At 67.2% G+C, this 41991-nt stretch carries 43 protein-coding genes and 3 tRNA genes; 26 read left to right on the forward strand and 20 right to left on the reverse strand.

Annotated elements, in window-relative coordinates; translation table 11 throughout:
- From V6D00_13025 to tyrS, 3 genes are all read right to left on the reverse strand, one after another.
- A partial coding sequence (locus V6D00_13025) for a response regulator (protein HEY9900096.1) occupies window positions 1-590 on the reverse strand: 590 nt, incomplete at its 3' end.
- Between the two features lie 6 nt (window positions 591-596).
- Window positions 597-2057 (reverse strand): histidine kinase N-terminal domain-containing protein, encoded by a 1461-nt coding sequence (locus V6D00_13030; GenBank protein HEY9900097.1) that lies wholly within the window; start codon window positions 2055-2057, stop codon window positions 597-599.
- A 1-nt stretch (window position 2058) separates the two neighbouring features.
- On the reverse strand, window positions 2059-3303 hold the full coding sequence (gene tyrS / locus V6D00_13035; protein ID HEY9900098.1) for a tyrosine--tRNA ligase: 1245 nt from the start codon (window positions 3301-3303) through the stop codon (window positions 2059-2061).
- A 382-nt stretch (window positions 3304-3685) separates the two neighbouring features.
- Here tyrS and V6D00_13040 point away from each other — a divergent pair, with 382 nt between their 5' ends.
- Complete coding sequence (locus V6D00_13040; protein ID HEY9900099.1) at window positions 3686-4828, forward strand: citrate synthase; 1143 nt, start codon at window positions 3686-3688, stop codon at window positions 4826-4828.
- 50 nt (window positions 4829-4878) lie between these two features.
- Here V6D00_13040 and V6D00_13045 read toward each other — a convergent pair whose 3' ends face one another.
- The 3 genes from V6D00_13045 to V6D00_13055 all read right to left on the reverse strand — a co-directional run bounded on the left by V6D00_13045 (window position 4879) and on the right by V6D00_13055 (window position 8743).
- Window positions 4879-6009: a hypothetical protein gene (locus V6D00_13045; GenBank protein ID HEY9900100.1), complete on the reverse strand. Its 1131-nt coding sequence runs from the start codon at window positions 6007-6009 to the stop codon at window positions 4879-4881.
- Between the two features lie 163 nt (window positions 6010-6172).
- Window positions 6173-7153 (reverse strand): malate dehydrogenase, encoded by a 981-nt coding sequence (locus tag V6D00_13050; protein HEY9900101.1) that lies wholly within the window; start codon window positions 7151-7153, stop codon window positions 6173-6175.
- A gap of 222 nt (window positions 7154-7375) precedes the next feature.
- Complete coding sequence (locus V6D00_13055; protein HEY9900102.1) at window positions 7376-8743, reverse strand: hypothetical protein; 1368 nt, start codon at window positions 8741-8743, stop codon at window positions 7376-7378.
- Window positions 8744-8865: 122 nt separating this feature from the next.
- Here V6D00_13055 and uvrC point away from each other — a divergent pair, with 122 nt between their 5' ends.
- The 3 genes from uvrC (at window position 8866) to V6D00_13070 (ending at window position 13247) form a co-directional block, all read left to right on the forward strand.
- Window positions 8866-10710, forward strand: coding sequence for an excinuclease ABC subunit UvrC (uvrC, locus tag V6D00_13060; protein ID HEY9900103.1), 1845 nt, complete (start codon window positions 8866-8868; stop codon window positions 10708-10710).
- Between the two features lie 15 nt (window positions 10711-10725).
- On the forward strand, window positions 10726-11883 hold the full coding sequence (locus tag V6D00_13065) for a peptidoglycan DD-metalloendopeptidase family protein (GenBank protein HEY9900104.1): 1158 nt from the start codon (window positions 10726-10728) through the stop codon (window positions 11881-11883).
- A 152-nt stretch (window positions 11884-12035) separates the two neighbouring features.
- On the forward strand, window positions 12036-13247 hold the full coding sequence (locus tag V6D00_13070; protein HEY9900105.1) for a S41 family peptidase: 1212 nt from the start codon (window positions 12036-12038) through the stop codon (window positions 13245-13247).
- Between the two features lie 57 nt (window positions 13248-13304).
- Here the strand turns inward: V6D00_13070 and V6D00_13075 are convergent, their stop codons facing one another.
- A complete protein-coding gene (locus tag V6D00_13075; protein ID HEY9900106.1) occupies window positions 13305-14357 on the reverse strand; it encodes a hypothetical protein in 1053 nt (350 codons plus the stop codon).
- 202 nt (window positions 14358-14559) lie between these two features.
- Here V6D00_13075 and V6D00_13080 point away from each other — a divergent pair, with 202 nt between their 5' ends.
- From V6D00_13080 to V6D00_13160, 17 genes are all read left to right on the forward strand, one after another.
- A complete protein-coding gene (locus V6D00_13080) occupies window positions 14560-15663 on the forward strand; it encodes a ParM/StbA family protein (protein HEY9900107.1) in 1104 nt (367 codons plus the stop codon).
- 6 nt (window positions 15664-15669) lie between these two features.
- On the forward strand, window positions 15670-16740 hold the full coding sequence (locus tag V6D00_13085; protein HEY9900108.1) for a hypothetical protein: 1071 nt from the start codon (window positions 15670-15672) through the stop codon (window positions 16738-16740).
- A 16-nt stretch (window positions 16741-16756) separates the two neighbouring features.
- Window positions 16757-17257 (forward strand): lytic transglycosylase domain-containing protein, encoded by a 501-nt coding sequence (locus tag V6D00_13090; GenBank protein HEY9900109.1) that lies wholly within the window; start codon window positions 16757-16759, stop codon window positions 17255-17257.
- The gene (gene flgF / locus V6D00_13095) at window positions 17254-18030 is read left to right on the forward strand and encodes a flagellar basal-body rod protein FlgF (GenBank protein HEY9900110.1); all 777 of its coding nucleotides are present in this window, start codon (window positions 17254-17256) and stop codon (window positions 18028-18030) included. Before V6D00_13090 ends, flgF begins: the two co-directional genes overlap by 4 nt.
- A gap of 51 nt (window positions 18031-18081) precedes the next feature.
- Window positions 18082-18867, forward strand: coding sequence for a flagellar basal-body rod protein FlgG (flgG, locus tag V6D00_13100; protein HEY9900111.1), 786 nt, complete (start codon window positions 18082-18084; stop codon window positions 18865-18867).
- 18 nt (window positions 18868-18885) lie between these two features.
- On the forward strand, window positions 18886-19191 hold the full coding sequence (locus V6D00_13105; GenBank protein ID HEY9900112.1) for a rod-binding protein: 306 nt from the start codon (window positions 18886-18888) through the stop codon (window positions 19189-19191).
- Window positions 19192-19261: 70 nt separating this feature from the next.
- The gene (locus V6D00_13110) at window positions 19262-19681 is read left to right on the forward strand and encodes a hypothetical protein (GenBank protein ID HEY9900113.1); all 420 of its coding nucleotides are present in this window, start codon (window positions 19262-19264) and stop codon (window positions 19679-19681) included.
- 124 nt (window positions 19682-19805) lie between these two features.
- Entirely contained in the window at window positions 19806-20081 is a 276-nt protein-coding gene (locus V6D00_13115; protein ID HEY9900114.1) for a flagellar biosynthesis anti-sigma factor FlgM, read from the forward strand.
- 12 nt (window positions 20082-20093) lie between these two features.
- Window positions 20094-20597: a flagellar export chaperone FlgN gene (flgN, locus tag V6D00_13120; GenBank protein ID HEY9900115.1), complete on the forward strand. Its 504-nt coding sequence runs from the start codon at window positions 20094-20096 to the stop codon at window positions 20595-20597.
- Window positions 20597-22123 (forward strand): flagellar hook-associated protein FlgK, encoded by a 1527-nt coding sequence (flgK, locus tag V6D00_13125; protein HEY9900116.1) that lies wholly within the window; start codon window positions 20597-20599, stop codon window positions 22121-22123. The genes flgN and flgK overlap by 1 nt, the downstream gene beginning before the upstream one ends.
- 47 nt (window positions 22124-22170) lie before the next feature.
- On the forward strand, window positions 22171-23067 hold the full coding sequence (gene flgL / locus V6D00_13130) for a flagellar hook-associated protein FlgL (protein ID HEY9900117.1): 897 nt from the start codon (window positions 22171-22173) through the stop codon (window positions 23065-23067).
- Between the two features lie 51 nt (window positions 23068-23118).
- Window positions 23119-23565, forward strand: coding sequence for a flagellar assembly protein FliW (locus V6D00_13135; GenBank protein HEY9900118.1), 447 nt, complete (start codon window positions 23119-23121; stop codon window positions 23563-23565).
- Window positions 23566-23582: 17 nt separating this feature from the next.
- Window positions 23583-23852 (forward strand): carbon storage regulator CsrA, encoded by a 270-nt coding sequence (gene csrA, locus V6D00_13140; GenBank protein ID HEY9900119.1) that lies wholly within the window; start codon window positions 23583-23585, stop codon window positions 23850-23852.
- Window positions 23853-24029: 177 nt separating this feature from the next.
- Window positions 24030-25208 carry a flagellar biosynthesis protein FlhF gene (flhF, locus tag V6D00_13145; GenBank protein HEY9900120.1) on the forward strand — a complete coding sequence of 393 codons (1179 nt, stop codon included), beginning with the start codon at window positions 24030-24032 and terminating at the stop codon, window positions 25206-25208.
- A complete protein-coding gene (locus V6D00_13150) occupies window positions 25208-26254 on the forward strand; it encodes a MinD/ParA family protein (protein ID HEY9900121.1) in 1047 nt (348 codons plus the stop codon). The genes flhF and V6D00_13150 overlap by 1 nt, the downstream gene beginning before the upstream one ends.
- A 352-nt stretch (window positions 26255-26606) precedes the next feature.
- Window positions 26607-27602 (forward strand): hypothetical protein, encoded by a 996-nt coding sequence (locus V6D00_13155; protein ID HEY9900122.1) that lies wholly within the window; start codon window positions 26607-26609, stop codon window positions 27600-27602.
- A gap of 12 nt (window positions 27603-27614) precedes the next feature.
- Window positions 27615-27839: a hypothetical protein gene (locus tag V6D00_13160; protein ID HEY9900123.1), complete on the forward strand. Its 225-nt coding sequence runs from the start codon at window positions 27615-27617 to the stop codon at window positions 27837-27839.
- A 233-nt stretch (window positions 27840-28072) separates the two neighbouring features.
- On the opposite strand, the gene V6D00_13165 is transcribed toward V6D00_13160, so the two are convergent.
- Entirely contained in the window at window positions 28073-28618 is a 546-nt protein-coding gene (locus V6D00_13165) for a hypothetical protein (protein HEY9900124.1), read from the reverse strand.
- A gap of 83 nt (window positions 28619-28701) precedes the next feature.
- A complete protein-coding gene (locus tag V6D00_13170) occupies window positions 28702-29514 on the reverse strand; it encodes a helix-turn-helix domain-containing protein (protein ID HEY9900125.1) in 813 nt (270 codons plus the stop codon).
- A 252-nt stretch (window positions 29515-29766) separates the two neighbouring features.
- On the opposite strand from V6D00_13170, the gene recN reads away from it, so the two are divergent.
- The 3 genes from recN to V6D00_13185 all read left to right on the forward strand — a co-directional run bounded on the left by recN (window position 29767) and on the right by V6D00_13185 (window position 32949).
- Window positions 29767-31476 (forward strand): DNA repair protein RecN, encoded by a 1710-nt coding sequence (gene recN / locus V6D00_13175; GenBank protein HEY9900126.1) that lies wholly within the window; start codon window positions 29767-29769, stop codon window positions 31474-31476.
- The gene (locus V6D00_13180) at window positions 31473-31943 is read left to right on the forward strand and encodes a hypothetical protein (protein HEY9900127.1); all 471 of its coding nucleotides are present in this window, start codon (window positions 31473-31475) and stop codon (window positions 31941-31943) included. Before recN ends, V6D00_13180 begins: the two co-directional genes overlap by 4 nt.
- A gap of 124 nt (window positions 31944-32067) precedes the next feature.
- A complete protein-coding gene (locus V6D00_13185; GenBank protein ID HEY9900128.1) occupies window positions 32068-32949 on the forward strand; it encodes a hypothetical protein in 882 nt (293 codons plus the stop codon).
- 35 nt (window positions 32950-32984) lie between these two features.
- On the opposite strand, the gene V6D00_13190 is transcribed toward V6D00_13185, so the two are convergent.
- The 7 genes from V6D00_13190 to V6D00_13220 form a co-directional block, all read right to left on the reverse strand.
- Window positions 32985-33347, reverse strand: coding sequence for a DUF2892 domain-containing protein (locus V6D00_13190; protein ID HEY9900129.1), 363 nt, complete (start codon window positions 33345-33347; stop codon window positions 32985-32987).
- A 132-nt stretch (window positions 33348-33479) separates the two neighbouring features.
- Window positions 33480-34475: a hypothetical protein gene (locus V6D00_13195; GenBank protein ID HEY9900130.1), complete on the reverse strand. Its 996-nt coding sequence runs from the start codon at window positions 34473-34475 to the stop codon at window positions 33480-33482.
- A 102-nt stretch (window positions 34476-34577) separates the two neighbouring features.
- Window positions 34578-35474, reverse strand: a complete 897-nt coding sequence (gene ftsX, locus V6D00_13200; protein HEY9900131.1) for a permease-like cell division protein FtsX — start codon at window positions 35472-35474, stop codon at window positions 34578-34580.
- Complete coding sequence (gene ftsE, locus V6D00_13205; protein HEY9900132.1) at window positions 35461-36150, reverse strand: cell division ATP-binding protein FtsE; 690 nt, start codon at window positions 36148-36150, stop codon at window positions 35461-35463. Before ftsE ends, ftsX begins: the two co-directional genes overlap by 14 nt.
- Window positions 36147-36878 (reverse strand): WecB/TagA/CpsF family glycosyltransferase, encoded by a 732-nt coding sequence (locus V6D00_13210; GenBank protein ID HEY9900133.1) that lies wholly within the window; start codon window positions 36876-36878, stop codon window positions 36147-36149. Before V6D00_13210 ends, ftsE begins: the two co-directional genes overlap by 4 nt.
- 1 nt (window position 36879) lies before the next feature.
- On the reverse strand, window positions 36880-38031 hold the full coding sequence (gene csaB, locus V6D00_13215) for a polysaccharide pyruvyl transferase CsaB (protein ID HEY9900134.1): 1152 nt from the start codon (window positions 38029-38031) through the stop codon (window positions 36880-36882).
- 171 nt (window positions 38032-38202) lie between these two features.
- Entirely contained in the window at window positions 38203-38922 is a 720-nt protein-coding gene (locus V6D00_13220; GenBank protein HEY9900135.1) for a hypothetical protein, read from the reverse strand.
- A gap of 94 nt (window positions 38923-39016) precedes the next feature.
- On the opposite strand from V6D00_13220, the gene V6D00_13225 reads away from it, so the two are divergent.
- Both V6D00_13225 and V6D00_13230 read left to right on the forward strand, forming a co-directional pair.
- Window positions 39017-40231 carry a hypothetical protein gene (locus V6D00_13225; protein ID HEY9900136.1) on the forward strand — a complete coding sequence of 405 codons (1215 nt, stop codon included), beginning with the start codon at window positions 39017-39019 and terminating at the stop codon, window positions 40229-40231.
- A gap of 104 nt (window positions 40232-40335) precedes the next feature.
- Window positions 40336-41049 carry a hypothetical protein gene (locus tag V6D00_13230; GenBank protein ID HEY9900137.1) on the forward strand — a complete coding sequence of 238 codons (714 nt, stop codon included), beginning with the start codon at window positions 40336-40338 and terminating at the stop codon, window positions 41047-41049.
- On the opposite strand, the gene V6D00_13235 is transcribed toward V6D00_13230, so the two are convergent.
- From V6D00_13235 to V6D00_13250, 4 genes are all read right to left on the reverse strand, one after another.
- Entirely contained in the window at window positions 41046-41297 is a 252-nt protein-coding gene (locus tag V6D00_13235) for a hypothetical protein (GenBank protein HEY9900138.1), read from the reverse strand. The genes V6D00_13230 and V6D00_13235 overlap by 4 nt on opposite strands.
- 93 nt (window positions 41298-41390) lie before the next feature.
- A tRNA-Ala gene (locus V6D00_13240) sits at window positions 41391-41463 on the reverse strand.
- Between the two features lie 157 nt (window positions 41464-41620).
- Window positions 41621-41693 (reverse strand) — tRNA-Ala (locus V6D00_13245).
- Between the two features lie 16 nt (window positions 41694-41709).
- A tRNA-Ile gene (locus V6D00_13250) sits at window positions 41710-41783 on the reverse strand.
- Window positions 41784-41991 lie beyond the last annotated feature (208 nt).

Raw genomic sequence — 41991 nt, forward strand, 5'->3', positions numbered from 1 at the left:
GTGTCGGCGGTGACCTCCTGGGCGAGAATGATGGCATCCGCCACCTCCTTGAGGGGTTTGCGCTTGTCCATGCTCAGCTTCTGGATCTTGCGGAAGGCGGCAGCCTCGGTCATGCCGAAGGATTCCATGAGGATGCCCTTGGCCTTCTCCACCATCTTGCGCGTCTCGAGCGTTTCCTTGAGACTGCCCACTTCCTTCTCGAGGGTCGTGAGCTCCTCGGCGCGGGCGAGGACCACCTCGATGGTGGGGAGCAGGTCGTGCTCCTTGACCGGTTTGACCAGGAAGCCGAAGACTCCGAGCCCCACCGCCCTCTCCACCAGCTCGGGCTGGCTGTAGGCGGTGAGCATGATGGTGGGAATACGACGGTTGTGGTTGATCCGGCTGATGGCTTCGAGCCCGTCCATCTTCGGCATCTTGATGTCCATCAGGATGAGGTCGGGCGTGAGTTTCTCGGCCAGGTCGACGGCCATCTGTCCGTCCGAGGCCTCGCCCACGATCTCGTGGCCTTGCTCCTTGAGCATCTCGCGCATGTCGAGGCGGATGATGGATTCGTCGTCCACCAGCAGGATGCGCAGCTTCTTCTTGTCCATGTTGGCTTAGCCCCTTTCTGAGACGGGGATGGAGACCGTGACGGTGGTACCCTGCGCGGAGCTCTCGATCGTGATGTCGCCGCGAAGGTCCTGCTGGGCAAGGGTGTAGATGATTTCCCAGCCGAGATTGGCGTCCTTCTGTGGATCGAAATCAGCGGGCAGGCCGATCCCGTCGTCGTGAAGGACGATGTGGAGCATGTCGGCCTCGGCCAGGGTGACCGTCAGTTCGACGCGGCCCTGGGAGCGGCCGGTGAAGGCATGCTTGAAGGTGTTTTGCAGCAGCTCGTTGATGATGAGCGCCACCGAGGTGGCCTTGGCGGAAGTGAGGGTGACGGAAGAAGAGGGCGCCATCACCCGGGCATCGATCTGCTTTTCGGGCGGGATCATGCTCTGGAGGGACGCAGAGAGGAGGTTGTAGGCGAGCTCCTTGATGTCCACCATCTCGACGTCCTCGTGCGAGAGGTACTCGTGGACCAGGGCGATGCTCGAGATACGGTCGATGCAGTCGCTGAGAATGCTCTTGACCTCGGTGTTTCGGCTCCGGCGCTGCTGCAGCCGAAGGAGCGCCGCAACCGTCTGGAGGTTGTTCTTCACCCGGTGGTGGACCTCCCGGATGATGGTCTCCTTGATGGCGAGCTCGCGGTCCTTCTCCTTGATCTCGCTGATGTCGCGAAGGAGCAGGATGGAGGCCACCTTCTCGTCGGCCGGCTCCAGGGGAAGGGTCCGAACGCTGACGGCCATCCGCGGGGTCAAGAGCTCCGTCTCCTCGTAGATGGCGCTCGTCGTGACGACGCGCTTCTCACGGTTGGCGAGGAAGGTCTCTTCCCAGGAGAGCCCCTCGAGGAGCTCTGGCAGGCCCATCCGGCGCGCCAGGTTGCCGGCTGAGTGGCTCGAATGGACGATCTGCCCGGTCTGATTGAGCAGGAGCAGGGCATCGCCCGGCTGAATCGCAGGGAGCGTCAGCTCGCTGGCGCGCGACTTCGCGAGCAGGGTCTGCACCGTGCGCGAGATGGCCGTGCGGTAGAGTTCTCGCTTCTCCTCGGAATGCTTGACCTGGTCGTACAGGTTGCGCTCGACCACCAGGATGGCGCAGATCTCCTTGCCTGCGCGCATGGGATAGATGACCTGACTCATCGGCTGACCGTTGATGACCTTGCCCGTGGCACCTTCGGTGATCTCGCCGCTTCGCAGGGCCGCAAACAGGGGGGGCGCGGCCTCCGACTCGACAACCTGCCCGAGCAGAGAGCGCGTGTAGAAGGATTCGCGCACGGTGGGCTTGGCCTCGGCCACGACGACCAGGCGCTGTTCGGTGGTCGGGACGTAGATCAACAGGTCCGCCGGGATCATGTCCGCCAGGAAGGGTAGCTGGCGGCCCATGGCTGCGATCCAGCGCCGGTGGCCCTCGTTGGGGACGAGGTCCACCAGGTGGGGGGCGTTGGCCGCCGGCGGAACCGTGTTGATTGCCATGCTAACCCCGGGTGATGCGGGCGAAACGCCGCTTGCCCACCTGGATGACGAGGCCCTCGGCGGGAATGGCGACGGTGGCCTGCGGGTCACCGACGACGGTTGCCTCGTCACTTTGGTGCAGCTTGACGCCCCCCTGCTGGATGAGGCGCCGGGCTTCGCTGGTGGAGGCGACGAGCTTGGCGCCGCTCAGGAGGGGCAGGATGCCGGCCGGAGCGTTTGCTTCGAGGCCCAGCGAGGAGAGCGTCACCTCGGGCATGTCCTCGGGGATCTGGCGCTGCTGGAACTGGCGGACGAAGGCCTCTTCTGCGCGCGCGCCCTCCTCGGCGCCGTGGTAGCGCGTGACGATGGCGCGCGCGAGGCGCATCTTGGCGTCGCGCGGGTGCAGGGTGCCCCCCTCGAGGCCGGCGAGCGTCTCTTCGATCTCGCCGAGCGGCAGGCAGGATGCGAGCCGGTAGTAGTTTTCGAGCAGGGCGTCGGGAACCGACATGACCTTGCCGTACATGTCCTCGGGGGCGTCCGTGAGGCCGATGTAGTTGTTCAGGGACTTGGACATCTTCTGGACGCCGTCGGTGCCCTCCAGGATGGGATAGAGCATGACGATCTGGGCGCTCTGCCCGGCGCTCTCCTGGAGGTGCCGGCCCATGAGGTTGTTGAACTTTTGGTCGGTCCCGCCCATCTCGATGTCGGCTTCGATCGCCACCGAGTCGTGGCCCTGCAGGAGGGGGTACATGAACTCGTGCAGGCCGATGGGGTCGTTGCGCTCGTAGCGCTTGGCGAAGTTCTCGCGGGCGAGCATCTGGGCCACGGTCGTCTGGGCCGTGAGCTTGAGGCAGTCGATCATGCTCAGCTTGCCGAGCCACTCGGAGTTGTAGCGCACCTCGGTCCGGGACAGATCGAGCACGAGCCCGAGCTGCTCGAGGTAGGTCTTGGCGTTGTGGGCGACCTCGTCGGCGGAGAGCGGAGGCCGGGTGGCCTCCTTGCCGGTGGGGTCCCCGATGGTTGCGGTGAAGTCGCCGATGATGATGACCACCTGGTGGCCCCTGTCCTGGAACCGGCGCAGCGCGTTGAGGACCACGGCATGGCCGATGTGGAGGTCGGGCTTGGTGGGATCGAAGCCGAGCTTGACGCGCAGGGGCTTGCCGGCGCGCTCCTTGAGCTTGGCCTCCAGTCCCCCGTGGGGGAGCACCTCGGCGGCACCTTGGGTCAGGTGGGCGATCTCGGGAGCGGGGGTGGTCTGCGCGGTCAAGGGGATGTCTCCATTTGTCTTCGTTTAAACAAAACTTATCACTCTTCTTTAGATTATAGCGATCGCCTTCTGCCCGTGTAAAGCCGCGGTTCGAATCCCCGAACGGCGTGCGGCGCCAGGCTTTCGATCGCCGAGTGAAGCCTCGCTCGCTTCGGCACCTAGCTTCGTTAGATAGCTGCCGCGCAGATGCCCCGCAGACGGCCTTTGTCCTGGGGCTCCAATGGTGCTAGAATGTTGGTCACTTGCTAACAGCGGTCACTAGCGACAAGTCAGGTAAACCACGCTTGCTTGCGAGGTGACGTCCTCGCAGGAGCGTTGAAAATTTTACCCATGGGCTGAACCATGGAACATACCGAACGCAAGGAAAGGATTTGCGATTATGATGGCTGAGAAGGTCGTTCCCTCGAAACCCTACTTCCCCGGTCTTGAAGGGGTCGTGGTGGCGATTTCGCAGATTACCTCGATCAACGGGACCGAGGGCAAGCTCATGTACCGCGGGTACAACATCCACGAGCTGGCCGAGCACTCGACCTACGAAGAGGTCGTGTACCTGTTGTTCAACGGTGAGCTGCCGACCGATGCCCAGCTGTCGGCGCTCAAGCAGCAGCTCGTGGCCGAGCGCGCGCTTCCCGCGCAGGTGCTCGACGTCCTGCGCCTGATGCCCAAGGACGCCAACCCCATGGCCGCCCTGCGCACCGCCGTCTCGGCGCTCGCCTTCTTCGACGCCGAGGCCGAGGAGATGTCGGTCGAGGCCAACCAGCGCAAGGCCTTCCGCCTGACCGCCCAGGTCGCCACCATCGTGGCCGCCTTCGATCGCATCCGCAAGGGCAAGGAAGTCCTCGCCCCCCGTGCGGACCTCAGCCACGCCGCCAACTTCCTCTACATGCTCAACGGCGAGGTTCCCAACGAGGTCAATGCCCGCGCCATGGACGTGGCCCTCATCCTCCACGCCGACCACGAGATGAACGCCTCGTCGTTCGCCGCGCGCGTCACCGCCTCGACCCTCTCGGACTTCTACTCGGCGATCACCTCGGCGGTGGGCACCCTCAAGGGCCCCCTGCACGGCGGCGCCAACAGCGAAGTCATGAAGATGCTGCTCGCCATCGGCGACGAGGACAAGGCCGAGGAGTACGTCAAGACGGGGCTTGCCAACAAGCAGCGCTTCATGGGCTTCGGCCACCGCGTCTACAAGACCATGGACCCCCGCGCCACGGTGCTGCGCAAGGTCTCGAAGCAGCTGGGCGAGCGCGCCGGCGACCTGAAGTGGTTCAACATGTCCGAGACCGTCGAGCGTCTGGTCAAGGCCGAGAAGGGCCTCGATCCGAACGTCGACTTCTTCTCGGCGTCGGCCTACTACATGATGGGCATCGACATGGACCTCTACACCCCGATCTTCGCGGTCAGCCGCATCGCGGGCTGGTCGGCCAACGTGCTCGAGCAGTACGCCAACAATCGCCTTATGCGCCCCGACACCGACTACACCGGTGCCAGCGAGCGCAAGTACGTCTCGATGGACAAGCGCTAGTCAGAGCGTCTCAAGGGGGGGGTGGGCATTTGCCCGCCCCCCCTTGTCGTTCACGGGACCAGCCCGGGCCCCGAGAGCAGCGTGTCGTCGCCGGCCGCGCCGAGGGCGTCGTTGAGGATGACCAGGCCGCGAAGTTGCTCGGTGAGCAGGTCGTACTTCCAGACCCTGAAATCATGGCCGACCCGGGTCTCGAAGATCAGGCCCTGCCCGTCCGGGCAGAAGATCGGGTCGAGAATCCGGACCGGAAACGCCCCGGAACCGACGCTCGCCCCCAGGTTGGGGTAGGGAACCGCGTCGAGCATGCCGCTGAGGCGATCGAGCACCAGCAGCCGCGTGTCGGTGGAGCCTGGCAACAACTGCGCGTCGACGGGGCGACGGTTGAGGCTGAACGCCACCCAGCGGCCGTCGAAGCTGATCGCGACGTGCCCGATCCGATCGCTGGCGCCCGCCAGGGCCTCGCCGCTCAGCGGCAGGAGCTCTGAGAGGTGCGGCAGGAGCACGTCGTAGAGGTAAAGTCGCCCGTCGATGTTGGCGACCACCCAGCGGCCGTCCCCCGAGAGGTCGAAGTCCTGGATCACCGCGCCGAGGGCGTCGCCTTCGGCTGCGATCTTGCCGAGCTCGCGGGCCTTGGTCGCGAAGATGGGGTCGCTCGGCTTGAGGACGATGATCCCGCGCTGGTTGATGTAGGCGACGAACTTCCCATCGGCGGTGAGGGTGGCACGGGGCCCCCCGCGGTCGGGTGGGCGGCCGTCGGTCGCCGCAACGATGCGGACTTCGTTGACCAGGTCGTAGACGAAGATCGCGGTGCCGAAGGTGAACACGATCCTGTCCTTGGCGAAGGCATAGGGATTGAGCTGCTCGAGGGCGTCGCAGTCCAGGGGGGAGTCGACCTCCTTGACCAGCGGTCCCAGCCCGGCCAGGGCGCCGCTGAGGATCCAGACGTCGCCGAGGACCGCGTCCCACAGCAGGAGACTCCCTGTCGATCGTCCGGGTCGCTCGCGGCAGGCGGTGAAGGCGATGTAGCGGCAGTCGGCGTTCCAGCGATCGGCAGGGGGGGCGGCCGTGACGGGCGAGCTGCCCCCCTTCGCAAGGAGGGCGTCGGGCGGTGTGGTGGGCCCGCCACCACACGCGGCCAGCGATGCCAGCAACAGGCAGATGGCGGCGCCTCGGATGGTAGGCATGGGGTGAACCTCGTACGCATGCCGGCATGCTTGAAGCTTATCCCCCGAACCCCTGTTTGTCCCCTTTCATCCTGGACGACTTCCTTCGCCCTCTCGCCCTCTCACGGCGGAAACGCCGCAGGGGCGGCCTGCTGGCCGCCCCTGCGAAGGTGGGATCGAGCGTTTAGCCGAGCAGGTGCTTGACCCCGTCGCGCTCCTCGTTGAGCTCCTGGAGGGTGGCGTCCATGCGCTCCTTGCTGAAGCCGTCGATCTCGAGACCCAGGACGATCTTGTAGTCGCCGTTCTCGCAGGTGCAGGGGAAGCCGTAGACGATGCCTTCGGGGATGCCGTAGCTGCCGTCCGAGGGCACGCCCATGGTCACCCACGCGCCGTTGCTGCCGAGGACCCAGTCGCGGACGTGGTCGATGGCGGCGTTGGCGGCAGAGGCCGCCGACGACAGGCCACGGGCCTCGATGATGGCGGCGCCGCGCTTGGCGACGGTGGGGATGAAGGTGTCCTTGTTCCAGGCGTCGTCGTTGATCAGGGCCTTGACGCCCTGGCCGTCGATCGTGGCGAAGCGGTAGTCGGGGTACTGGGTCGCCGAGTGGTTGCCCCAGACGACCATCTTCTCGAAGCCGAGCACGGGCTTGCCGGTCTTGCTCGCGAGCTGCGAGAGGGCGCGGTTGTGGTCGAGGCGAAGCATGGCCGTGAAGTTGCGGGGGTTGAGGTCGGGGGCGCTCTTCATGGCGATGTAGGCGTTGGTGTTGGCGGGGTTGCCCACGACCAGGACCTTGACGTCACGCTTGGCGACCTTGTTGAGGGCCTTGCCCTGGGTGGTGAAGATGGCGGCGTTGGCCTCGAGCAGGTCCTTGCGCTCCATGCCCTTGCCCCGGGGACGGGCGCCGACCAGAAGGGCGATGTCGGCGTCCTTGAAAGCCACCTCGGGATCGTCGGTGCCGACCGTGCCAGCGAGGAGGGGGAAGGCGCAGTCCTCGAGCTCCATCATCACGCCCTTGAGGGCGGCCTGGGCCTGGGGCAGGTCGAGCAGCTGGAGGATGACCGGCTGATCCTTGCCCAGCATCTCGCCGCTGGCGATGCGGAACAGGAGGCTGTAGCCGATCTGGCCGGCGGCACCGGTGACGGCTACGCGAACGGGGGCTTTCATCGTCGAAATTCTCCTTATGGTGGTGCGATCAGAGCAAACGTCACTCGCGTTGAGCTGCGAACTCCCGTCGTTGCCGCGGTCGGTTTAGGCCACGGTAAACGCTCTGGCTGCCCTGTGGGACTGACCGCTGGTCCAGGCGCAAAGTGCGCTCAAGCAAGCTTTTCCGACTGAGTGTAGCACGTCGGCAAAGCTTTTCGCCATTCGAGAGCTGACGCCCTCGGCCTACTTGCTGGGGCGGGTCGCGGCGCGCCAGAGCTGGTACAGGGCCCAGATGGCCCCCGCCGAGAGGACGCCCGCGTCGTGGCGGCGCAGAGGCGGACGAACGGCCTGGTACAGGGCGTAGACCATGGGCGCCAGTCGGCGGTGGACCATGCGCGAGGCGGCGGATCCCTGCATGTACAGGCGCAGGGGGTGGGTCGGCGTCCTGCGCTTCAGGGGCTCGGCCGCAAGCAGCCTGCCGTGGATCATGTCCTTGAGGACGTGGTAGGCCGGCTTGAGCGCACCCGTGACATCAATCAGGCCGAAATGATTCTCGATGCCGATGACCTCGGCATGGCTGCCGTCCATCAGGTGCCCCGGCACGGCGTCGTAGAGCTCGTAGACGTTGGCGAGGTTCAGCTTGTTGTGGGGCCAGCGCTCGGGCGCCAGGCGCTCCGCCAGGTGGGGCAGGGCCTGGGCGTACCAGTCACGCATGGTCTCCGGGCTGTGGTCCTCGGGGAAAAAACGCACCCGCACCGGGCGCTTGATGAGATCCACGTTGGGGCAGCTGGAGTACCCGAACTCGCCCACGAGCGCCGTCTTGCCGTACCACGTCGAGCGCGGGTCGTTGACCTTGCGTGCCAGCACGTCGATCGGGTCCCAGTGCAGGGGCCCGGATCCCGGGACCCAAGTGTCGGGGTAGTGGTCCAGCGCGATCGCATCCACGCAGTCCCCCGCCTGCTCCATGAACTGGTCGGTGAAGTGCTCCCATTCGGTCCAGCCCGGATACGAGACGGGGGTGTACTCCGAGACGTTGGAGATGACGTTGTAGATGAGGAAGGCATCCTCGCCCAGCTCCTGGCGGGCGATCCGGAACAGGGGGACCAGCGCCTGCCAGCGCACCCCCACCGGCAGGGTGACGCGCCAGGAGGCCAGCGAGAACGTCTTGACCTCGAAGAGGTTGAAGTCGTCCTTGAGGTGGGAGACGAAGTTGTTGGGCTCGTTCCAGACCTGCCAGATGCCCACCAGGTCGCCGAACTCGCGGGCGCAGAGGCGGCAGTACTGCCGCCACGCCACGAGGAAGCCGTCGAGGTCCCGATCGGCCAGCTCGCACGCCCAGGCGGGAGGGTTGTACAGGATGGCGTAGATCGAGCGGCCGGACTGGACGAGGGCCTTCAAGTAGTGACGGTACCAGGCCACCACCTCGAGGCGCACGCGCCCCGGCTCGGGCTCCAGGTGGGCCCAGAGCAGGTCCATGCGGACGTAGCTCGCTCCCAAATCGCTCAGGTGCTCGACGGCGCGATCCCCGCTGCGGTGCAGCTCGTCGAGCGAAAAGTCGGGCGAGAGACGGGAGGGGTTCACGTTGATGGCCCATTGCAGGGGGGTGGTCATGCGGGGCCCTCCGGATCGTGTCCCTAGTATTGATCTTTTTCCCGCCGACTCCAAGAACAAACCCGAGAAGCGGCAATCGTGGGGCATTCGCGGTATAATGCTTCCCGACGAGGTGCTGATTGGTGCAGCTTTCCGACCGAATCCAGGAGTTGCTTTCGCATTTGCCGACCAACCCGGGCGTCTACCTCATGCAAGACGCCGCCGGGGCGATCCTGTACGTGGGCAAGGCGGTCAACCTGAGGAGCAGGGTCCGGTCCTACTTCCGGGAGGACAAGGGCCACTCGCCCAAGGTCCGCGCCCTGGTGCGCGTGATCGACCGCTTCGAGACCATCTCGACCACCACCGAGGTCGAGGCCCTGGTGCTCGAGAACACCCTGATCAAGCGGCATCAGCCCTACTTCAACATCCTGCTCAAGGACGACAAGACCTACCCCTGGCTCAAGCTGACCCTCAACGAGCCCTATCCCCGCCTCGTCGTCACCCGCAAGCGCCTCAACGACGGCGCCCGCTACTTCGGGCCCTATCCGGACGCCGGGGCCATGTACGCGACCCTGCGCCTCATCAAGCAGCTCTTTCCCCTCAGGCAGCGCCCTACCCCCCAGTTCCGCGACAGGCCCTGCCTCAACTACGCCATCGGTCGCTGCCTGGGCCCGTGCCAGGGGATGGTCTCGGTCGACGCGTACCGGGCCATGGTGGACAAGGTCCTCTTCTTCCTCGAGGGCCGCCACAAGGAGCTGCTGCGCGACCTGAGGGCCCAGATGAGTGAGGCGTCCGAGGCGCTAGACTTCGAGCGTGCGGCCAAGGCGCGCGATGCGATCGCGGCCATCACGAGCCTCCTCGAGGAGCAGAAGGTTGAAGCCAGCCGCGAGACCGACCAGGACGTGGTCGCGATCGCCTGCGACGAGATCTCGGCCAGCATCCAGCTCTTCGAGGTGCGCGAGGGCAAGGTGATCGGCCGCCGCGCCTTCATCCTCGAGCGCGCCGACTCCGAGCCGGCCGAGGTGCTCGGGGCCTTCCTCGGCCAGTATTACGACGCCTCGGCGCTCGCGCGGGTGCCCAAGGAGGTCGTCCTGCCCGAGGCCGTTCCGGAGCAGGAGGTGCTCGCGGCCTTCCTGGCCGAGAGGCGTGGAAGCAAGGTGGCACTTTTGGTGCCGCAGCGCGGCGACAAGTTGAAGCTCATGGAGCTGGTGGCCTATAATGCCCAACAGGCACTCGAGCAGGAGCGCCTGAGGCGCTGGGCTGCGCTCGAGAAGGGACCCCACAAGGCCCTGCGCGAGCTGGCCGACGCCCTGGGCCTCGCCGAGGTCCCGCACCGGATCGAGGGCTACGACATCGCCCACGTTCAGGGGTCGGACACGGTCGCATCCATGGTGGTCTTCGAGGGGGGAGTGCCGGCCAAGGCCGCGTACCGTCGCTTCAAGATCAAGACCGTCGAGGGCATCGACGACTTCGCCTCCATGCACGAGGTAGTCAAGCGCCGCTTCAGGCACGTGAGCGAGGGGGCGGATCCCGAGGGCCGGTGGAGCATGCCCGATCTGGTCTTGATCGACGGCGGCAAGGGGCAACTCGGCGCTGCTGTCGCCGCCCTGGATCGCCTGGGGGTGGAGGTGCCCATCTTCGGTCTGGCCAAGCAGTTCGAGGAGATCTACCTGCCCGGGCGCAAGGACCCGATCCGGCTCGGCGAGAACTCGGCGGCCCTGCACCTGATCCAGCGGGTTCGCGACGAGGCTCACCGCTTCGCCAACACCTTCCACGGCAAGCTGCGCGCCAAGCGCATGACGCGGTCGGTGCTGGACGAGGTGCCGGGCATCGGCGAGAAGCGCAAGGTCCATTTACTCAAGGCCATCGGGTCGGTGGACGCCATGCGCGCCCTGAGCGTCGACGAGCTCGCCTCGCGAGGCGCATTGCCCCACCGGGTGGCCGAAACACTGTACTCCCGCCTGCATTCGCCTGCAGGGAACTCGTAACGGAGCATTCGCCGGTTGTCATCACCCGACTCTTTCAAGCTGATCGCCTGCGCGCTGGTGGCCACGACGCTCCTCTCGCTGGGGAGCTCGCCCGTGGCCGCCGCCCGCCAGGCCGACCCGATCAAGAGCCACCAGGACCGCCTGCAAATGATCAACCAGCGGCTGGAGGCCACGCGCCAGCGGGTCAAGACCCTCCGGCGCCAGGAGCACAAGACGGTCGATCAGCTCACCGACCTTCAGCAGAAGCTGGAGCGCACCAGCGTCCAGCTCGAGGACTCGGAGTTCCGCCTCGATCGCGCCCAGCAGCAGCTAGAAGCGACCAAGGCCGCGCTCTCCAGGGCCAAGACCCGTTTCGCCCGCGAGCAGGTGCTCGCACGCAGCCGCCTGCGGGCCATTTACAAGCACCGGCAGGCCGATTACTGGGAGGCCCTGCTGACCGCACCGGATCTGGCCACCTTCACGACCCGCTATCAGTACTTCAAGCACATCTCCCAGACCGACGCCGAGCTGCTGAATCGCCTCGACAACCGCCTGGACGATATCACCGTCCAGAAGAAGCGCTACGGGGCGACGGTGCAGACCATCGCCACCGTCACCGACAACATCAAGCAGCAGAAGGACGAGATCCAGGACAACACCCAAGAGACCGCCGAACTGCTCGAGCGCATCCGCAGCCAGCGGGCCGAGGCCGAGGCCGCGATCGCCCAGCTGGAGCGCGACAGCCAGCAGATCGAGGCCATGATCCGCCGCATGATGGCCGCCCGCCGGCGCATGCCGCGCCTGGGCACCGGTCGCTTCGCTCGGCCCGTCGACTCGCCGGTCGGCAGCGGCTTCGGGATGCGCTATCACCCGATCCTCCACGTCAACCGCCCCCACCGGGGCCTGGATTTCAGCGCGCCTTCCGGCACCCCGATCCGGGCGGCGAATCGCGGCGTGGTAATATGGAGCGGGTGGTTCGGCGCCTTCGGCAAGCTCGTCATCATCGACCACGGGGGCGATCTCACCACCCTCTACGCCCACACCAGCCGCATCGTCGTCTCGAAGGGGGACGCGGTCGCGCGCGGGCAGCTCATCGCCTACAGCGGCTCCACGGGCCTCTCGACCGGGCCTCACCTGCACTTCGAGATCCGCCACAACGGCACGCCCGTCGATCCGTTAGGTTATCTGCGATAGAGCGTCTGACAAAACTGTTCCTGCTCCATGAGCCGCGGGCGCTCGAGCCGCCAGCGGCGGCCAAAGGTCAAAACATGCCTGGTTTTGTCGGATGCTCTTAGGGGTACACTGAAACCCGAGTCGACCCCGGGTCTTGCTTGGAAGGATGTCAGATGAAGCGCAACTTCGGTAACGTCATGGTGGTCATGGGCCTGATGGCGGCCTCCTTCGGGATCGGCATGGGCGTTCACCCCCTCAAGGTTGCGGCCGAGACGCGCTCCTTCTCGACCTTCCTCCAGGTCTACGACCTGGTCAAGAGCGAGTTCATCGACGGCAAGGTCCAGGAGAACAAGCTCGAGTACGGCGCCATCCGCGGCCTGCTCGACAGCCTCGACGATCCCTACACCCGGTTCATGGAGCCCAAGGTCTTCAAGTCCATGCAGGACGAGCGCCACGGCTCGTTCTTCGGGATCGGCATCCAGATCGGCATGAACAAGGACAAGCAGCTCTCGGTCGTCGCGCCCATCGAGGACACCCCGGCGGCCAAGGCCGGCCTCAAGAGCGGGGACCACATCGTCGAGATCGACGGCAAGACCACCAAGGCCATGGCCATCGAGGAGGCCGTCTCCCACATCCGCGGCAACAAGGGCACCAAGGTCATCCTCAAGATCCAGCGCGCCGCCCAGAAGCCCTTCGAGGTCGCCATCATCCGCGACTCGATCGCGACCAAGGCCGTCAAGACCAAGGAGCTCGATGGCAACATCGGCTACATCCGCCTCTCGACCTTCATGAACGAGAACGCCGACCAGGACATGCGCCTGGCCCTGGACAAGTTCAAGGGCAAGAGCGCGCTGGTGCTCGACCTGCGCGGCAACCCGGGCGGCCTGTTGCCCAACGCCGTCAGCATCGGGTCCATGTTCATCGACAAGGGCGTCCCGGTCGTCCAGATCGTGGACCGCGAGGGCAACCGCGAGACCCTCGACTCGACGGGCCGCCTGGCCATTCCCAAGAACAAGCCGGTGGTGGTGCTGGTCGACGGCGGCTCGGCCTCGGCCTCCGAGATCCTCTCGGGCGCGCTCCAGGACACCCACCGCGCGACGCTCGTCGGCACCAAGACCTTCGGCAAGGGCCTCGTCCAGACCGTCCACGCCCTGGACGGCGGGTCGGGAGTGGCGATCACCACCAACAAGTACCTGACGTCGGGCGGGAACGACATCAACAAGAAGGGGATCGTCCCCGACGTGGTGGTCGAGTTCCCGGCGATCGCGACCACCTCGGCCGACCCCGAGGACATGCCCACCCTGGACGACCTGATCAAGAACGGCAAGGATGTTCAGCTCAACAAGGGCATCGCGATCCTCAAGGAGAAGCTCGCGAAGAACTAGTCCGCTCAACGCGAAAGGGGGGATGGCCGAGGCCGTCCCCCCTTTCGCGTTGGCGCCTCAGTGCGAAGGCGCGGCGCTGCGGGTCGCGGGCGTCTCGCCCCGCAGCTGGTACAGGCGCCCGGCCTTGGCGTCCACGACGAACGGTGAGCCGTCGGGTGCCAGGGCGATCGCCCCCGGTGCGTCGAGGGGGGCGCGCTTGGCGTCGGCGGCCTCGTCAGAGCGGCCGGCCTTGCCGTTGCCCGCCACGGTCCGGATGGGGCCCCCGGGCCGGATCCAGCGGATACGGTGGTTGCCCGTGTCCGAGACGAGCAGGTCGCCGGTGCTCAGTACCACCACGCCGGAGGGCGAGGCCAGCTGGCTCTGGGCGGCGGGGCCGTCGTCACCGGCGAACCCCTCCTGCCCGTTGCCGGCCACGGTGGTGATCGCTCCGTCGGGTGCGATCTTGCGGATGGCATGGTTGCTGGTGTCGGCCACGTACAGGCTTCCGTCCGCGCCCACGTCGAGCGCCAGAGGGGAGTGCAGGGCGGCGTCCTTGGCGGGGCCCGCGTCGCCCTCGAACCTGGCGAGGCCGTTGCCCGCCACGGTGGTGATGCGGCCGTCGGTGTCCACCTTGCGGATGCGGTGGTGGCCCGTGTCGGCGATGTAGAGAGCGCCCTTGGCATCGGCCCTGACGTCGCTGGGGGCGTCGAGCTGGGCGCTGATGGCGAGCCCCCCGTCCCCGATGGGGAAGAGGGCGGTGCCGGTGCCCGCGAAGGGCTCGGGGGCACCGCCTTCGAGCATGCGGTAGATCCGGTTGGTGGGCGGATCGGCGATGAAGGTCGAGCCGGCTGCGAGGGCCAGGCCGGCTGGCCCCTTGAGGGCCTGCCCCACCGGTGCGATGACCCGCAGCTGCCCTTCGGGGCCGAGCACCGTCAGGCCTTCGAGGGTGGCGAGCAAGAACCCGTCGGGTCCGATCGCGAGGCCGCGCGGGGCCGAAAGGTCCCCCATGACGGTCGAGAGCGCGTAGCGTGGCGCCTGATCCGCCTCGGAAGGCGGTGGAGCCTGCTTGCATGCGGCGACGGACGCGCCGAGCGCGAGCGCGGCGGCCAGGGCGAAGGGCTGATGGCGCATGGCGAATTTTCCCCTTACGGCAGGACGGAGCGCAGAGCCGCTCCATTATGAAGCCCCTCTATTCTAGCGAACGTTTGCTCGTTTGGACGAGGCCCCGAGCGAACATAACCCGACTGCGGAGCGCGCAAGGCTCGACCTGATGCCGACGACAGCCGGATGATGTGATAAGATATCGCCTGGACTTGGGAAATGGAGGAAACACATGGAACCGATCAATCTCGGCATCGATCTCGGCCGCTCGGAGACGCGCCTGTTCGACGGCGAGCACCTCTTCGTGATCCCCACCCTGATCGGCGGCCCCGTGGCGACCATCCGGCGTGGCACGGCCCGGATCGCGGACGAGGCCCTCGAGGGCCACCTGTCGGTCAAGATCGGCTCCCACGAGTACTCGCTCGGCCGCCATGCGCAGGAGCAGCCTTTCCTCTTCCCGGTCAACGACGTGGACCTCTTCGCCGACGACCTCAACCTGGCCCTGGTGCTCGGCGTGCTCGGCCTCTACGTGCGCCGCATGGGGATCGAGGGCGTCCCCCCCCTCAAGCTCTGCCTCGGCCTGCCCGTGGCCCTCACCCGCCGCGCCGCCTACACCGAGGCCCGCCTGGCGGAGTGGACCAAGACGCACCACTTCGAGTTCTGCGGCGAGCCCATGACCCTCGACATCGTCCAGGTCGACTACATCCCCCAGCCGGTCGGTGCCGTCTACGCGGCCATTCTGGCGGGCCAGCTCGACTACACCCCCACCGAGAACATCGGCGTCATCGACCCCGGCCACCTCTCGACCGACTGGGTGGTCGTTCGCCTGCCCAACGAGCTCACCTCCTACTCGGGCCAGAGCACGGCGGCCGCGGGCTTCCGCCTGACCGAGGCGGTGAGCACCCACCTGTCCGAGCAGGGCGTGACGCGCCTCGACCCCCTCGCCATCATGGAGTCGCTGACGACCGGTGAGTACGTGGACAACGGCGAGACGATCACGGTCCGCGACGAGGTCACCTCGGCGCTGGTCGAGCGCATGGCCCAGCAGATCGCGCTGACGGTCAAGCAGAGCTGGCGCGACCTCTCCATCGATCGCATGATCCTGGTCGGCGGCTTCGGGCGCCTGCTGTATCCCCACCTGACCCAGAACTCGTACTTCCGCGACCTGCAGATGGGGCAGGACTTCCGCTATTACAACGTTCGAGGAACCTACGAGTACGGCATGGCCACCCCCCTGCGCTCGGACGAGGTCATCGCCCAGGCGAGCGCCAAGGTCGCCAAGGCCAAGAAGGCTCCCGAGCCCTTCGCGGAGCCCTTCGCCGAGGTGGAGGCCTAGCCGCCGATGCTGGGGGCATTTCAGGCCCAGCTCCAGCGCCTGCTGCGGCAGTCGGATGATCCGCTGGGTCTCATCACGCCGGACCAGCTCAAGGCCGTGCTCAAGTCGATCGAGGGCAAGTACAACACCCTTCGCGACGAGAACAAGCGCCTCAAGGCCCAGGTCTCGGAGCTGCGCGAGGGCAACGACCATCTCGAGCAGCGGCTCCATGCCCAGAGCGTGGAGTTGGATCGCGAGCGCACGGCTCCTCGCCCCGACCCCGAGGAGCTGCAGCGTCAGCGCGCCGAGTTCGCGCTGGTCCAGCAGGCCTCCGAGGCCCTGCGCGAGCAGCTCGCATCGTCCGAGGAAGCGATCGCGCGCCTCGAATCGGAGCTTCGCGCGAGCGAGGAGGGCACCGAGGCGGCGCGCGCCGAGCTGCTCGCAGCCCACGCGACCGCAGACACGCTGCGAAACGAGCTCGCCAAGTCCCAGGCCGCGTGCGACGCCTGGCGGCTGGAGCTGCACGAGGTCCGCAACGACTCCGCGCGCCTGATGGACGAGACGGGCGAGGCCACCCTGCGCCTCGAGGCCGCCGAGGACGAGCTCAAGGAGGTCCGAGAGGAGCTCGCGACGGCGCGCGAGGCCCTCGCCGATCGCGATCGCGAGCTCGCCGCCTTCCGCAAGACCACCATCAGCCCCCTCGAGCACGAGACCCTGGGGCAGGAGCGCGACGCCCTCAAGCAGCGCCTTGCTGCCGTCGAGACGCGTCTCAGGCAGGAAGAAGCCGCCCGCGACGCCCTGCGCGGCGAGCTGGACAACTCGCGCCACCACACTCAAGTTATCGCCGCCACGACCGATATCAAGATCCAGGAGCGGATCGCGTCCTTGGATCAGGAGAAGGTGACGTTGCGCAACCAGCTCGAATCCGCCCACGCCGAGACCGATCGCCTTCGCAAGGAGCTGCACGGCGCAGTCCAGTCGGCTTTCAAGCCCTCGGCCGCGCCAAAGGCCGTCCCCAAGTCCCATGCTCCCAAGCCGGCGAATGCCGAGGAGCGACGCAAGCTCCTGGCTCAGCTGATCAACGGCCAGAACCCCTAGCCCGAGGCCATGCCTGATGACCCCTGACGGCCTGCAAGCGATCTTCTCGCGCATCCAGGAGCTGCGGCAGACCTTCGGGGTTGCCCGCTCCGCGGCTTCTCCTGCTCCCGAGGGCGGGGGCTTCGCGGCGGCGCTCGATGCTGCGGCCGCAGGCGCTGCCGCGCCGGCTCGCTCGGTCGATCCGGCGCTGGTCAGGGCCGTGATCCAGGCCGAGTCGGGCGGCGATCCTCACGCCGTCTCGCCGGCGGGTGCCCGAGGCCTCATGCAGCTGATGCCCGCGACTGCTCGGTCGCTCGGGGTGGATCCCGACGATCCGCAGCAGAACGTGGCGGGGGGCACCCGCTACCTTCGCCAGATGCTCGATCGCTTCGACTCGGTGCCCGAGGCCCTCGCCGCCTACAACGCCGGCCCCGGCGCGGTCGAGAAGCATGGCGGCATCCCCCCCTACGCCGAGACCCGGCACTACGTCGAGCGGGTCATGGACCTGTACCGCAAGAACCAGGAGGGCAAGCGTTGATCCGAGGCATCTACACGTCGGCGGCCGGCATGAGCGCCGAGATGGCGCGCCAGGAAGTCCTCGCCAACAACCTGGCGAACGTCAACACCAGCGGCTTCAAGCAGGACATGGCGGTGTTCCGCACCCGCCTCGACAAGACCGTTTACCGGGTCGAGGCGCAGGGTGGGGCCCGGGCGGGAGCGCCTGCCATCCAGAAGATGGGGGACCTGTCCTCGGGGGTCTACCTGGACGAGGTGGCGACCCGCTACGGCCAGGGCAACCTGCTTCAGACCGACGAGCCCCTCGATCTCGCCCTGTCCGGCGAGGGCTTCTTCGTGGTCCAGCCCGAGAGCGGCGAGGAGCTCCTCTCGCGCGGCGGGTCGCTCAAGCGCGACGCCGAGGGCTTTCTGGCCGACGACAGCGGTCGGCGGGTCCTGGGAGAGGGCGGCCCCATCCGCCTCGCCGCGAAGGGCAAGGTCCAGGTCGATCAGAGCGGGGTCATCACGCAGGGGCAGGCTGCCTTGGGCAAGCTGCGCCTGGTGAAGGTGGAGCGCCCCGACCAGAGCGTCGAGAAGCGCGGCGAGACCGCCTGGCGCCTGAAGGATCCCTCGGCGGTCGTCGGTGGGGCGCGCCCCGAGGTGCTCCAGGGCTACCTCGAGGCCTCCAACGTCAACCCCGTTCGCGAGATGGTCGAGATGATCACCGTGCAGCGCGCCTACGAGGCGAGCCAGCGGATGATTTCCGCCCAGGACGAGACCCTGGGTAAAGCCGTGAACGATCTCGGCCGAGGATAAGAGTAGTCAGCAACAGCCCGGGGATTTCCCCATCGAGAAAGGACGTCCAGGATGCTCGGTTCCCTCTGGTCCGCCGCATCGGGCATGAAGGCCCAGCAGGTCAACATCGACGTGACCTCCAACAACCTCGCCAACGTGAACACCCCTGGCTTCAAGAAGGCCCGCGCGGAGTTCCAGGACCTCATGTACCGTACGGCGTCCGAGGCGGGAGCCCCCGTCAACAACGGCACTCGGACCCCCATCGGTTCCCAGATCGGCATGGGAGTGCGCGCCGTGGGCGTCGCGCGCTCGTTCGCGCAGGGCGACTTTCTCCAGACCGAGAACCCCTACGACATGACCATCGAGGGCGAAGGCTTCTTCCAGGTCCAGATGGGCGACGGCACTGTCGCCTACACCCGTGACGGCGGCTTCAAGGTCGACTCCAACGGCACGCTCGTGACCTCGGAGGGCTTCATCGTCCAGCCCAACATCTCGGTGCCGCAGGGCGCGCGCCAGGTGACGGTGACCCCCGAGGGGGTCGTGACCGCCATGATCGGCGAACAGGCCCAGAACCTGGGCCAGATCCAGCTCGTTCGCTTCGTCAACCCGGCGGGTCTCACCGCCCAGGGCCGCAACCTCTTCAAGCCGACCGAGGCCTCGGGGGACCCCCAGACCTTCGCCCCCGGCGAGGCGGGCGCCGGCACGCGGGTCATGCAGGGCGCGCTCGAGAACTCGAACGTGAAGGTGGTCGAGGAGATGGTCAACCTGATCGTGGCGCAGCGCGCCTACGAGGCCAACTCCAAGTCGATCTCGACCGCCGACGAGATGCTCGGCCAGGCCAACAACCTCAAGCGCTAGAATCAGTGAGGGTGAGCCGTGACGTTCGATCCACGCGTTGATCTCAGGTCCCTGCCCCAGGACAGGGGGCTCACGGCGGAGCAGAAGAAGATCAAGGCCGCGGCCCGCGAGTTCGAGGCGGTCATGATCCACCAGATGCTCAAGACCATGCGCAGCACCGTCAAGCCGGGCGACCCGGAAGGGGGCTCGGCGATGGCGACCTACCGCGACATGATGGACGAGCAGATGGCGCGGAGCATGGCCCACGGCCGAGGGATCGGTCTTGCCGACGTGATCGCGCGGCAGATGATGGGGCTGGACAAGCGCTCGCCCGACAAGCCCTGAGTGTTTCGCCACCCTCGCGACCGGGAACAACCACCTGGGTTGTTCGTTTGATCCTAAAGGAGCCTTCCCGATGCCGCTCTCCAATTGTCCTCGCTGCAAGAAGCTGTTCAACAAGGTCGCTGCCAACATCTGCGATGCCTGCCGGCACCGCGACGAGGTCGACTTCGAGCTCTGCTACCGTTTCCTGCGCGACAACCCCAACTCGACGGTCGCCGCGATCGCGGATGCGACCGGGGTCGAGCAGCGGCAGATCATGGACTTCTACCGCACCGGGCGCCTGATCGCCGGCGAGGCGGGCTACCCGTGCGAGCGCTGCGGCGGACCGACGCACCGGGGCTCGTACTGCGCCAAGTGCACCGAGTCCCTGCGCTCGGGTTTTGCGCCCGGCACGCCGGCCCGTCGGGAGGAGTCGCCCCGGTCCCTCGACGACGAAGGGGGCGGGCGCGCCAAGCGCGACTTCTCGCACCAGCTGCGCATCGACCGCCGCTGACCCCCTGCGTTCAAGGTCCCGCCTCTCGCGAAGAGGCGGGACCTTTTTCCTAAAGTTCCGCGGATTTCGGCCGATATTCAGAGCTAGAAGCCTCCCATTCGATGGATCGACAAGAGGACCCCCCATGAAGATTTCGTCCGAACAAATCCAGCAGATGCTCCAGGCCCGCGCCGTCAAGGGTGCCGGCAAGGTCCAGAAGGCGGCGCCGGTGGATCCGGTGGCCAAGGCCGACGGCGCGGCGCTCTCCGTCGCGGGCCAGGACATCACCAAGGCCCTGTCGCTGATTTCCAAGACCTCGGACGTGCGCGCCGAGAAGGTGGCCGCGCTCAAGGAGCGCGTCGCCGCCGGCACCTACGACGTGGCGGGACGCGACATCGTCGGCTCGCTTTTCGATCGCTAGCGGCGCGCACCGATGGAGACCCAGCTCGCGGCGCTCGAAGCCGCTCTGCGCCATGAGGCGGCGGCGTACCAGGTCCTGGTCAATCGCCTGCCCTTCAAGCTCGCGCTGATCCGCAAGAACCGCGTCGATCAGCTGGAGCATCTCACCCGGCAGGAGGAAGCGGATCTCGCTCGCCTGCTCGGCTTCGAGCGCGAGCGCCTCGAGAGCGTGCATGCGATCCTCGGGGCGCTCCCCGCGGGCACCGAGCCGTCGCTCGCGGGGATTCTCCCCCACCTGAGCGCTGATTGGCGCTCTCGCCTCGCCCCGCTCGGCGATCGCCTCCGGGATCTGGTCGGCGCCCTGCGCGAGGGCCACGAGACCTGCAGGGTGCTCCTCAAGGCGAGCCTCGAGTACGTGGACATCACCATGCAGCTGGTGAGCCGCACCGTGGCCAACGCTCAGCCCTTGCTGTACGGCGGTGCCGACGAGGAGACCCCCCTGCACTCCCCAAGCCTCTTGCTCGACCGGAGGGCCTGATGGACTATTCCCTTTACGGTCTGGGCGCCGCGTACCGCGGCATGGTCGCCGCCCAGGCGGCGCTCAACACCGTGGGCAACAACCTCGCCAACGCCAACACCGAGGGCTATTCGCGCCAGCGGGTCGAGCAGGTCCCGGCGGCCTCGATCATGCAGTACTCCTTCAACACGCCCGTGAGCCTTGCGCAGATGGGCGGCGGGGTGCAGGTGACCTCGATCAAGCGCGTGCGCGACGACTTCCTGGACATGCAGGTCCGCTACGAGACCGCCACGCTCGGGGCCAACGAGACCATGCGCGACCAGGTCAACCAGATCGAGGGCCTGTTCCAGGAGCCCGGAGAATACGGCCTCAGCGCGGTCATGACCAAGTTCTTCAACGCGTGGGATCAGCTCGCCGTCAAGGCGGATGACTCCGCGGCCCGCAGCGAGGTCCGCGAGCAGGGCGTGACGCTCGCCAACACCTTCAACGCCATGCACCGCAACCTGGTGCGCATGCGCGCCGACCTGGACGCGCAGATCCAGCGGCAGGTGGCCGACATCAACGGCCTCACCAGCCAGGTAAGCGCCCTCAACCAGCAGATCGCTGCTTCCGGGGCCCTGGGGACCCAGTCCAACTCGCTGATGGATCAGCGCGACGCCCTGCTGGAGAAGCTGTCCAAGATCACCAGCATCCAGACCAGCCTTCAGCCCGACGGCAAGATGTACGTCTACATGAAGGGCCGCGGCCTGGTGGACAGCGATCGCGCCGAGCTGCTTACGACTGCCGCCAACGCGGAGGGCAACCTCTCGGAGGTGGCCTTCCGCGGCGTGGTCATCCCCCCCATGGAGATCGGGGGCAGTCTCGGGGCGCTCTTCAGCGCCCGCGATGAGGTCATCGGCCGATCCAAGGCCGAGGCGCGGCCCGGCACCCCGGTGTTGCCCGATACCCCGAACGGCGTGCTCTACCAGCTCGACGTGCTCGCCAACGAGCTCGCCCAGAAGGTCAACGCCTACCACACGACCGGTACCGATCTCTCCGGGACCATGGCGGGGACCCCGTTCTTCGTCAATAACAACCCCTACGCCTCGGTTGCCGACAACACCTTCATCGGGGTCCAGGGTTTCCTGGTCAACCTGGACATCCAGAACGGCACGCCGGGCCTCGACAAGATCGTGGCGGGCCGCCCGACCGATGCGGCGCGCCCGACCGTGCCCGGCCCGGGCGACAACGAGATCGCCCAGAAGATCGCGAGCATTCGCTCGGAGGCGGGCTTCGGCCATCCGACCCAGACCCTCAGCGACTACTATCGCACCTTCCTCTCCAACCTGGGGGTGGTGGGACAGTCCGCCAATCGGACGGCCGTCAATCAGACCAACCTCATCGATCACCTGCACGACCAGCGGGAGTCGGTGTCGGGCGTCAGCTTCGACCAGGAGATGTCGGATCTGGTCCGCTACCAGCACGCCTACAACGCTTCCGCCAAGGTCCTCACCATGTTCGACGAGGTCCTGGATCGCCTGATCAACGGCGTGGCGCCGGGTCGCTAGACCTGATTCCACGCGAAGCACCTGCTGCACAGCGAAGGGACTGAACCATGCGCGTCACCAACAAGATGATCTCCGACAGCGTCTACCGCAACGCGGGCTCGCACCTCGAGAAGATGGCGGACCTGCAGGAGAAGCTCGCGAGCGGCAAGGCCATCAACAAGCCCTCCGACAACCCCAGCGCCGTCAACGTCGCGATGCTCCTTCGCAACACCCTCGCCGACCAGGATCAGTACGTCAGCAACCTCAAGCAGGTCGACACCTGGCTCGACACCGGCGATCAGACGATCGGCTCTGGGCAGACGGTCATGCTGCGCGCGCTGGAGCTTGCGACCCAGGGAGCCTCGGACACCGGGACCCCCGAGTCGCGCAAGGCCATCGCCCAGGAGGTGCGCGAGCTCCAGGAGCAGCTCCGAGGCATCGCCAACACCCAGCTCGCTGGGCGCTTCATCTTCGCCGGCTCCCAGACGCTCACCGAGCCCTACCCCAAGGGGGCTGCCCCCGATCCCACCAAGATCGACAACGTCGACGCCCTGACCGCCGAGATCGGCCCCGGCATCGCGATCCGCTACAACGTGACCGGCACGGAGGTCTTCGGGGCCACCACCGATCCCAACAGCGCCTTCAAGGTCCTCGATGACCTGGCGGTGGCCCTGGAGAGCGACGACGGGAAAACCACCGGGGCCCAGATCGATCGGATCAATGCGCGCATCGACACCATGTCGTTGCAGCGCGCCGGCCTGGGAGGCAAGAAGAACCGCTCGGAGCTGTTGGCCGAGCGCTACAGCGCCACCGAGGTCAGCCTGCGCGATCTGCTGAGCGCCAACGAGGAAGTGGACATGCCCAAGGTCATCTCGCAGCTGACCCTCTCCACCAGCGTCTACCAGGCCTCGCTGGCGGCGAGCGCCCGGATCGTCCAGCCCTCCTTGATGGACTTCCTCAAGTAAGGCGCCGGATGGGTTAGAATGGGGAGAGACCCCTTGAAGAGCTTGGAGCCCATGACCATCACCACCCGCCAGTTCGGTCCCATCGACTACTCGGAGGAGGCCGTGATCACCTTCCCCGAGGGGCTGCTCGGCTTCGAGCGGATGCATCGCTTTCTCTTGATCGACCAGCCCGAGATCGAGCCGCTGCGCTGGCTCCAGTCGATCGACGAGCCTCAGATCGCCTTCACCGTGATCGAGCCCGAGCTGGTATTCCCCACGTTCCGGGTCCGCCTCTCGGCGACCGATCGCGAGGGCCTCGGCCTCGGTCCCGGGAGCGAGCCGCGGGTGCTGGTGCTGGTGACGGTGCCGCAGGATCCCGCCGACATGACGGCCAACCTCCTGGGGCCCCTGGTCGTGCACCCCGACAAGAAGCTGGGCCGGCAGCTGGTACTCCACGATTCCGCCCTCGGCACCCGCGAACGTCTCATCCCCGGCGCGGCCAGCGCCGTCACCGCCTAGTCGCGTCAGGGGGACCCATGCTCGTCTTGAGCCGCAAACCCAACCAGAGCATCATGATCGGCGACGGGATCGAGGTGGTGGTCCTCGAGGTCAAGGGGGACACCGTCAAGATCGGCCTCAAGGCTCCGCGCGACGTCAAGGTCTACCGCCAGGAAGTCTACGCCGAGATCACGCGCGAGAACGCGCGCGCTGCCGCCGCCGTGGCCCCCGCCTTGGATGCCGCCCGGCTGCTTCAGCAGGCCCTCAAGAAGAAGGCGGAGTCGACCGAGCCGCCGAGCGCAACCTAGCCTGGCGACCACTTGAAAGCTTTTGCCCCCGGATGGTATAAAGAGGCGATGCCTTGCGCAGCGCCTACAGGCGTCCTCACGCGCTCGGCAGGCGTGCAGCGGCCAGGGATCGGCGCGGCGACGGGCACACGGACGGGTGCCCTGAGACAGGCCCCCAGCGACGGGGCGAGGACCGGCTTGAAGATCCGCCAATACACCGCGGCCACCATGCAGGAGGCCCGACTCAAGATCAAGATGGACCTCGGCCCCGACGCCGTGATTCTTCACACCCGATCCTTCAAGCGAGGCGGGGTCTTCGGCCTCTTCGCCAAGGAGATGGTCGAGGTCCTGGCCGCGGTGGATGCGCCCGACCCCGGCGGCTACCGCCTCAGCCCCCCCCTTCCGAGCCCCACCGGCCATACCCCGACGCTCGTCTCTACCATCGCCCCCGCCCTCCCTGTTACCGGGCCAAGCGAGCCGCCGCCGCCCAGCACGGAGGTGGCCGAGCTAAAAGAAGCGGTTGTCGAGGTCAAGCGCATGCTCGGCTCCATGGCCGAGCAACTGGGCACTGGCCGCGTCGAGTGGCCCGCCCCCTTCGCAGCCTTCTACAATCGCCTGGTTGCAAGCGAGCTTGCGCCGGAGCTCGCGCGCGCGCTGGTGACCAAGCTCGTCGAGAGCGGAGCCGCCGAGCCCACCCCCGAGGCGGTGCGCGCTCAGGAGTCGCTCATCGCGAGCTGGCTCTCCTGTTCGGGGGCGATCGCCCCACCCGAGTCGCTCGAGGCACGCCCCAAGATCGTCGCGCTGGTCGGACCCACCGGGGTTGGCAAGACGACCACCATCGCGAAGCTCGCCGCCAACTTCCGCCTCATCCAGCAGCAAGACGTCGTGCTGATCACGATCGACACCTACCGGGTGGCGGCTGTCGAGCAGCTGCGCACGTACGGCGACATCATCGGCATCCCGGTCGAGGTGGTGGTGACGCCGAGCGCTCTCAAGGACGCCATCGCACGCTACTCCGACAAGGACGTCATCCTGATCGACACGGCGGGCCGCTCGCCCTCCAACCGCATGCACCTGCACGAGCTGCGGGGCTTTTTGGACATCCCTCAGCCGCGGGAGGTGCACCTGGTCCTCTCGGCCACGACCAACCGCGCAAACCTCGAGCGGATCACCGAGGCCTTCGAGCCGGTCGGGGTCGATCGGGTGATCTTCACCAAGATCGACGAGACCGGCGCATTCGGGGCCATGCTCTCGGCGGCGCACACCTTCGCCAAGCCCCTCTCCTACCTCACGACCGGTCAGAGCGTTCCTGACGACATCCGGACCGCCGACGCGGCCGCGATGGCGCGCATGCTCACCGACGAGATGCTCGTATGATGGGCGATCAGGCCGAGCGCCTCCGCCAGCTGGTGCAGCGCGGCAAGGCCCCCGAGGTGCAGGTGACCCCCCCGATCCTGGTGCCGCTCACGACCGAGCAGGATTTGGAGACCGCCCGGAAGAGCGATGCACCTGAGGCGGTACCGGCGACAGAGCCGTCGCCGGCCGCACCGGCGCCGGAGGCTGCTGGCCTCCCGCCTGGGGTCTCGCTGCCCGTGCCCGAGCCCGGAGCGCGCTCGGGCCGCACCATCGTGATCACGAGCGGAAAGGGCGGCGTCGGCAAGACCAACGTCACCGTCAACCTCGCGCTCACCTTCGCGCGGCGCGGTCGCAAGACGATCCTCTTCGACGCGGACCTCGGCATGGCCAACGTGGACGTGATGATGGGCATTTCGCCCCAGTACTCCATCGCGGACGTCCTGAAGGGGCGAAAGCCCCTCCTCGAGGTGGTCCACTGGGTCAGCGACTACCTGGGCATCGTGCCGGGTGGCTCCGGCGTCTCGGAGCTCGCGAACCTGGAGCCCGCCCAGCTCGAAACGGTGCTGGCACAGCTGGCCACGCTGGAGTCCGCAGCCGAGATCATCCTGGTGGACACCGGGGCGGGCATCTCGCGCAACGTGGTGAACTTCGTGATGGCCGCCAGCGAGATCCTGGTGGTCACCACCCCCGAGCCCACGGCCATCACCGACGCCTACGGCATGATCAAGGAGATCGACGCGAACAACCCGTCGGCGACGGTACAACTGCTGGTCAACATGGCGGACTCGGAGGCCGAGGCGCGATCCGTCGCCGCCAAGCTCGCGATGATCGTCGAGCGGTTCCTGAGCGTCAAGATCCAGTACATCGGCTGCATCGAGCGCGACGGTCACGTGAGCCGCTCGGTCCTCATGCAGCAGCCCTTCACCCACGCCTATCCCAACTCCACCGCGACCCGGCGCCTCAATATCCTGGCCGGGACCCTGCTCGCCCAGAACGACGAGGGCAAGCCCAGCGGCGGCTTCTTCTCGCGCCTGGTGCATCAGATCTTCCGGAGCGGGCGTTCCTGATTTCATTCCTCACGAATTCCTCACGGTTTCGATCCCACTCTAGCAGATTACCTGCTTGCTGTTACCGATCCGCCGGATGAAGAATCCTCAAGGCGCCTGCGACGCATCCGATCTCGGAATGAAGAGCTTTTTTCTAAGCGCGTTAGGTGATTTTTCTGTGAAGTTGCCCGCGAATATGCTAAATTTTTTCTCCAATCGGTCGATTGAGTGTTATAGAGGGCTATCCCGGCGGGAACAAGGGAATAAGCAAATAAGCAAGAGTTCGGGCAAGGAGGCCCACGCCCCGGATCCGGGGCTCGCCACGATCCCCTCGGGTGAGGGGATGTATCTCTCCATTACGGAAGGAGCCGAAATGAAAAAGACTCTCGGAATGATCGCGCTCACCGGTGGCCTGGTGGCCGCTGGCTGCGCCATGCTGCCCACCACCGGTGCGAAGGCCCCTGCTGGCCAGCCCACCGCCGTTGGCCTCAGCGGCCCCGGCAGCGCCTACATCAACATGAACGGCGACCGCGGCATCCAGGCGATCGCCGGAGGTGCCAAGGAAGTAGTTGCCCGCGTCTATGAGGCGGATGCCACCTATGGCAGCGCGTTCGCCGCATCCGGCTCGGCCGCCGCGGTCATCGAGCAGTACCAAAGCAAGGTCCTGATGGCGACCGCCTCGGTCGTCTCGGGTACCGCCAACCTGGTCCTGCCCCCGCTGCCCGCCGGCAAGCATGTCATCAAGCTGGATGCCTACAAGTTCGCCGGCATGGTCGATGCGGCCGGTGCGGACACCGCGAGTGCCAGCACCAACCTGGTCGCTCAGTCCGAGGCCTACGTCCAGACGGTTGTCGGTCTGCCCTACAAGGCGACCTTCCCCCTGTTCATGACCTTCGCCACGACCGTCGACGCCTCGCCCTCGTCGGGCACTGCGACCCTGTCGGTGCAGGCGCCCGCCGTCGTGGCCGGCACCACCGGCCTCTTCCTGCGCATGGCGAACTGGAACTACTACGCGAACACCGCGTCCAACTCGCTGCGTCTGGTGATCACCCACCCGACCGCCTTCGCGGCCAACCTCGCGTCGGGCTCTGCGGGTACCTACGGCATCGGCGACGTGAAGGCTGCCAAGGGCTTTACGACCGGTTCGATCCCCGCCTGGAGCTGGACGAACGATCGCAAGTATCTGTACACTGACCTGACTTTCCTTGCGGCTTCGGCCAGTGAGTATGCGTCGAATTCCTACACGGTCAAGACCACCGGCTCGCTCTCGCTCTCGCTGCCCGCAGTCTTTGCTCCCTCGGGCTACAAGCTGACGGTCATCGATGCGGCCAGCGGCTCGTCGCTGGACGGCGGCTCGACCCTCAACTAAGGGAGAGTCAGGATGAAGAGGCGCTTTCTCCTCGTCCTCCTCGCAGGCTGCCTCTTGGCAGCCTGCGAGGAGGTCCCGACCGGAAACCTGCCTGCTAGCTCGGGGACGAACACGACCACGAACCAGCAGAACAACAATCAGACCGGTCAAACCGGCCAGACGGCGACCGGGAAGGACGCGGGCGGTACGATCGATGACGGCAAGGTCGTCATCCAGTTCCCCGATACTGCGGAATAGGTCAAGGCCCTCTTCCTGCTTGCAATCGAAGACCCCTCACGGCCCTGGCTGTGAGGGGTCTTCGAATTCGAACGGCGATTGTTCCACGACGCGAAACTGCCGGAACTTCGGCTCTGCGCTCACAGTGGGCGATTTGCATGTCGGTTTAGCGTCGTGTGAACAAACGTAAAAGCGAACAAGCATTCTCTGGGGCAAGGAGGCCCGCACTTCGCACGCTGATGCAACGATATCGATCAGTTCGAGCGTCGATCGAGCAAGTCTAGCTTTTGGTTGTAGGATCGAGCGGCATCCCAGGCCTCCTCGTATCCGACGATCGGGCCGCCGGAGCGCGCCAGGTAGGCGATGCCGGCGCCTGCTGCGGCCGCCAGGTCGACGGCCGACACTGCGAGCCAGGTGCGGGTGAAGACGCCGTCGGGTTTGCGCTGGTAGTTGGTGACGAACAAGCCCAGAAACACGGGGGCGAGGGCCAAGAGGCCGAGCGACGTCACGCCGAGGGCGGTTCGCGCGTTTTGCTCCGCCTTCACCTGGGGCATGAGCGAGGGGTGTGCCTCGAGTCGCTCCACCGCCTCGATGAAGCGATCGCTCGAGATGGGATGATCGCCCATTCGAAGGATATAATTGCCGTTGCCGGTGGGGGTGACGTTGACGTACTCGATGTCGCCGCTCACCTTGAGCTTCGGCAATCCCGAGGCTACGGCGAGGCCCGGCAGCTGAAGTTGCAGGGCGGTGAGCGCGAGGGTGGTCAATCCCAGTCGGGTCTGGTTTCTGCGTTGGCTCATGCTCTCTTAGTACCCTGTTTTGCGCCCAATGAAAAGGGCCCGCGGCCGCTGCGGCGGTCACGAGCCCTGGTATGAAGCGTGTCTTAGCTGTCCTGAGTCTTGCGGCGGCGGCTCTGGAGGAAGGCCCGGCCGTTGCGGACCGTCTGCAGCGAGCGGTTCACCTCGTTCTCGAGCTGCGCCAGGACCTGGTCGGCGTAACGCTCGGCCGAGGTCCGAAGCTCCATGGCCTCGCGCTGGGCGTTCGCGATGATCTGCTGGGCCTGGAGCTTGGCCTGCTGGATCTCCTGCGCGGTCGGGCTGATGAAGTCGGGCATGGGCATCGCCTCGCGCAGCGAGGGCTCCTTGGCGATGGGGGCCTCGACGACGGGCGAGCGCTCGGGCTCTATCCGGATCGGTTCGCGCAGCGAGGGCTCTTTGGTCTGAACGTCACGCAGCTCGGGGTGGAGGGCCAGCGCGGCCTTGCGAAGCGAGCTATCGAAGGCAGGGGCCTCCACGATGGGCTGGGGGATCGCTGCCGGCCGCTTCAGCGACTCCTCGCGCAGATCGGGCGGCAGGGTGCGCACGGCCGTCGGGGCGCTCACGGGATCCTGGGCGCCCACCTCGGCCTCCGAGGAGAGCAGCGATCGCACGCTCGTGGATACCGAGACCTTGGGCGCGGGGCCCCGGCCTGCGTCCTGTTGGTACTGGAGCACCAGGTCGCTGCCGTTGAGGCCGAGGAGCTTGGCGTACTGGCGGATGTACCCGTGGATGTAGACCGGAGCGGGCAGCTTCGCGATGTCGCCTTCCTCGAGCGCGACGAGATAGGGCAGCTTGATGTAGGTGCGCTGGGCCACCTCTTCGAGGGTGATCCCCTTGGCTTCGCGGGTCTGGCGCAGCGTCTGGCTGACGGATGACATCGGAAGGCTGGCTCCTCAGTGGTTTCGGGCAAACGGTTCCTTGATGGCGTCAATTCTAGCAGGGAGGCCCTCCCCTTCCAAGTCCTCGCGTGGCTCCAACGTGACTGTCGTCACATGTAAGCATGGAGAAATCGTCGTCATGAAGCGCGTTTTACCTCTTTGTTAAAAATCGTTGCGCGTCGTTTTCCCGCTGGTTTTCCGGGGAGCGGCGCTTGGTACAATAGGCCTGTCGCCCTTCACAGAGGTTGCCTCATGCTGCAAAGCCTGCGAATCGAGAATTTCATCCTGATCGAAGCCCTGGACCTCCAGTTCCACGAGGGGATCTGCGTGCTGACGGGCGAGACGGGCGCCGGTAAGTCCATCATCATCGACGCGGTGAGCGCCATTCTCGGCGGCAAGGCCGGGCCGGACACGATCCGGGCCGGAGCCAGCCGCGCGCGCCTCGAGGCGACCTTCAAGCTGGACCCGGTGGCGGCCCCCATCGCGACCTGGCTCGAGGCGGAGGGGATCGAGCCGGCCCTGGCCGGGGAGCTGCACATCTCGCGAGACATCACCCCCAAGGGCAGCCGGTGCCGCATCGAGGGGGTGCCCATCCCGCAGTCGGCCCTGCGCGAGCTCGCCGAGTCGCTGGTGGACATCCTGGGCCAGCACGAGCACACGCTGCTGACCCATGCTCGTGAGCACCTGACGCTCCTGGACCGCTTCGGCGGGCCGGATCTCGAGGCGCTGCGGGCTGAGGTGGGCGCGACCCACCACAAGCTGCAGGCCACCGCCCGCGAGATCACCGAGCTCACAGCGGCCGCCGTCGAGCGCGAGCGCCAGCGCGACTTCTGGCAGTACCAGCTCGCCGAGATCGAGGAGGCCGACCTGCGCTCCGAGACCGAGGAAGAGGAACTCAAGGCCGAGCGAGCGATCCTGGCCAACGCCGAGGACCTGCGCCACGACCTGGTCGGGATCCATCAGGCTCTCACCGCCGGAGAGGAGGCGCCCAGCCTGGTGGACGGCCTGGGCGACGTGATCGGCCGCCTGCGCTCGGCCGCCTCGGTGGACCCTGACCTTCGCGGGACGGTGGACTCCCTGGAGGACGCCCTTTCGGCGTTGCAGGAGGCAAGCCGCGATGTGCGCCGGCGCTTCGAGCGCCTGGAGGCGGACCCCGAGCGCCTGCGCGAGGTGGAGCAGCGCCTCGACACCCTGCGCGACCTGCTGCGCAAGTACGGGCCGACCCTCTCGGAGCTGTGGAGCTACCGCGATCGCATCCAGCAGGACCTGGAGCTCGCGGACACCGCAGGAGAGCGGATCGCCCGCCTCCACCGCGACCGCGACGTGCTGGAGGCGAGCCTCGAAAAGCTCGCCAAGGCCCTCTCCGAGGCCCGCGTCGCCGCCGCGGCCCGAATGGAGGCAGGCATGACCAAGGAGCTCGCCGACCTCGGGATGAAGGAGGCGCGCTTCAGCGTCGCCTTCCGCGCCCTGGCCTCCGTCGGGCCCGAGGGGGCCGAGACGGTGGAGTACCTGCTCGCGCCCAATCCCGGCGAGCCCCTCAGAGCGCTGGCCAAGACCGCCTCGGGCGGCGAGCTCGCGCGCCTGATGCTCGCCCTGAAGACGGTCCTGGTGCGCGGGGCCGCGACCCCCACCCTCATCTTCGACGAGGTGGACACCGGCATCTCCGGGCGTGCCGCCCAGGTGGTCGCCCAGAAGATCGCAAGCCTCGGGCACCGCTACCAGATCCTGCTCATCACGCACATGCCGGCCATCGCGGCCATCGCCGACTGCCATTGGCACCTGGAGAAGCGCACGGAAGAAGGGCGCACCCGCCTGCACGTCTCGCCGCTGGACGCCGAGGGCCGCGTCGCCGAGCTCGCGCACCTCGCCTCGGGCGACGCGAGCTCCGGGGCTGCCACCGACCATGCCCGCGAGCTGCTCTCGAAGGCCCACGCCTTCAAGGGGCAGGAGGTGGTCCGTTGAGCGAGAGCCGGATCCGGATCAGGCAGGGCGATCGCGAGCTGGAGCTTGCGGGGGACGCCGCCTTCGTCGCCGCCCAGCTGGATCGGCTCTGGCCCCTCGCCTTCGGCCAGGGGGCTCCCGTCGCATCCCCTTCTCCCTCCGGCCAGGCGCCTGACGACCGGCGCGTGAGCGCGACCTTCGCGGTCAAGAAGAACCTCTCGTTCGAGGCCTTCGCCGCCCTCAAGGACCCGACGAGCGATCGCGATCGCCTCCTGGTGCTCGCCTACTACCAGGAGAAGTACGCCGACCAGCAGGCCTATCCGGTCGCCGTCCTCGCCGAGGCCTGGGCGCTCGCCTGGCCCGAGCTGCCGTGGGACGAGGGGGTCTGGAAAGAAGCGGTCGAGGGAGGCTTCCTCCAGTGGCAGGAAGACGGGCGTCTGACGCTCAGCTTCGCCGGCGACCAGTACGTCCGGGACGGCCTCGCTTGACGGCTTGAGCCGATGACGATTGGGCGAAAGGCGCTAGCGGCGCCACGCCCGCTCCACTACAGTCGAACCGAATGCAAGGGACCATCCGGTACCGGATGCCCTGGAAGGAGGTCCGTCTGTGCGCGTGCGACCCCATCGCGCTGCCCTCTTCGCGCTGGCCGTCACCGTGGGCTCGATCGGTTGCAACCAGGCCCCTTCGAACGCGCCTCTTCCTCGGCAGGAGAGCGTCGTTCCCACCGAGAAGCCCGATTTCGTCGCCGCCCCGACCCCCAAGCCCAGCGGTCCCCCCGGCGTGAGGGCGGACTGGCCGAGCGTCATGGGCGGTCGCGGCAGCTACGTGGCCGACTTCGACGCGCCGAGCACCACCCTTTCGGACTGGAAGGACCCGCGCCAGGACGACGGCCACACCGCCTATCCCTGGCTCTACTCGGGCACCTGGAGCCTCGTGCCCTCCGTCGGGGGAGCCGCCTCCGGCAGCCTGCGGCTGGTGTCCGGCGGCGGTCGCGCCCTCGAGCACAACGACCTGCGTCCCCAGCCCTACCTCTCGTTTCGGCGCTACGCCGGCAAGGCCTTCGGCACCGACGACGGGCAGCTGCCCGCCCAGTACCGGGTGAGCCTGCAGGTGACGCCGATCGCCTCGCGCGAAGAGTTCTACCCGCCGGTCGGTGACCAGGGGACGCCCATCTACTACCTGGACCCCACCCACTACGTGGAGGTCCTCCTGAAGGCCAACACCTTCGAGGTCTGGGAGTGCAACGGGGGCGAGCCCCTCAAGTGGCGCGGCTGGCGCGAGCTCTACGGCGAGAGCGCCTCCCACTCGGCCGGCGTCCCCGTCACCCTCGGCGCCGAGGTCAACTCCAGCACCGGCACCATCCGGGTCTACTACAACGGGCAGTTCCGGCGCGAGGTCAAGAGCGAGATCGTCAAGCCCTACACCCACTACTTCGCCCTGCGCGGGGCGAGCAACCGGGTGCAGTTCGACAACCTCATGATCCAGGGATACTGACGCCGCTAGCTCAGGGCGCCCGAGCGCGCCCTGAGCTAGCGGGTGCTGATGCCGAAGGGCTGGTAGAGGGCGCAATAGCCGCTCAGGCCGGTGAGCCCGAGGACGCCGCCCGCGGCCCCCGCGGCGATCTGGCCGCCCTGCGGCATGCCGGTCGGATTGGCCGCGGCGAGGTAGACCAGGCCCGCGCCTGCGACGAGGCGAAGGGCGCGATCGAGCGTCCCCTCGTTCGCCTCCACCTTTGCCAGGCCGAGGAACATCAGGGGCTGGTTCGGGGCGTTGTCCCACGGGGCCACCCCCCACGCGAGGGGGCGCTCGGCGGGCATGGCGATGGTGTCGGCCATCGCGGGGGCGGCCATGGCCCCCAGGGCGAGCAGGCCGACGATCAACTGTTTTACCATGGGGGGTATCCTCCTTCATCGCGGTGCGGGAAAGCGTTGTGACGCCGCGATCTCCATGATTATAGAGGTTGCCGCCGGTCGCATCCGAAGATAATACGCAATAGGACGATCGGTCGTGGATCGGCTCTCTGACTAGCGCCGCATGAGGCGGTCCAGCAGCCGGATGCCCCCCACCAGTATGTTGGAGGCCCCCTGCAGGAGCATGAGCAGCCCTCGCAGCGGCAGGTTCAGGAGCCACTCCAGCTTCGCGCCCGCCTGGTCCATCGCCCCCATGGCCTTCTCAACCCCGTCGCCGGTCTTCTGGAGGCCGGTGGTGAGCTGGCTCTTCACCTTGGCGGACTGCTCATGGAGGGCCGAGGTGCGGTAGGTGGCCTTGACCTGGTACAGGCTGCGCTCCAGCTCCTGCCAGAAGTCGCCGGTCCTCGGCTGCGAGAGGCTCTCCTGCACCCGGGGCAGCGCCGCCTGGAAGGTCTGGAGCATCTGCTCCAGGACCCTCGGATCGGCCTTGCGGATGGCGGTCTGGAGGAACAGGTAGTGGCTGCGCGAGGTGGGGGTGTCGCTGTACTGGGCGATGATGCCGCAGACGGCGCCGTCCTCGCGCGGCACGAAGTACATGGCGATCGCCGCCAGCACCCGGGTGAGGCCGTACATCTTCTCGTCGGCCTCCATGAGGGCGCGGGGGATGAGGTCCCGGAAGATCAGCTCCATGGAGGGATCCACCGGCCGCAAAATCGCGCCTCCCTGGGCGACCTCCTGCATGGGCAGCATGGGGAAGTTGAAGGCGGCGCCCACCGGCGACTGGCCGAGCTCCTTGCAGAAGCCGGCTTTCCAGACGATGCCCTGGACGTTGAAGGTGACGACGCGCGATCGCTTCGCCAGCTTCTGGATCATCAGGGCGTCGTTTCCCTCGGCCTCGCGAACCGAGGGGCCGAGGGCGCTGTTCAGCTGAGCGGTCGTCTTGTTGACGCGCTGGTAGGCGGCCTGGATGTAGGGGTCGCCCGGGGCGAGCTGCATGTCCGCGAGGTCGTCGGGATTGGCGGGCAGCCTGGGCGTCGGGGGCACGACCGGCCGTGCCGAGTCCGTTTCGGGACGCGCGCGCCGGCGCGGGTCGCGCGGCTGGTTGGGCATGGGCTCCCCCCCCTTTGCGTGCTTAGAGCATCTAACAAAACCAGGCCTGTGTCGATTATTGGCCGCCACAGGCGGCTTGGAGGAACAGTTTTGTTAGACGCCCTAGCTGGGTTTACGGTGCAGGTTGCGCGTCACCGAGAACAGGCTCCCGACGGCTCCGATGCCCATTCCGATCGCGGCGAGGTAGCCGACGATTCTGAGCGTCTCCACGGGGTCGGCGGAAAGCGGGATGAAGGGGAAGAGCTCCTGGAGCTTGCTCACCACGAAGATGCGCCAGCTGAACAGCACCGCCGCCGTGATGGCCGCCCCGGCGAAGCCGAAGAACATCCCTTCCAGGATGAAGGGCCAGTGGATGAAGCCTTCGCTCGCCCCCACCAGCTGCATGATCTCGATCTCGCGCCGGCGGTTCTGGACCGCGAGGCGGATGGTGTTGCCGATGACCGCGAGCGTCGCCATCAAGAGCAGGCCGGTGACGACGAGGCCCAACAGCTGGGTGAAGCCCGCGATCTGCTGGATCTTGGCGAGCAGCTCGCGCCCGTACTTGAGGTCCTCGACCGCCGAGAGCTTCGAGATCCGCTCGGCGACGGCCGGGGTGGCGTCAGGGTCGGTCATCTTGACCCGCAGGGTGTTGGGCAGCGGGTTCTCGACCAGGTTCTCGAAGCGGAACTCCGACTGCATCTCGCTCTGGAGGTTCTTCCATGCCTCCTCGCGGGTGATGAGGTCCACCGAGGCGACATCCGGCAGCTGGCGGATGAGCGAGGCCGTCGCGTTGGGGCCCGCGTCGTCCCTGAGGAAGACCATGATCTCGATCTTGGAGCCGACCGAGCGCGCCAGGGCGTTGAGGTCCTCCGAGAGCAGCCAGAAGCCGCCCAGGATCGAGAGCGAGACCGCCATGGTCACGATCACCACCCAGCTCATCCAGAGCGAGCGGGTGATCGAGGCGAGGGCTTCCTCGCAGATGAATTCGAACTGTCGCCAGAGGCGCTTAATTGACTCCAACCGAGTAGACTCCCTTCGCCTGGTCCAGGACCAGGCGCCCGTTATCGATGGTGACGACGCGGCGCCGCATGTTGTCGACGACCAGCTTGTTGTGGGTGGCGACCACGACCGTGGTGCCGTGCATGTTGATCTTGGTCAAAAGCCGCATGATCTCCCAGGACGTCTCGGGGTCCAGGTTGCCCGTCGGCTCGTCCGCCAGCAAGAGCGGGGGGGTGTTGACGATGGCGCGCGCGAGGCAGACCCGCTGCTGCTGGCCCCCCGAGAGCTGGTGGGGCAGCGCGTCCGAGTAGTCGCGCAGGCCGACCAGGTCCAGCGAGGACCTGACCCGCTTCTCGAGCTCGTTGCGGGCCGTGCCCTGGATCTTGAGGGCGAAGGCCACGTTCTCCCGGACCGTCCGCTGCGGCAGGAGCTTGTAGTCCTGGAACACCACCCCGATGCGCTGGCGCAGGGTCGAGAGCTGGCGGTGGGGCAGGCGGCTCACGTCCACCCCCCCCACCATGATCTGGCCCGAAGTGGGGAGCTCGGATCGGTAGAGCAGCTTGAGCAGCGTGGACTTGCCCGCGCCGGAAGGCCCGACCAGGAAGACGAACTCGCCGCTCTGGACCTCGAGGTTGAGGCCGACCAGGGCCTTGACCCCGGTGGGGTAGATCTTTGAAACCTGCTTGATCCGAATCACGCCCGGTTCTCTCCTAACTTCTCGCTCAAGACCAGCCAAGCGAAGCGGGGCAGCGTCGCGCTCATGCGCCTCCAGCGCCAGGGCTCCTGGATGAGGCGGAAGAGCCATTCGAGGTGAAGGCGCCTGAAGGCCAATGGCGCCCGCTTGACCCGATCCGCGAGCACGTCGAAGCTGCCGCCGACCCCCATCGCGACGGGGACCCCGAGGAGCGCCTGGTGTTCTTGGATCCACTTCTCCTGCCGGGGCACGCCGAGCGCCACCAGCAGCACGTCGGGCCGCGCCGCGCGGATCTCCTCGAAGATGGCGCCCTCCTCTTCCGGAGCGAAGAAGCCCGAGCGGACACCGGCGATTTCAAGGCCCGGGTAGCGCGCCGTCAGCGTCGCGGCGGCCGTGGCGGCGACCCCCTCGCCCGCCCCGAACAGGTACATGCGCTTGCCGTTTGCCGCGCACCACTCGGCCATGTGGCCCACGAACTCGACCCCGGCGAGCTTCTGGACCGGCCGGCCCTGGCGCCGGATGGCCCAGACCACCCCCGAGCCGTCGGGCAGGACCAGCCCCGCCCCGCGCAGGACGTCGCCCAGCTCGGGGTCCGCCATGCCCTGGATGGCCATCTCGGCGTTGATGGTCACCACCTGCAGCGGCTGGGCGGGTGTGGCCGCCTGGACCCGCGCGATCGCGTCGTCGACGCCGAGCGGATCGATCGGAAAACCGAGGACGTTGACTCTCACGTTATACCCCCCTGCCGGGCGCATCAACCGCGCCGGCGGCCCTCGGCAGGCCGAGAAGCGCCTCGATCGCCTCGAAGTTGAGCCGCGCCTTGGCGCGCCAGGTCTCGCTCACTCCTGCCATCAGCGCCGCGCGCGCCTCGCGCGCGCTCCACGCCGAGCGCAGCAGGTCCTCGAAGCTGCGGGCGTCGTCCAGGTCGCTGAGGCTGGGGACCGCCGGGAAGTTCCACTGGCTGCACAGGTGGGCCACCTTGGGGTCGTAGACCAGGCCCAGGGCCGGCACCCCCGAGGCGGCGGCCATGATGAGCGCGTGAAGGCGCATGCCGACCACGAGGTCCATCCGGCCGATGAGCCCCATCATCTCGGCGGGGCTCAAAGGGGTCTTGAGCTGGGCGACGGGCGCGTGGTGCCCCTCGGGGCGGTATTCCAGGCAGGCGCGCAGCTCCTCGGTGATCCGCCCGTCGCCGGGCAGCTGGAACGGAAGGAGCACCACCTGGGCGTCGTGGTCGACGGCGACCTGGGTGAGGGCGCTGGTGAGGACCTTGAACTGGCGCTCGTACCAGGTATGCCAGGGACGCAGGGCGACCGCGATGGTGGGTCGGCCGGGCTCGATGCCGATGGCCTCCGCGATCGCGTCGATGCGCGCGGAAGGCGCGCTCTCGAGGCACAGCACCGGATCGGCCGCGAGGGTGAGGCGATCCTTTCGGATGCCGAGCTCGCGCAGGAGGTCGTAGCTCGCCTGATCCCGCACGGTCAGGGCCCTGGCCGAGGAGAAGGCGAAGCGGGTCAGCATGCGGCTCAGGGGCTGGCTGAGCGGGCCGACCCCCTGGCCGAAGACCATGTTGGGCACGCCCAGCAGGCGCGCCATGGTCATCAGGCCGCCGTAGTAGGGGACCGAGACGAGGCCCGTCACGTCCTGCATGAGGCCGCCGCCGCCGCTGAGGAAGAGGCTCGCCCCGCGCAGCTCGCGGGCGATCGCCTTGAGGTCCAGGCGGGAGACGGCGCGCACGCCGAAGGCCGCCTCGGTCTGCTCGGGGTTTGCCGACAGCACGACGAGCTCGCAGCGCTGGCCCAGCTGCTGGACGATGGTCGCGAGGATGGCCTCGTCTCCGAGGTTGCCGAAGCCGTAGTAGCCTGAAACGACGATCCGGTGCAATAGTCTCTCCTGCCCCGATCCGGGTGCCGAGCGTTCGCCGGGGCTCTTACCCGTCAAAGACACAATTGTACCAGGATTAGAGCGCCTGACGAAACTGTTCCTGCCAGCCGCCCTCGGCGGCCAGAGGCTATCTCCTGCCTGGTTTTGTCAGGTACCCTTGAAGCGCCCTGTTCAGCTCTCCATCAACTGCTGAGCGAGCGCTGCGCTCACGGCCTGCACGTCGCAGAAGCCCAGCTGGATGAGCACCTGGCCCAGCATGTGTCCGGTGACGGTCTGCTCGGCAAGCGCCACCTGCAGCTGCTCGGGAGACAGGGCGCCGCGCTCGAGCAGGATCCGGCCCAAGCGGGTCTCCTGCAGCTTCAGGCGCAGGGTCTCGCGGACCTGCTCGGCCGTCACGAGCCCCAGCTCGACCAGGATCTCGGTGAGCTGCCGCTCGGGCTGGGCAGCGAGCACCGAGAAGGCCCGCTCCAGCCCCGCGTGGTCGATGAGCCCGCGACGCAGGAAGATGGCGCCGGTTCGCTTCTCGGCGCTCTGCTGGGCGAGGGCCCAGTCCACGACCTCGGCCGTGGAGGCGCCCGCCTCGATCAAGAGCTCGCCGAGCATTCGTCCGGCCCGGGTCTGGGCCTCGAGCGCCGCTTGAAGGTCCGTGAGCGCGATCGCCTCGATCCTTAGCAGGATCTGCCCGAGCCGGGCGTCGCGCAGCTGCTCCTTGAGGGCCGCGTCCACGGCCTCGAAGGTCGTGAGGCCCATCTCGACCAGGCTCTCGCCGAGCTTCTGGCCGGGAGTCCGCTGCGCGAGGGCGGCCTCCAGGTCCTCTTGGCCAAGGGCGCCGGCGCGGATCAAGAGGGCGCCGAGGCGGGTGTCTTCGGTGGGCTCCAGGCGGTTGCTCATGCGCTCCTCGCTGCAGTGGGGCGGAATGGGCTCAGTTTATCAGCCGCTTCTTCGGGCCACAACTCCGGCCCCTCGCAAATGGTACAATGCCCCCATGCGCCCGCGTCACACCATCGCCGTCGCCCTTGCTGCGACCATCCTCATGCTCGGTGCCTCAGCCGGCTACGCCGACGTCCCCGATGACAAGTCCGGGCGCGTGCGCGAGTACAAGGAACGCCACTTCGAGCTGACCACCCCGTCGAGCCACAGCTACGAGATCCGGCAGGGCGAGGGCACCGCCTCGGTGAGGGTGGGCGATCGCGCCCTCGTCGAGCGCACCGACGATCAGGAGCTCAGCGAGCGCCTTGTTGGCGCCGAGCGCACCCGCGCAGCCTGGCAGCTTGCCTGGGGAGTGGCCATCCCGCTAGGCCTGTTCGTCTTCTACGACAACTTCCTGGGCAAGCCGCGCCCGACAGGGGAGGGCCTGTCCCAGCTGCCTGCCCCGGTCGTCTCCTTCTATCCGGGCAATGACCTTCGCTCGTATGCGATCGCAGCCCTCGGCGCGGTGGCCGCGGGCTACGGGGCCGGCAACGTGGGCTCCTGGGCCGCCGAGCGATTCGGCTGGGCGTTCCCCAACCTGCTCTCCCAGGACGACGCCAAGCGCGGCGTCAAGCGGGCAAATGATCGCCTGCTCGACGAGCTCGCCCTGGTGCCCGCGGACCTGCTGGCTGCGAGCACCAGCGTCGCGACCGCAGAGACGACCGAGAGCGCCAGCGCCTCCGCTACCCTCCGGGGGGAGACCGGCAGCGCCGCCCACTACCTCGAGAAGGCCGCCTCGACCCTGCACAACCAGCGGGGCGAGGGCTATCGCCTCTACCTGGTCTACACCAAGGACCTCGCCGACAAGTCCGGCAAGCTCCAGAACGGCAGCTGGCGCTACCTCTTCTACAACTCCCAGAAGCTCGAGGCGATGGAGGTCGCGGTGCCGATCTTCGGGGCGAGCCCGACGGTGGGCCCCGCGCCGGACGCCTTCAAGGAGTGGCGGACCGGGACCAACCTGGCCGACACCTGGAAGGTCGACAGCCCCAAGGCCATGACCGATCTCCAGAACGCCCTGGTCGAGCGCGGGGTGCCCTGGCTCACCGAGGACACGACCATGATCCTCTATCCGCGCTACGGCAACTTCCAGACGCCCATCTGGCTGCTGGATCAGGGCCAGGGTCCCCTGTCGCTCGGCGTGGGGATCGACGCGGCCTCCGGCCTCGTGGTCGATCTCAAGCAGGCGGGACTGGGCCTCGGCGCCGGCATGAACCCGGGCGGCGGCAAGTAAGATAAAGCTTCAATTAAGCTTTGGCGAGGGATCGTCAGCATCCCCCTCCCCGGCGCGACAACTCCCACTGGAGCCCGATCCTTCTTTGCGCGAGGCTGTTGCCCATGGCCATCCGATCGAATCCGACCGTCCTTCGCTCGCCCGTTCGCCCGGCCTCCTTCGCCGCGCCGGTCGCCGCTCAGGGGGACGTGACGCCGGCCCTTCCCGCCAAGAGCGACGCCCCTGCGCTGCCCGACCCCGGCAAGGCCAAGGCGCTCGCCGATCTGGTGATGCACCCGATCAAGACGGTGAAGGCGGCCTTCGACTGGGGCAAGAACATCCTCTCTTTCGATCGCCTGGGAGCCATCACCCCCGCGAACGCGCCGCAGGCCCAGGCGACGCTCGGAGCGGCGGATCAGGCCCTGGGGAGCCTCGCCAAGCTCTTCCCCTTCATGTTTCGCGCCGTTGATCGGCGGGCGGCCCAGGCGGTGACGCAGCTGCGGCCCGGCATCGAGCAGGGGCTTTCGGAGCGCAGCCTGCACGGCATCAACATCGTCTGGCCGGTGGGCGGCTCCAACCTCTCGGCCCTGAAGGAGCTGACCGCCTTCGAGCGCGTTTTCGCGAACGCGCCCGATGCGACGGTCCAGAAGGCCCTCAGCGGCATCTCCGAGATCAACGTGCAGCGGCTGAGCCTCTGGGACGTGGCGAACCCGATCAAGCGCCAGGCCGCGACCCTCGTCATCCAGCGCCCCCTCACCTGGCTCCCCGGACAGAAGTCGGTCGAAGAGAGCATGAGGGCCTATCTCGATGCCCAGGGTACCGTCAAGGCCGCGATCTAGACGAGCCGCAGCGTGCGGACCCCCGCCCAGACCCCGGCGTTCTTGAGGCGCTCGGTCTCCTCGCCGAGGAAGTCGTCGTCGGTGGCTCGGCGCTCGAAGCGCTGGAAGCGGTTCTCCATCTCGCCCGACTCCAGCTTCATCATGGGGCGGTAGCGGTAGCCCAGCGACACCAGCTTGTGCTTGAGTAGCTGCGAGGCCACGGTCTCGGCGCCGCGGAAGCGAGTTTCGAGCAGAAAGCGCGTTCCCATATTCCCTCTCCTGGCGTGATGCGGCCAGAGGCGTTATACCCCGGCAAGCACGAAAAAAAAGAGAGACGGGTCCGTGGACCCGCCTCCGTCGAGTGGAGGTAAGCGGATTCGAACCGCTGACCTCTGCAGTGCGATTGCAGCGCTCTACCAACTGAGCTATACCCCCGCGACATTGCTGAGTGTCGCAGAGGACGCCAGCCTTGTCAAGCTTGGCCTCTCGTCGCGAGGCGTTTCAACCCTTCCAAGCGACGCGGAAGATGATGGAGCTGCGAAAAGGCGGGTCGCGCTCGAGCGCGACCCGCCTTTGGAAACCTGGAATTCAGTGGAGGATAGCGGATTCGAACCGCTGACATCCTGCTTGCAAAGCAGGCGCTCTACCAGCTGAGCTAATCCCCCGCAGAACACGAGAAAGTGGGCAATACTGGATTCGAACCAGTGACCTCACCCTTATCAGGGGTGCGCTCTAGCCAACTGAGCTAATCGCCCGAGAAATCGATCGGTTGTACTCAAGGTCTCCAAGCCAATTCCCCACATCGCTGCGGGGATCGAGCCGAGGGCCTTGACGACTAGATAGCGAATGAGCCGCTGGGTCATTACCCAGCCTGAGAGTAGAAAGTGCGGGTCTTGTATCAACCTGGTTCGACATATGGGGTTTCGCGCTGAGGCAAACCCCGTGTCTCCCTAGAAAGGAGGT

It is taken from the genome of Pantanalinema sp., from assembly GCA_036704125.1.
Lineage (GTDB): Bacteria > Cyanobacteriota > Sericytochromatia > S15B-MN24 > UBA4093 > JAGIBK01.

Coding starts and splice junctions, on each gene's coding strand:
- V6D00_13030 (HEY9900097.1), bottom strand. CDS start 2,057: ATGGCAATCAACACGGTTCCGCCGGCGGCCAACGCCCCCCACCTGGTG.
- V6D00_13040 (HEY9900099.1), top strand. CDS start 3,686: ATGGCTGAGAAGGTCGTTCCCTCGAAACCCTACTTCCCCGGTCTTGAA.
- V6D00_13045 (HEY9900100.1), bottom strand. CDS start 6,009: ATGCCTACCATCCGAGGCGCCGCCATCTGCCTGTTGCTGGCATCGCTG.
- V6D00_13050 (HEY9900101.1), bottom strand. CDS start 7,153: ATGAAAGCCCCCGTTCGCGTAGCCGTCACCGGTGCCGCCGGCCAGATC.
- V6D00_13055 (HEY9900102.1), bottom strand. CDS start 8,743: ATGACCACCCCCCTGCAATGGGCCATCAACGTGAACCCCTCCCGTCTC.
- V6D00_13070 (HEY9900105.1), top strand. CDS start 12,036: ATGAAGCGCAACTTCGGTAACGTCATGGTGGTCATGGGCCTGATGGCG.
- V6D00_13075 (HEY9900106.1), bottom strand. CDS start 14,357: ATGCGCCATCAGCCCTTCGCCCTGGCCGCCGCGCTCGCGCTCGGCGCG.
- V6D00_13080 (HEY9900107.1), top strand. CDS start 14,560: ATGGAACCGATCAATCTCGGCATCGATCTCGGCCGCTCGGAGACGCGC.
- V6D00_13085 (HEY9900108.1), top strand. CDS start 15,670: ATGCTGGGGGCATTTCAGGCCCAGCTCCAGCGCCTGCTGCGGCAGTCG.
- V6D00_13090 (HEY9900109.1), top strand. CDS start 16,757: ATGACCCCTGACGGCCTGCAAGCGATCTTCTCGCGCATCCAGGAGCTG.
- flgG (HEY9900111.1), top strand. CDS start 18,082: ATGCTCGGTTCCCTCTGGTCCGCCGCATCGGGCATGAAGGCCCAGCAG.
- V6D00_13110 (HEY9900113.1), top strand. CDS start 19,262: ATGCCGCTCTCCAATTGTCCTCGCTGCAAGAAGCTGTTCAACAAGGTC.
- V6D00_13115 (HEY9900114.1), top strand. CDS start 19,806: ATGAAGATTTCGTCCGAACAAATCCAGCAGATGCTCCAGGCCCGCGCC.
- flgN (HEY9900115.1), top strand. CDS start 20,094: ATGGAGACCCAGCTCGCGGCGCTCGAAGCCGCTCTGCGCCATGAGGCG.
- flgK (HEY9900116.1), top strand. CDS start 20,597: ATGGACTATTCCCTTTACGGTCTGGGCGCCGCGTACCGCGGCATGGTC.
- flgL (HEY9900117.1), top strand. CDS start 22,171: ATGCGCGTCACCAACAAGATGATCTCCGACAGCGTCTACCGCAACGCG.
- V6D00_13135 (HEY9900118.1), top strand. CDS start 23,119: ATGACCATCACCACCCGCCAGTTCGGTCCCATCGACTACTCGGAGGAG.
- csrA (HEY9900119.1), top strand. CDS start 23,583: ATGCTCGTCTTGAGCCGCAAACCCAACCAGAGCATCATGATCGGCGAC.
- V6D00_13150 (HEY9900121.1), top strand. CDS start 25,208: ATGGGCGATCAGGCCGAGCGCCTCCGCCAGCTGGTGCAGCGCGGCAAG.
- V6D00_13155 (HEY9900122.1), top strand. CDS start 26,607: ATGAAAAAGACTCTCGGAATGATCGCGCTCACCGGTGGCCTGGTGGCC.
- V6D00_13160 (HEY9900123.1), top strand. CDS start 27,615: ATGAAGAGGCGCTTTCTCCTCGTCCTCCTCGCAGGCTGCCTCTTGGCA.
- V6D00_13165 (HEY9900124.1), bottom strand. CDS start 28,618: ATGAGCCAACGCAGAAACCAGACCCGACTGGGATTGACCACCCTCGCG.
- V6D00_13170 (HEY9900125.1), bottom strand. CDS start 29,514: ATGTCATCCGTCAGCCAGACGCTGCGCCAGACCCGCGAAGCCAAGGGG.
- recN (HEY9900126.1), top strand. CDS start 29,767: ATGCTGCAAAGCCTGCGAATCGAGAATTTCATCCTGATCGAAGCCCTG.
- V6D00_13190 (HEY9900129.1), bottom strand. CDS start 33,347: ATGGTAAAACAGTTGATCGTCGGCCTGCTCGCCCTGGGGGCCATGGCC.
- V6D00_13195 (HEY9900130.1), bottom strand. CDS start 34,475: ATGCCCAACCAGCCGCGCGACCCGCGCCGGCGCGCGCGTCCCGAAACG.
- V6D00_13220 (HEY9900135.1), bottom strand. CDS start 38,922: ATGAGCAACCGCCTGGAGCCCACCGAAGACACCCGCCTCGGCGCCCTC.
- V6D00_13225 (HEY9900136.1), top strand. CDS start 39,017: ATGCGCCCGCGTCACACCATCGCCGTCGCCCTTGCTGCGACCATCCTC.
- V6D00_13230 (HEY9900137.1), top strand. CDS start 40,336: ATGGCCATCCGATCGAATCCGACCGTCCTTCGCTCGCCCGTTCGCCCG.
- V6D00_13235 (HEY9900138.1), bottom strand. CDS start 41,297: ATGGGAACGCGCTTTCTGCTCGAAACTCGCTTCCGCGGCGCCGAGACC.